This window comes from Tsukamurella pseudospumae (assembly GCF_001575205.1).
Classification (GTDB): domain Bacteria; phylum Actinomycetota; class Actinomycetes; order Mycobacteriales; family Mycobacteriaceae; genus Tsukamurella; species Tsukamurella pseudospumae.
Genome location: NZ_LSRE01000012.1, coordinates 282,216 through 338,220, shown reverse-complemented (window position 1 = coordinate 338,220; position 56,005 = coordinate 282,216). Strand labels below are relative to the sequence as shown.

The 56,005-nt window shown below is 71.1% G+C and carries 52 protein-coding genes (2 of these 52 only partly in view); 23 read left to right on the top strand and 29 right to left on the bottom strand.

Annotated elements, in window-relative coordinates:
• Nucleotides 1–1,043 carry the 3' portion of a purine-cytosine permease family protein gene (locus AXK61_RS10455; RefSeq protein ID WP_068745180.1) on the top strand. Its footprint begins 448 nt before the window's first position, so the window shows 1,043 of its 1,491 coding nt (coding positions 449–1,491); its start codon lies beyond the left edge, outside the window; the stop codon is at nucleotides 1,041–1,043.
• Nucleotides 1,040–2,647, top strand: coding sequence for an amidohydrolase (locus AXK61_RS10450; RefSeq protein ID WP_068745178.1), 1,608 nt, complete (start codon nucleotides 1,040–1,042; stop codon nucleotides 2,645–2,647). Before AXK61_RS10455 ends, AXK61_RS10450 begins: the two co-directional genes overlap by 4 nt.
• 11 nt (nucleotides 2,648–2,658) lie before the next feature.
• On the opposite strand, the gene AXK61_RS10445 is transcribed toward AXK61_RS10450, so the two are convergent.
• Together AXK61_RS10445 and AXK61_RS10440 are read right to left on the bottom strand one after the other, a co-directional pair.
• Nucleotides 2,659–3,354, bottom strand: a complete 696-nt coding sequence (locus tag AXK61_RS10445; protein WP_068745176.1) for a hypothetical protein — start codon at nucleotides 3,352–3,354, stop codon at nucleotides 2,659–2,661.
• Between the two features lie 77 nt (nucleotides 3,355–3,431).
• Nucleotides 3,432–4,145, bottom strand: a complete 714-nt coding sequence (locus AXK61_RS10440; RefSeq protein ID WP_068573015.1) for a hypothetical protein — start codon at nucleotides 4,143–4,145, stop codon at nucleotides 3,432–3,434.
• A 141-nt stretch (nucleotides 4,146–4,286) separates the two neighbouring features.
• On the opposite strand from AXK61_RS10440, the gene AXK61_RS10435 reads away from it, so the two are divergent.
• Nucleotides 4,287–5,795 (top strand): glutamate-cysteine ligase family protein, encoded by a 1,509-nt coding sequence (locus tag AXK61_RS10435; protein ID WP_068573013.1) that lies wholly within the window; start codon nucleotides 4,287–4,289, stop codon nucleotides 5,793–5,795.
• Nucleotides 5,796–5,803: 8 nt separating this feature from the next.
• Here AXK61_RS10435 and AXK61_RS10430 read toward each other — a convergent pair whose 3' ends face one another.
• Both AXK61_RS10430 and AXK61_RS10425 read right to left on the bottom strand, forming a co-directional pair.
• Nucleotides 5,804–7,147, bottom strand: coding sequence for a TIGR01777 family oxidoreductase (locus tag AXK61_RS10430; protein WP_068573011.1), 1,344 nt, complete (start codon nucleotides 7,145–7,147; stop codon nucleotides 5,804–5,806).
• A gap of 41 nt (nucleotides 7,148–7,188) precedes the next feature.
• Nucleotides 7,189–7,980 (bottom strand): SAM-dependent methyltransferase, encoded by a 792-nt coding sequence (locus AXK61_RS10425; protein ID WP_068573009.1) that lies wholly within the window; start codon nucleotides 7,978–7,980, stop codon nucleotides 7,189–7,191.
• 108 nt (nucleotides 7,981–8,088) lie between these two features.
• On the opposite strand from AXK61_RS10425, the gene AXK61_RS10420 reads away from it, so the two are divergent.
• Nucleotides 8,089–9,390: a sensor domain-containing diguanylate cyclase gene (locus tag AXK61_RS10420; protein WP_068745172.1), complete on the top strand. Its 1,302-nt coding sequence runs from the start codon at nucleotides 8,089–8,091 to the stop codon at nucleotides 9,388–9,390.
• A 118-nt stretch (nucleotides 9,391–9,508) separates the two neighbouring features.
• Here AXK61_RS10420 and AXK61_RS10415 read toward each other — a convergent pair whose 3' ends face one another.
• Nucleotides 9,509–10,960 (bottom strand): carotenoid oxygenase family protein, encoded by a 1,452-nt coding sequence (locus AXK61_RS10415; RefSeq protein WP_068745170.1) that lies wholly within the window; start codon nucleotides 10,958–10,960, stop codon nucleotides 9,509–9,511.
• A gap of 54 nt (nucleotides 10,961–11,014) precedes the next feature.
• On the opposite strand from AXK61_RS10415, the gene AXK61_RS10410 reads away from it, so the two are divergent.
• Entirely contained in the window at nucleotides 11,015–11,737 is a 723-nt protein-coding gene (locus AXK61_RS10410; protein WP_068573003.1) for a TetR/AcrR family transcriptional regulator, read from the top strand.
• On the opposite strand, the gene AXK61_RS10405 is transcribed toward AXK61_RS10410, so the two are convergent.
• The 5 genes from AXK61_RS10405 to AXK61_RS10385 form a co-directional block, all read right to left on the bottom strand.
• Nucleotides 11,734–13,146 carry an amino acid permease gene (locus AXK61_RS10405; protein ID WP_068573002.1) on the bottom strand — a complete coding sequence of 471 codons (1,413 nt, stop codon included), beginning with the start codon at nucleotides 13,144–13,146 and terminating at the stop codon, nucleotides 11,734–11,736. The genes AXK61_RS10410 and AXK61_RS10405 overlap by 4 nt on opposite strands.
• The gene (gene purL, locus AXK61_RS10400) at nucleotides 13,146–15,413 is read right to left on the bottom strand and encodes a phosphoribosylformylglycinamidine synthase subunit PurL (RefSeq protein WP_197466788.1); all 2,268 of its coding nucleotides are present in this window, start codon (nucleotides 15,411–15,413) and stop codon (nucleotides 13,146–13,148) included. The genes AXK61_RS10405 and purL overlap by 1 nt, the downstream gene beginning before the upstream one ends.
• A gap of 22 nt (nucleotides 15,414–15,435) precedes the next feature.
• Nucleotides 15,436–17,268 (bottom strand): adenylyl-sulfate kinase, encoded by a 1,833-nt coding sequence (gene cysC, locus AXK61_RS10395; RefSeq protein ID WP_068572998.1) that lies wholly within the window; start codon nucleotides 17,266–17,268, stop codon nucleotides 15,436–15,438.
• A 61-nt stretch (nucleotides 17,269–17,329) separates the two neighbouring features.
• Entirely contained in the window at nucleotides 17,330–18,286 is a 957-nt protein-coding gene (gene cysD, locus AXK61_RS10390) for a sulfate adenylyltransferase subunit CysD (protein ID WP_082778088.1), read from the bottom strand.
• A gap of 76 nt (nucleotides 18,287–18,362) precedes the next feature.
• Nucleotides 18,363–19,286, bottom strand: a complete 924-nt coding sequence (locus AXK61_RS10385) for an IclR family transcriptional regulator (protein ID WP_068572996.1) — start codon at nucleotides 19,284–19,286, stop codon at nucleotides 18,363–18,365.
• 92 nt (nucleotides 19,287–19,378) lie between these two features.
• Between AXK61_RS10385 and AXK61_RS10380 the strand changes: the two genes are divergently transcribed.
• From AXK61_RS10380 to AXK61_RS10370, 3 genes are read left to right on the top strand one after another with little or no spacing between them, the layout of a single operon-like run.
• On the top strand, nucleotides 19,379–20,542 hold the full coding sequence (locus AXK61_RS10380; RefSeq protein WP_068572995.1) for a DUF1214 domain-containing protein: 1,164 nt from the start codon (nucleotides 19,379–19,381) through the stop codon (nucleotides 20,540–20,542).
• A complete protein-coding gene (locus AXK61_RS10375) occupies nucleotides 20,542–21,327 on the top strand; it encodes an SDR family oxidoreductase (RefSeq protein ID WP_068572993.1) in 786 nt (261 codons plus the stop codon). The genes AXK61_RS10380 and AXK61_RS10375 overlap by 1 nt, the downstream gene beginning before the upstream one ends.
• Nucleotides 21,320–22,483, top strand: a complete 1,164-nt coding sequence (locus tag AXK61_RS10370) for a sulfotransferase family protein (RefSeq protein ID WP_068745167.1) — start codon at nucleotides 21,320–21,322, stop codon at nucleotides 22,481–22,483. The genes AXK61_RS10375 and AXK61_RS10370 overlap by 8 nt, the downstream gene beginning before the upstream one ends.
• A 69-nt stretch (nucleotides 22,484–22,552) precedes the next feature.
• Here AXK61_RS10370 and AXK61_RS10365 read toward each other — a convergent pair whose 3' ends face one another.
• Nucleotides 22,553–23,914 carry a cation:dicarboxylate symporter family transporter gene (locus tag AXK61_RS10365; RefSeq protein WP_068572987.1) on the bottom strand — a complete coding sequence of 454 codons (1,362 nt, stop codon included), beginning with the start codon at nucleotides 23,912–23,914 and terminating at the stop codon, nucleotides 22,553–22,555.
• Between the two features lie 95 nt (nucleotides 23,915–24,009).
• On the opposite strand from AXK61_RS10365, the gene AXK61_RS10360 reads away from it, so the two are divergent.
• From AXK61_RS10360 to AXK61_RS10350, 3 genes are read left to right on the top strand one after another with little or no spacing between them, the layout of a single operon-like run.
• Nucleotides 24,010–25,566 carry a sensor histidine kinase gene (locus AXK61_RS10360; protein ID WP_068572985.1) on the top strand — a complete coding sequence of 519 codons (1,557 nt, stop codon included), beginning with the start codon at nucleotides 24,010–24,012 and terminating at the stop codon, nucleotides 25,564–25,566.
• The gene (locus AXK61_RS10355) at nucleotides 25,563–26,249 is read left to right on the top strand and encodes a response regulator (protein WP_068745163.1); all 687 of its coding nucleotides are present in this window, start codon (nucleotides 25,563–25,565) and stop codon (nucleotides 26,247–26,249) included. The genes AXK61_RS10360 and AXK61_RS10355 overlap by 4 nt, the downstream gene beginning before the upstream one ends.
• A 50-nt stretch (nucleotides 26,250–26,299) precedes the next feature.
• Nucleotides 26,300–26,971, top strand: coding sequence for a GNAT family N-acetyltransferase (locus AXK61_RS10350; protein ID WP_068572981.1), 672 nt, complete (start codon nucleotides 26,300–26,302; stop codon nucleotides 26,969–26,971).
• On the opposite strand, the gene AXK61_RS10345 is transcribed toward AXK61_RS10350, so the two are convergent.
• A complete protein-coding gene (locus AXK61_RS10345) occupies nucleotides 26,929–27,768 on the bottom strand; it encodes an SDR family oxidoreductase (protein ID WP_068572980.1) in 840 nt (279 codons plus the stop codon). The genes AXK61_RS10350 and AXK61_RS10345 overlap by 43 nt on opposite strands.
• 70 nt (nucleotides 27,769–27,838) lie before the next feature.
• Nucleotides 27,839–29,716, bottom strand: a complete 1,878-nt coding sequence (locus AXK61_RS10340; RefSeq protein ID WP_068745161.1) for an SDR family oxidoreductase — start codon at nucleotides 29,714–29,716, stop codon at nucleotides 27,839–27,841.
• 106 nt (nucleotides 29,717–29,822) lie between these two features.
• Between AXK61_RS10340 and dinB the strand changes: the two genes are divergently transcribed.
• Entirely contained in the window at nucleotides 29,823–31,040 is a 1,218-nt protein-coding gene (gene dinB, locus AXK61_RS10335) for a DNA polymerase IV (protein ID WP_068745159.1), read from the top strand.
• A gap of 185 nt (nucleotides 31,041–31,225) precedes the next feature.
• On the opposite strand, the gene AXK61_RS10325 is transcribed toward dinB, so the two are convergent.
• On the bottom strand, nucleotides 31,226–32,128 hold the full coding sequence (locus tag AXK61_RS10325) for an NAD(P)-dependent oxidoreductase (RefSeq protein ID WP_068745155.1): 903 nt from the start codon (nucleotides 32,126–32,128) through the stop codon (nucleotides 31,226–31,228).
• A gap of 56 nt (nucleotides 32,129–32,184) precedes the next feature.
• Here AXK61_RS10325 and AXK61_RS10320 point away from each other — a divergent pair, with 56 nt between their 5' ends.
• The 5 genes from AXK61_RS10320 (at nucleotide 32,185) to AXK61_RS10300 (ending at nucleotide 37,425) form a co-directional block, all read left to right on the top strand.
• Entirely contained in the window at nucleotides 32,185–33,243 is a 1,059-nt protein-coding gene (locus AXK61_RS10320) for a D-2-hydroxyacid dehydrogenase (RefSeq protein WP_068745153.1), read from the top strand.
• Complete coding sequence (locus AXK61_RS10315) at nucleotides 33,243–34,034, top strand: IclR family transcriptional regulator (protein WP_068745151.1); 792 nt, start codon at nucleotides 33,243–33,245, stop codon at nucleotides 34,032–34,034. Before AXK61_RS10320 ends, AXK61_RS10315 begins: the two co-directional genes overlap by 1 nt.
• 107 nt (nucleotides 34,035–34,141) lie before the next feature.
• Entirely contained in the window at nucleotides 34,142–35,590 is a 1,449-nt protein-coding gene (locus AXK61_RS10310) for an MFS transporter (protein WP_231855502.1), read from the top strand.
• A 9-nt stretch (nucleotides 35,591–35,599) separates the two neighbouring features.
• The gene (locus AXK61_RS10305; protein ID WP_068745147.1) at nucleotides 35,600–36,376 is read left to right on the top strand and encodes an SDR family oxidoreductase; all 777 of its coding nucleotides are present in this window, start codon (nucleotides 35,600–35,602) and stop codon (nucleotides 36,374–36,376) included.
• 11 nt (nucleotides 36,377–36,387) lie between these two features.
• On the top strand, nucleotides 36,388–37,425 hold the full coding sequence (locus AXK61_RS10300) for a zinc-binding dehydrogenase (protein ID WP_068573416.1): 1,038 nt from the start codon (nucleotides 36,388–36,390) through the stop codon (nucleotides 37,423–37,425).
• A gap of 137 nt (nucleotides 37,426–37,562) precedes the next feature.
• On the opposite strand, the gene AXK61_RS10295 is transcribed toward AXK61_RS10300, so the two are convergent.
• Genes AXK61_RS10295 through purS form a run of 3 tightly spaced genes read right to left on the bottom strand, consistent with a single transcriptional unit; the run spans nucleotide 37,563 to nucleotide 39,753 of the window.
• On the bottom strand, nucleotides 37,563–38,843 hold the full coding sequence (locus AXK61_RS10295; RefSeq protein ID WP_068572962.1) for a M18 family aminopeptidase: 1,281 nt from the start codon (nucleotides 38,841–38,843) through the stop codon (nucleotides 37,563–37,565).
• Nucleotides 38,843–39,517 (bottom strand): phosphoribosylformylglycinamidine synthase subunit PurQ, encoded by a 675-nt coding sequence (gene purQ, locus AXK61_RS10290; RefSeq protein ID WP_068572960.1) that lies wholly within the window; start codon nucleotides 39,515–39,517, stop codon nucleotides 38,843–38,845. The genes AXK61_RS10295 and purQ overlap by 1 nt, the downstream gene beginning before the upstream one ends.
• Nucleotides 39,514–39,753, bottom strand: a complete 240-nt coding sequence (gene purS, locus AXK61_RS10285) for a phosphoribosylformylglycinamidine synthase subunit PurS (RefSeq protein ID WP_068572958.1) — start codon at nucleotides 39,751–39,753, stop codon at nucleotides 39,514–39,516. Before purS ends, purQ begins: the two co-directional genes overlap by 4 nt.
• Before the next feature lie 141 nt (nucleotides 39,754–39,894).
• Between purS and AXK61_RS10280 the strand changes: the two genes are divergently transcribed.
• A complete protein-coding gene (locus tag AXK61_RS10280; RefSeq protein WP_068572956.1) occupies nucleotides 39,895–40,539 on the top strand; it encodes an MBL fold metallo-hydrolase in 645 nt (214 codons plus the stop codon).
• Here the strand turns inward: AXK61_RS10280 and AXK61_RS10275 are convergent.
• The 3 genes from AXK61_RS10275 to AXK61_RS10265 form a co-directional block, all read right to left on the bottom strand.
• Nucleotides 40,536–41,339, bottom strand: a complete 804-nt coding sequence (locus AXK61_RS10275; protein ID WP_068572954.1) for a class I SAM-dependent methyltransferase — start codon at nucleotides 41,337–41,339, stop codon at nucleotides 40,536–40,538. The genes AXK61_RS10280 and AXK61_RS10275 overlap by 4 nt on opposite strands.
• Before the next feature lie 28 nt (nucleotides 41,340–41,367).
• Nucleotides 41,368–42,066, bottom strand: coding sequence for a DUF2334 domain-containing protein (locus AXK61_RS10270; RefSeq protein WP_068572952.1), 699 nt, complete (start codon nucleotides 42,064–42,066; stop codon nucleotides 41,368–41,370).
• Nucleotides 42,067–42,158: 92 nt separating this feature from the next.
• Entirely contained in the window at nucleotides 42,159–42,647 is a 489-nt protein-coding gene (locus AXK61_RS10265) for a glutathione peroxidase (protein ID WP_068572950.1), read from the bottom strand.
• Nucleotides 42,648–42,728: 81 nt separating this feature from the next.
• Between AXK61_RS10265 and AXK61_RS10260 the strand changes: the two genes are divergently transcribed.
• Nucleotides 42,729–43,223, top strand: coding sequence for a MarR family winged helix-turn-helix transcriptional regulator (locus AXK61_RS10260; RefSeq protein ID WP_139058019.1), 495 nt, complete (start codon nucleotides 42,729–42,731; stop codon nucleotides 43,221–43,223).
• Complete coding sequence (locus tag AXK61_RS10255; RefSeq protein WP_068745145.1) at nucleotides 43,220–44,830, top strand: DHA2 family efflux MFS transporter permease subunit; 1,611 nt, start codon at nucleotides 43,220–43,222, stop codon at nucleotides 44,828–44,830. Before AXK61_RS10260 ends, AXK61_RS10255 begins: the two co-directional genes overlap by 4 nt.
• Before the next feature lie 88 nt (nucleotides 44,831–44,918).
• Here the strand turns inward: AXK61_RS10255 and AXK61_RS10250 are convergent, their stop codons facing one another.
• The 5 genes from AXK61_RS10250 to purD form a co-directional block, all read right to left on the bottom strand.
• On the bottom strand, nucleotides 44,919–47,018 hold the full coding sequence (locus tag AXK61_RS10250; RefSeq protein WP_068572945.1) for a S9 family peptidase: 2,100 nt from the start codon (nucleotides 47,016–47,018) through the stop codon (nucleotides 44,919–44,921).
• Nucleotides 47,015–47,905, bottom strand: a complete 891-nt coding sequence (locus AXK61_RS10245) for a phosphoribosylaminoimidazolesuccinocarboxamide synthase (protein WP_068745143.1) — start codon at nucleotides 47,903–47,905, stop codon at nucleotides 47,015–47,017. Before AXK61_RS10245 ends, AXK61_RS10250 begins: the two co-directional genes overlap by 4 nt.
• An 86-nt stretch (nucleotides 47,906–47,991) precedes the next feature.
• On the bottom strand, nucleotides 47,992–49,419 hold the full coding sequence (gene purB / locus AXK61_RS10240) for an adenylosuccinate lyase (RefSeq protein ID WP_068572941.1): 1,428 nt from the start codon (nucleotides 49,417–49,419) through the stop codon (nucleotides 47,992–47,994).
• 50 nt (nucleotides 49,420–49,469) lie between these two features.
• Nucleotides 49,470–50,072 (bottom strand): TetR/AcrR family transcriptional regulator, encoded by a 603-nt coding sequence (locus AXK61_RS10235; RefSeq protein ID WP_068573414.1) that lies wholly within the window; start codon nucleotides 50,070–50,072, stop codon nucleotides 49,470–49,472.
• An 87-nt stretch (nucleotides 50,073–50,159) separates the two neighbouring features.
• Entirely contained in the window at nucleotides 50,160–51,398 is a 1,239-nt protein-coding gene (gene purD, locus AXK61_RS10230; protein WP_197466794.1) for a phosphoribosylamine--glycine ligase, read from the bottom strand.
• Nucleotides 51,399–51,498: 100 nt separating this feature from the next.
• On the opposite strand from purD, the gene AXK61_RS10225 reads away from it, so the two are divergent.
• Nucleotides 51,499–51,978, top strand: coding sequence for an ArsR/SmtB family transcription factor (locus AXK61_RS10225; RefSeq protein ID WP_068572937.1), 480 nt, complete (start codon nucleotides 51,499–51,501; stop codon nucleotides 51,976–51,978).
• Nucleotides 51,979–51,987: 9 nt separating this feature from the next.
• Nucleotides 51,988–52,389, top strand: a complete 402-nt coding sequence (locus AXK61_RS10220; protein WP_068572935.1) for an HIT family protein — start codon at nucleotides 51,988–51,990, stop codon at nucleotides 52,387–52,389.
• Between the two features lie 3 nt (nucleotides 52,390–52,392).
• On the opposite strand, the gene AXK61_RS10215 is transcribed toward AXK61_RS10220, so the two are convergent.
• The 4 genes from AXK61_RS10215 to AXK61_RS10200 form a co-directional block, all read right to left on the bottom strand.
• On the bottom strand, nucleotides 52,393–53,838 hold the full coding sequence (locus tag AXK61_RS10215) for a sensor histidine kinase (RefSeq protein ID WP_231855501.1): 1,446 nt from the start codon (nucleotides 53,836–53,838) through the stop codon (nucleotides 52,393–52,395).
• Between the two features lie 7 nt (nucleotides 53,839–53,845).
• Nucleotides 53,846–54,529 carry a response regulator transcription factor gene (locus AXK61_RS10210; RefSeq protein ID WP_068572933.1) on the bottom strand — a complete coding sequence of 228 codons (684 nt, stop codon included), beginning with the start codon at nucleotides 54,527–54,529 and terminating at the stop codon, nucleotides 53,846–53,848.
• 107 nt (nucleotides 54,530–54,636) lie between these two features.
• Nucleotides 54,637–54,975: a GNAT family N-acetyltransferase gene (locus AXK61_RS10205; RefSeq protein WP_068572931.1), complete on the bottom strand. Its 339-nt coding sequence runs from the start codon at nucleotides 54,973–54,975 to the stop codon at nucleotides 54,637–54,639.
• Nucleotides 54,972–55,964 (bottom strand): pirin family protein, encoded by a 993-nt coding sequence (locus AXK61_RS10200; protein ID WP_068572929.1) that lies wholly within the window; start codon nucleotides 55,962–55,964, stop codon nucleotides 54,972–54,974. Before AXK61_RS10200 ends, AXK61_RS10205 begins: the two co-directional genes overlap by 4 nt.
• Nucleotides 55,965–55,982: 18 nt before the next feature.
• On the opposite strand from AXK61_RS10200, the gene AXK61_RS10195 reads away from it, so the two are divergent.
• On the top strand, nucleotides 55,983–56,005 hold the 5' end (the start) of the coding sequence (locus AXK61_RS10195) for a carboxymuconolactone decarboxylase family protein (RefSeq protein ID WP_068572927.1). The gene runs 442 nt beyond the window's last position; only the first 23 of its 465 coding nucleotides appear in the window; it begins with the start codon at nucleotides 55,983–55,985; its stop codon lies off the right edge, out of view.

Genomic DNA, 56,005 nt, shown 5'->3' with positions numbered 1-56,005 from the left:
CGGTCGGCTACACGCTGCTGCAGCACTTCGACCTTCCGGTGAACACCCCGGTCAAGCTGATCGTGATCGCCACGATCGCCACGGCGACGGTGACCGTCGCGATCTTCGGGCAGGGCATGATCAGCCGCCTCTACCCGCTGCTGTCGCTGATCCTCGGCGTCGTCTTCCTGGTCATGTGCGGCTTCGTGTTCGCCCGCGCCGACCTCGGCTTCAGCCAGTCGACGCCGCTGCACGGCTTCGACCTCTGGATCGCCGTCTTCGGCGGGCTCACGCTGGTCGCGGCGTCCCCGCTGTCGTACACGATCAGCTCCGACTTCGCCCGGTACCTGCCCGCGTCCACCAGCCCCGTCTCCGTCGCGGCGGCGACGGCCCTCGGGAGCGCGATCCCCGGCGCCGTGCTGGTCTCCGTCGGCGCCCTGGCCGCGACCGCGGTGGACATGTCCGATCCTCAGGCGGGCCTCATCTCGCTGATCCCGTCGTGGTTCGTGCCGATCTTCCTCGTGGCGGTGATCGTCAGCACGGTGTGCAACAACGCTCTCACCTCGTACAGCGCCGGCCTGGCTCTACAGTCGGTGGGCGTGCGCCTGACGCGAGCGCGCGCGGTCGCCGCGAGCGGCCTCCTCGGCGCCGTGCTCACCCTGTACGCGCTGTTCGTGTCCGACTTCCTGGGTGCGGTCAGCAGCGCGCTGTCGATGCTGGTGGTGCTCGTCGGCCCGATCATGGCCGTGTACGTGACCGACATCCTGATCCGCCGCAACCGCTACGACGGGGTCGCCCTCAGCGACGAGTCCCACCGGTCCGCGTTCTGGTACACGGGCGGGGTGAACGTCGCCGGTGCGGTGTCCGTCCTGGCCGCTGCGGGCCTGGCGCTGCTGGCCTCGCACACCGTCGAGTTCCGGGGCCCGATCGCGACCGCCCTCGGCGGCATCGATCTCTCGCTGCCCGTCGGCGTGATCGTCGCCGCCGGCCTGTATCTACTGCTCACCCACCTCGTCTACGGCCTCCCCGGCCGCGGCGCCGCCCCGAAGGAGACCGACCGTTGATCCACTACCGGAACGGGCGGGTCGTCACCGTCGACCCCGAGAACCCGCACGCGCAGTCCCTCGTCGTCGACGGTGCGCGTCTGGCCTACGTCGGCTCGGACGACGGTGCCGCCGCGTTCGCTCCGGACGCTGAGGTCGTCGACCTCGACGGCGCGCTCGTGCTCCCGGGCTTCGTCGACGCCCACACCCACCTCGTCGAGATGGGGACGGCGCTGAGCAGCCTCGACCTGCTCGACGTCCGCGACGCCGCCGATCTGCAGGACCGGCTGCGCACGTTCGCCGCCGAGCGCGGCGACGCCGAGCGGCTGATCGGCGGACGCTGGCTCCTCGGCCCGCTCGCGGGTCGCGCGCCGGACCGGCACCTGCTCGACGCGGCGGTCCCGGACCGGCCCGTCTACCTGCACTCCAACGACATGCATTCGATGTGGGTCAACACCGCCGCCCTGGCCGAGCTCGGCGTCGACGCGGAAACGCCCGACCCCGTCGGCGGGACCATCGTGCGCGACGATGCCGGGGCCGCGACCGGCCTGCTCCTGGAGATGGCGGCCCTGGGCCTGGCGAGCGACTTCCTCGCCGCCCGGGTGACCGACGGCGACCGCGACGCCGCGCTGCGCACCGCGATCGACGCCTACCTGCGCACCGGTGTGACCGGCGCCGTCGACATGGCGATGCGCGCCGAGGACCTCGCGGCGCTCGAGCGGACGGCCGCGGCGGGAACGCTCGGGATGCGGATCGCCGCCCACTGGCTGATCGTGCCCACCGGCGATACCGAGCAGGACCTGGCGCAGGTCCGGGAGGCGGTGGCGCAGGCGGAACGGCTGCAGGGCGGGCCGATCCGCATCGCCGGGATCAAGATCATGGTCGACGGGGTGATCGACAGCTGCACGGCCGCGATGCGCGCGCCCTTCGCCGACGGCACCCGGCCCGGTGCGATCTGGCCGCTCGCCGAGCTCGAGCCGGTGGTCCGCGCCGCCGACACGGCCGGCCTGCAGGTCGCGATGCACGCGATCGGTGACGCCGCTTCGGACATCGCGCTCACGGCCGTCGAGCGGGCGATCGCCGCGAACGGCCCGCGCGACCGACGGCACCGCCTCGAGCACCTCGAAGTGGTCGGCGAAGACAGCATCGCCCGCCTTGCCGCGCTCGGCGTGGTGGCCTCGATGCAGCCCGTACACGCCGATCCGGCTATCCAGGAGACCTGGCGCGCGAGCCTCGGCGATCATCGCTGCGAGCGCGGCTACCCGTGGCCCGAGATCACCGCGGCCGGGGCCCGGCTCGCGTTCGGCTCCGACGCGCCCACCGCGCCGCACCCGCCGCTGCCGAACCTGTTCATCGCGTCGACGCGGCACTCGGCGATCGATCCGTCGCTGCCGCCGAACCTGCCGCATTACGCGTTGCCGCTGGCGCAGGCCCTCGCCCATGCGACCGGCGACTCCGCGTACGCGTGTCGGTGGGAGGACGAGACGGGCGTACTGGCCGCGGGTCTCGCCGCCGACTTCGTCGTGCTGGACACGGACCCGTTCACGGAAGGCCCCGACTCGCTGCTCACGGCACAGGTGCGGCGCACCGTCGCAGGGGGCGTCACGCGCTGGTCGGCCGAGTAGCCCGGCCGGCGTCAGCGGGCCGTGCGCACCTTGTGCGTGGCGGCAGTCAGCGCCTGCGCGAACCCGGCACGGTCGACGGTGGCCGGCGCCTCGCCGCCCACGGCGGTTCCGACGAGCAGAACGCCGTAGCCGCGCACCTGCTGGGCACCGATGATCTGCTCCTGCTTGATCGGATGCACCGTGCCCTTGACGGTCACGGTGCCGGTCGAGCGTGCCAGCACCGTCTTCGCGCCCGACGGCGCCCCGGGCAGGCTGACGACACTGCTCCGGACGTCCATGACTGCGGACCCGTCTCGCACGGGGAACTCCATGTGCACCGTCTCGCAGCCCTTCGGGATGACGGTGGCGTTGTCGATCCGGTTGTGCGTCAACATCTCCGAGATGCCGGTCTGCTTCGCCTCGTTCAGGGCGACCACTATGGGCGTGCCGGCGGCCCGCTGGATCGCGCTGCGGGAGACCACCGGCATGCACTGCGCGGGCGTGACCTTGGCCGCGGTGAGGGCGTCGCCGACCTTCGAGGTGATATCGCCGAACTCGTTCGCGGAGACCTTCTCGACCCGGTAGCCCGCGGGGAACTCGCCCTGCGTCAGCAGGAGCTGCGCGGCCGGAGTGGCGGGCGTGCCCGGGTCAGCGGACGCGATGCCGGTGGGCACCGCGAGGGCGGCGACCGCGAGCGCCGTGACGGCGGAACGACGGAACGTGCGCATGAGAGATCCTCTGGTCGACGAACGATTCGGCGTCAAGAATAGTTCATCCCCCATGCGCACTGTCGAACTTCTGTTGCCTACTTCGCGGTACGCACCTTGTCGACCGCCTTGGTGAGGGTCTGCGCGAAGCCGGCCCGGTCGAGGCGGCCGCCCTGGGAGCCGGAGGCGGTCACGACGACGGTGTAGCCGCGGACCTGGTTGACGCCCTCGATCTGGTTGACGTTGACGGCGCGCTCCTTGCCTGGCTTGCCGTCCTTGCCGTTGATGGTCACGGTGCCGGTGCCCTGCGTCGCGATGACGGTGGTGCCGGCGGGGACGCCCGCCACGGAGACCTGCGAGATCTTGATGTTGATGAGCGCCTTGGCCGGGACCTGCTCGGACGGCTGCAGCTCGACCTTGACGTTGCTGCAGTTCTGCAGCGCGGCGGCGTTGACCGCGGCAGGCTTGGCGGAGAGCACCTCGACGAGGCCGGTCGTCGTGCGGTCGCTGAACGCGCTGACCATCGGGAGGTCGCTGGCGTGCTGCTGCAGTGCGGACACCTTGGGAGCGCACTCCGCCGGCGTCACTGTGACCTTGCTCTGGAACTGGTTCAGCGGCGCGATCATCTCGAGCCGGTCGGCGACCGAGAAGGGCATGACCTCGTAGCCGGCCGGGAACTCGCCGTCGGCGAGCAGGAGCTGGTCGACGGGGGTGGTCGGCGCGCCGGCGGGATCCGCCACGGCGACGGCCGCCGGGGCGACGAGGGCGACGACGGCCGTGCCGACGGCGAGCGTGTTCCGGAGAGTGCGCACGTGAACTCCTAGCGTGTTTGCAGTGTCGAAGGACACTGTCGGTGGTGACACTGTAGCGAAATGCGTTGCGATCGCGAAGTGCGGTTCCGGGATGCCCCGATTCCGCCCGCGCGCCGCGCGGGTTCTGCCAAGCTGCGAACCATGGGTGCCGATGTCGATGCCAGGGTGTTCACACGCGAGGACCGGATGCAGTTCCGCCGCCAGGTCCAGCGCGGGACGGACGCCATCGCCCGCATGCTCGCCGAGGGCCTGTTCATGGACGACGGTGCGCCGCCGGAACCGCTGCTCGGCATGGAGGTCGAGCTGAACCTCGTCGATGACGAGATGGAGCCGGCGATGGCCAACGCGGACGCGTTGGAGGCCATCGCCGACCCCGACTTCCAGACCGAGCTGGGTCAGTTCAACATCGAGATCAACGTGGCGCCGCGACCCTTCGTGGACCAGAACACGCTCAATCTCGAGGATTCGCTGCGGGATTCGCTCAACCGCGCCGACGAGCGCGCCCGGGCCGCCGGTTCGAACCTGGTGATGATCGGCATGCTCCCCACGCTGGAGGAGGAGCATTTCGGCAAGCAGTGGTTCTCGGCGAACCCGCGCTACGACCTGCTCAACGAGCAGGTCTTCGCGGCCCGCGGCGAGGACATCGAGATCGACATCGAGGGCGCGCCGCTCCCCGGCGCCGTCGTGGGCGAGCGGCTCGACATCACCTCCGACACGATCCTGCCGGAGGCGGCGTGCACGTCGCTGCAGCTGCACCTACGAGTGGCGCCGGAGGACTTCGCGGCGCACTGGAACGCCGCGCAGGCCATCGCGGGCGTGCAGGTGGCGATCGCCGCGAACTCGCCCTTCCTCGCGGGCAAGGCGCTGTGGCACGAGACGCGCATCCCCCTGTTCGAGCAGGCCACCGACACCCGCCCGATCGAGCTGCGCAACCAGGGAGTGCGGCCGCGCGTGTGGTTCGGCGAACGGTGGATCACGTCCACCTTCGACCTGTTCGAAGAGAACACCCGCTACTTCCCGGCCCTGCTACCCGTGTGCAGCGACGTCGACCCGCTGGAGGAGGTCGCGGCGGGCCGCTCCCCCGAGCTGCCGGAGCTCCGGATGCACAACGGCACCGTCTACCGCTGGAACCGCCCGGTGTACGACGTCGTCGACGGGCACGCCCACCTGCGTGTCGAGAACCGCGTGCTGCCCGCCGGCCCGACGGTGGTGGACACGATGGCGAACGCCGCCTTCTACTACGGCGTGGTCCGGGCACTCGTGGAGGCGGACCGTCCGATCTGGACGCAGATGAGCTTCGACGCCGCGACGGAGAACCTGCACTCGGGCGCGCGCGACGCCTTCGACGCCGGCCTGTACTGGCCGAACGTCGGTTGGATCCGGCCCGACGAGCTGGTCCTGCGCCGACTCCTCCCGCTCATGGACGCGGGCCTGAAGTCCTACGGCGTGGGCTCGCGCTCGCGGGAGCGGTACATGGAGGTCCTGCAGGGCCGCTGCATCACCCGCCAGGCCGGTTCGAGCTGGCAGCGCGCCGCCGTCGCCGCACGCGAGGAGGCCGGCGAGACCCGGCACCAGGCGCTGCGCGGCATGCTCACCGACTACGTCCAGCTCATGCACGAGGGCAAGCCGGTCCACACCTGGGAGGTCTGACCGGCGGCTCAGCCCAATAGGTGCCGCAGTGCGCCCTCGATCGTGGGATGCCGGAAGACGTGTCCCCGCTCCTCCAGCACCGCCGGCCGCACCCGCTGCGACGCGAAGGCCAGATCGTCGGCGCCCTCGCGTCCGAGGAGCAGCGCGGGCCCGAACGACGGGACGGGCAGCACCGTCGGCCGATGCAGGGCCCGCCCGAGGGCCCGGGTGTACTGCGCATTGCGGACCACGCCCGGCGCGACGGCGTTGACGGGGCCGGACAGGCCCGTGTCCCACAGTGCGCGGTGGTAAAGGTCGACGAGGTCGTCGATGCCCACCCACGGCTGCCACTGCCTGCCGTCGCCGAGGCGCCCACCGAGGCCCGCCCGGAACAGCGGAAGCAGCATCCCCAGAGTGCCGCCCCGCGGCGACTGGACGATGCCGGTCCGCACCGTGACCACGCGCAGGTCGCCCCCGGCGCCGTCGTGCGCCGCGTCCTCCCACTGCCGCACGACCTCGGAGAGGAAGTCCGGTTCCGTCGGCGTCGCCGATTCCTCGGTCAGTACCTCGTCGCCCCGGTCGCGCCCGTAGTACCCGACGGCCGACGCGCTCACGAACACCGGCACGCCCGCCTCGGCCGCGGCTCGGGCGAGCAGGCGCGTGGGCTCGACGCGGCTCCCGACGATCGTGTCCTTGTGCGCCTGCGTGAACCGGCCCGCGATGCTCGCGCCGGCCAGGTGGATCACGGCGTCCACGCCCTCCACCACCGCCGGGTCGGGCGCCGACGGGTCCCACCGGCGCTCGTCGGGCCCCGTCGGATCGTGCCGGACCAGCGAGATCACGCGGTGCCCGCCCGTGCTCAGGAACGCGGCGAGGTCGGTGCCGACGAGTCCGGACGTGCCCGTCACGGCCACCGTCGAGGGGGCCAGCCCGGCCTCTGAGGCCCGACGGTGCGCCGCCAGGTCACCCTCCAGCCTGCGGTACCGGAAGTCGATGGTGCTCGCGAGCAGTGCCTCGGGCACCGGAGTGGACACCTCGTCCGAGACGCGCGTGCGCCCCTCGTCGACCGGCTCGACGTCGTGCACGTGCCGCCACGGGAGGACGCCGGCCGGGAGCGAACGCACGCCGTCGGCCGTCACCTCGTCGACGAAGCGGCGACCGGGAACGTAGGCCTGCGGGTCGTGCCGCGCCAGCCACCGCAGGCCGCCCGGCAGGCCGAGCACCGTCGTGCCATCCGCGAGTGAATCCGCCTGGGAGACCGGTCGGATCGGCACCCAGGGCGCCATCAGCCTGCTGAACGCGCCCGGCCGCGAGAACCAGGCGAAGACCTCGTCGACGGGGAAGTCGATGATCGCCGAACGCCGAATGCCCATGGATCCACGCTAGCCCCGGATCCGCTCCACCGCACGGCTCGTCAGACGACCCGCGCGAGCCCCACGTAACCGAAGTCGCAGTGCAGCTGCGCCTCCGTCAGCGGGAACTCCGGTCGCCACCTGCCGTAGCGCACCAGGCCCGGATCCACCAGCTCCATCCCGTCGAACCACGAAGCGATCTCCGTGCGCGGACGCACGTACAGCGGGGACTGCGTCGACGCGTACCTGCGCCGCACCCAGTCCAGCTCGGCGGAGATCTCGGCGTGTGCGGAGTCGTCGGAGACCTGGGAGAGCGCGAGACAGCTGCCCGGCGCCAACGCCTCGCGACAGCGCAGCAGCAGTTCCGCCGGCCCGGCCTCGTCGGGGACGAACACGAAGCCCCCCACCACGAGGACACCGACGGGGCGGTCGAAATCGATGAGCCCCCGGGTGACCGGATGGTTCAGAACGGCGTCCGGGTCACCGATGTCGAGTTTGAGCACGGCGGCGTACGGATCGTCGCCGATCAGTTCGCGGCCGAGCTCGTAGGCGATCGGCTCCTGATGGATGTACACGGCGCGCGCATCCGGGTTCGCGAGGCGGGCCAACTCGTGGACGGAACCGCCACCCGCCCCGATGCCCGATCCCAGGTCGAGGAACTGGTCGACGCCGGCCGCGGCCATCGTCTGCACCGCGCGTCGCGCGAAGGTCCTGGCGAGACGGGCTCCGAGCGCCCAGTGCGGCGCGGCGCGGGCGATCTCCTCCCCGGCCTCCCGGTCCACGGGGAGGTAGCTGGTGCCGCCCAGGAAGTAGTCGTACAGGCGCGAGCCGTTCGCCCTGTCGACGTCGAGCAATTCCGGTACCGACGTGCCATTCGATCCTTGTTGAGATTCCATCATCGATGTAAGAATCTAGCCGATCGCACGTAGTATGGAACTGCTGTCGGTCGACGAGGAGGGGCAATGCCGGACTCGTCGTCGCCGCTGGGATTCCTCGCCCGCGGCGAGTCCGTCGTGACGCTGCTCGTGGACGAGTTCCTGATGGCGATCGCCGACGACGTCTACCTTCCGCTGCCCGTGTCGACGGTCCGCGCGGAACTGCTCACGGCCTTCCAGCGCATGATCGCCGCGCTCACCGCCGACGAATTCGACCCGGCCGTGGGCCGCGATGCCGGGAGGCTCCTGGTGTCGTTGCAGATCACCGTGCCCGAGGGCGCCGCGGCGGGCGGCCGAGCGATCGCCGCGCTCCCGGATGCGCTGTCGCGGGAACCGTCGGCGGAGGCGCGGCGACGCAGCGCCCTGATCCTCGCGGAGTACACCGCCGGCTACGCCGAAGCACTCACCCGGCGGATCATCGACGGGCAGGCCGTCGTGCACCGTGCGGCCGAGCGGGCCCGACGGTCCGCCGAGGAGGGCGAGCGCCAGGCCGAGGCGCGCCTGCGGATGATGTTCGAGCACGCGCGACTCGCGGTCTTCGTCTCCGACGAACAGGGCGTGGTGCTGTCCGCGAGTCCGATCATGCGCGATCTGATCGAGGCGAACCGCGCGCGGATGGGAGGCGCGGGCGACGACATCCTTCCGCTCCTGTCCGACGATCCGGACGAGGTCACGCGCGCATTGCGGACGCTGGCCCTCGTCGACGAGGAGAAGGCGACCGTGTTCCTCGAGGCGCACGGGGTGCTGATCGGGGACCGTCGGGGCGTGGTCCGCTGGGCGACCAGCCGCACTCCCGTGCGCGACGCCAGACCGGCGATGATCGTCGGGGTCGGCCACGACGTGACCGAACTGCACGCCCGGCAGATGACGCTCGATCACCTCGCCCATCACGATGCGCTCACCGGCCTACCGAACCGTCGCTCCCTCACCGCGGACCTGCAGTCGTTACCCGCACCCGCGGGGTTCTGCCTCATCGACCTCGACGGTTTCAAGCGGATCAACGACCTCCTCGGCCACTCGGGCGGCGACGCGCTGCTCGCCGCGGTCGCCCGCCGGATGGAGGATGCTCTGGGCGGAACCGGGCGGCTCTACCGCGTCGGCGGCGACGAGTTCGCCGTCCTCGTCGCTCCCCCGTTCCAGCCGCGCGACGCCGCGCAGTTGGTCCACCGGACGCTGCGCCGGCCGATCGAGGTGATCGACGGTCCGCCGATCACGATCGGCGCCAGTATCGGCACGACCGTAGCACCGGTGGGGACGAGCACCGTCGAGGAGCTGATCGCCGCCGCGGACACGGGTCTCTACCGGTCGAAGGAAGCCCGTCGGGCCTGAGGTCTCCACAAACACCGGCCTGAACGCTCCATAAATACCGGCCTGAAGTCTCCACAAACACCGGTCTGAACGATCCACGAACACCTCGCTGCGCGCGGCCCCTGCCCCGGAGCGGGGATCAGGTCGTGGGCAACCAGTTGCCGTGGAACCCGGCGGGCACCTGCTGGGGCAGGGCGATGGAGGCGATGTCCTCGAGGGTCTGCGCGTCGAGCACCGCGAGCCTGGTCGAGGCCTCCCGGCGGTCGGTGACCAGGCCGAGGAGGGCACCGTCGGCCTGGGAGGCGGTGGTCGAGGAGGGAACGAACACGAACTCGCCCAGCGAGACATCGGCGCCGAACCGCCGGACCGTGGGCTCGCCGCCGGTGGCCGGGACGCGGCCGAGGAGGCCACCGAACAGCTCGGTGGTGTCACTGCCGACCACCCAGCCGTCGGTGTGCGCGGCGGTGAGGTAGCGCTCGTCGATCCGCGGGAACTCCACCGACGCGTCCCAGAGCATCTCCCGCTTACACACGCGCGCAGCGGGATCGAGTGTCCACCGCTCCAGGTGCTGCCCGCCCTCGGTGGGGCCGCGGCGGTCGTCGTCGAAGGTGCGGTCGTGCACGACGAGGTCGACGACGACCCTGCCGTCCACGTCGTGCGCGTTCATCGGGTGGTACACGTAGCAGGGGTCGACGTCGATCCAGACGACATCGGCGTCGCCACCGTCGCGCGGCATGATGCCCACGCGCGGCCGGTAGCCGGGGTCCCACCGATAGGGAAGCGGACCGGACCCGTTGCGCGGCAGCCGGTGTGCCATCGGACCGGGCATCGGGACGCGGCCGATGATCGCGCCCAGGGCGAGCGCGGCGAGCGGGCGCAGCGGCCCGGGCACGGCGCGGGACACCGCGGCCCGGGTGTCGAAGGTGACGGGCAGGTCGTACACGATCACGGAGCTGCGGGTGAGGGAGAAGGCGTGCATCATCGGGCTGCCGCCGACGGTGATGTCGACGGTGCGCCGCGCCCGCCCGTCGGTGCCGATCACCGAATACTGAACCGTGTCTCCGCGACCGAAGTTGTACGAGATCGCGTGCAGCTCACCGGTCTCCGGATCCTCGATGGGGTGGGCGGTGTAGCCGCCGCGGATCGTGCCGTCGAAGTCGCAGACGTCCAGGGTGTCGAGTTCCTCGGAGAGATCCGCGCAGGCGAGCCCCGCCTCGACGAGCGCCAACGTGCGGCCCTGCCAGCCGATCACGTTGGTGTTCGCGCCCGTTCCGTGCAGGAAACTGCGCCCCTCCTCCGACGGTGCGCGGCGCCCGAGCCGGCCGGCGACGGCGCCGGAATCGACCCAGCGGTTGCGGTACCAGAGGGCTTTGCCGCCGGCGAGGCGGATGCCGTGCACCATCCCGTCGCCGGTGAACCAGTTGTAGGTGTCCGGATCGACGTCGGCGATCGGGTTGGGGCCGTTGCGGAGGTAGCGGCCGTCCAGCCAGTCCGGCAGCGCGCCGCTGATCTCGAGGTCGTGCTCCGTCAGTTCGGACCGGACCGGCGCGTACTCGCCGGCGAGGTAGGGGTTGGTGGTCGTGGTGGTCATGGGAACCTCCGAGACTTGCCTATAACGGTGTTATAGAGAGACCATAACGCCGTTATGGACGACGTGCAACCCCCCGCCGACCGAGCGGACCTCCAGGAGAAGCTGCTCTCGATCGCTCACCGCATCGTCGACGAGGAGGGCGTGGACAAGCTGACGGTGCGCCGCCTCGCGGCCGAGGCCGGGGTGTCCACGATGGCCGTGTACACCCGCTTCGGCAGCGTCGGCGCGGTGGCGGCGGCGGTCCGGGAGCGCGGCTTCGGCGAGTTCGCCGATCTCATGGAGTCGGTGGGCGAGACCGAGGACCCCCTGTCCGACCTGTACCTGCAGTACCTGCTCTACCTGCGCTTCGCCGCCGGGCACCTGCACCTGTACAGCCTGATGTTCCAGTACACCTCACCCGAGTGGGCCGCCGGCCAGCGCGCGGAGCTGCTGCAGCACGCGGCGCCCGCCGAGACTCCCGAGGGCAGTCGCTCGTTCGGCGCCATGCTGCGCCGGGTGGAGCGCGCGTATCCCGACGCCGACGCCGCCACGACCGGGGTCCGGGCGGGCGAGGCGTGGGCGAGCGCCCACGGCGTCGCGATGCTGGGGATGGCAGGCCTCCTCGGTCCCGAGGCGCTGGACGCTGTCGCGGGCAGCATGGCCGTCGCCCTCGCCGTCGGTCACGGCGCGCGTCGCCTCGACGCGGCGGAGGCCTCGATGACCCGCGCTCGCCGGCGCCTGGCCGACGAGCACCCCGGCGGCGAGCGCACGGCCGACGACGAACGCCGCGCGGACTAGCGCCGACCGGGCGAGCCGACCCCGGCACCGTCGGGCGACGACCTGCGGGCGTGCAGCGTCCCGACGCCCCAGAGCACGAGCACCACGACGGCGGTCGAGAGGACCTGTTCCCGGACATCGTCGTTGAGCACGGCCAGCACGACGATGCCCAGCAGCACCACGAGCACTGCCCACGACAGGTACGGGTAGGCCCACATCTTCAGCGGCAGCCGGGTGCCGTCGCGCTCGGCGCGGCGGCGCAGCACGATCTGCGAGGCGATGGTCGCGAGCCAGGTGACGATGAGCGTGGACCCGACGACGGCCAGCAGGCGGTCCAGCACCTCGGAGCCCCAGATGTACGTCGCGGGCACCGCCAGGAAGCCGATCGCGGAACTCGCGAGCACCGCGAGGACGGGGACGCCCGAGGAGTTCGCCCGCCCCGCGGCGGCGGGTGCCATGCCGCGCTCGGCCAGGGAGTAGAGCATCCGCGAGCTGCCGTAGAGGTTCGCGTTGAGCGAGCTGAGCAGCGCGATCACGATGACCGCGCCGAGCGTCGTGCCCACGGCCGGCAGCCCCGCGACATCGAGCACGGCGACGAAGGGCTTCTCGGCGACTGCGGGATCGCTCCACGGCAGGGCCAGCAGGATGACGGCCACGCTGCCCACGTAGAAGATGAGGATCCGCCACACCGTGGCGCGGATCGCCCGCCCGACGGTGCGCTCCGGGTCCTGCGTCTCGGCCGCCGCGACGGCCACGATCTCGATGCCGCCGAAGGCGAAGGCGACCACGAGCAGGGCCGCGACGACCCCGCTGATGCCGTGCGGCGCGAAGTCCGACAGGTTGCTCAACCCGGGCGTCGGCGCCGAGGTCCAGCCCAGGAGGAACCCCACCCCGACGACGAGGAAGAGGCCCACGAACACGACCTTGATGAGCGAGAACCAGAACTCGAACTCGCCGAACCCGCGGACCCCGGCCAGATTCAGCCCGGTCAGCGCGACCATGAAGATCAACGCCCACAACCACACCGGCGGCCCGCCGGGCAGGAGCCCGTTCAGGATCGCCGCGGCGGCGACGGCCTCGGCGGCCACGACGAGGCAGAGCTGTACCCACCACAGCCAGCCGACCGCGAAGCCCGCCCCGGGGCCCAGCGCCCGCCCGGCGTAGTGCGAGAACGCTCCGGGATTCGGGTCCGCCGCGACCATCTCGCCGAGCATCCGCATCACGGCGATCACGACGAGGCCCGCCACCGCGTAGGCGATGAGCACCGCCGGCCCGGCGGCCGCGATGCCCTTGCCGGAGCCCACGAACAGCCCGGCGCCGATCGCGGAGCCGAGGCTCATCATGATCAGGTGCCGGGCGCGCAGGCCCGCGTGCAGGCCGGGACCGGCGGGCACGGCCGCTTCCGTGTTCTCGCCCGACGGTGCCGCCATCAGCCGAACAGTGCGGGCAGGGTGCCCTCGTGCGCGGCGCGCAGGTCGGCCAGCGTCACGGTGAACCGGCCCTGGACCTCAACCGAGTCGCTGCCCTGGTCGACCACGCCGATGCGGACGGCCGGCAGCTCCCGGGCGGTGCACATCGCGGCGAACCGGGTCTCCTCGGTGCGCGGCACGGCCACGAGCACGCGGCCCGCCGACTCCGAGAACAGCTGCACGAACGCGTCCGATCCCTCGGGCAGCAGCAGGCGGCAGCCGGTCTCGCCCGCGAGGGCGCCCTCGACCACGGCCTGCCACAGGCCGCCCTCGGAGAGGTCGTGCGCGGCGGAGACGAGGCCGTCTCGCGACGCGGCGGTGAGCACGTCCGCCAGCAGCTTCTCGCGCTGCAGGTCCACCTTCGGCGGCACGCCTCCGAGGTGGTCGTGCTCGACCTGCGCCCAGATCGAGCCGTCGAACTCGTCGCGGGTGTCGCCGAGCAGGTAGAGCGTCTCGCCGGGCTCCGTGCCGAGCCCCGTCGGGATGCGGCGCCGCACGTCGTCGATCACGCCGAGCACGCCGATGACGGGCGTGGGCAGGATCGCGGTGGAGCCGGTCTGGTTGTAGAAGCTGACATTGCCGCCGGTCACGGGGATGCCGAGCTCGACGCAGCCGTCGGCGATGCCGTGCACGGCCTGCTGGAACTGCCACATCACGCCCGGATCCTCCGGCGAGCCGAAGTTGAGGCAGTCGGTGACGGCCTTCGGCGTGGCGCCGGTGACGGCGACGTTGCGGTAGGCCTCGGCGAGCGCGAGCCGGCCGCCCTCGTACGGGTCGAGGTAGGTGTAGCGGCCCGACGCGTCGGTGGACAGCGCGATGCCGCGCTGCGTGCTCTCGTCGATGCGGATGACGCCGCCATCGGCGTGCTCGGCGAGCACGGTGTTGCCGCGCACGTAGCGGTCGTACTGCTCGGTGATGAATCGGCGGGAGCACAGCGCCGGCGAGGCGAGCAGCTTCAGCGCGGTGGCGCGCAGCTCGTCGTCGGAGGCGGGGCGGCGCAGGCCGGCGGTGGTGTCGGCGATGAGCGCGTCCATGAACGCGGGACGCTCGACGGGGCGCTCGTACACCGGACCGTCGTGGGCGATGGTGCGGGCGGGGGCGTCGACGACGGTCTCGCCGTTCCACGCGATGACGAGGTGCTCACCGTCGGTGACCTCGCCGATCACGGTGGCGAGCACGTCCCACTTGGCGCAGACGGCCATGAAGGCGTCGACGTTCTCCGGGGTCACCACGGCGCACATGCGCTCCTGCGACTCGGACGAGAGGATCTCCGCGGCGCTCATGCCCTGCGCGCGGCAGGCGACCTGGTCGAGGTCGATGAACATGCCGCCGTCGCCGGCCGCGGCCAGCTCGGAGGTGGCGCAGGACAGGCCCGCTCCGCCGAGGTCCTGGATGCCGACGACGAGCTTCTCGCGGTAGAGGTCCAGGCAGCACTCGATGAGCACCTTCTCCATGAACGGGTCGCCCACCTGCACCGACGGCAGTTTCTTGGGCTTCTCGTCCGCGTCGAAGCTCTCGGAGGCGAGGACGGAGACGCCGCCGATGCCGTCGAGGCCGGTACGGGCACCGAACAGGATGATCTTGTTGCCCCTGCCGGAGGCGAAGGCCAGGTGCAGGTCCTCGGTGCGCAGCACGCCGGCGCACAGTGCGTTGACCAGTGGGTTGCCGGCGTACGAGGCGTCGAAGACGGTCTCGCCGCCCACGTTGGGCAGGCCCAGGGAGTTGCCGTAGCCGCCGACGCCGCGCACCACCCCGTCGAGCACGCGACGGGTGTCCGGCGCGTCGGCCGGGCCGAAGCGCAGCTGATCCATGACGGCGATGGGGCGCGCGCCCATGGCCATGATGTCGCGGACGATGCCGCCGACGCCGGTCGCGGCGCCCTGGTAGGGCTCCACGTACGACGGGTGGTTGTGCGACTCGACCTTGAAGGTCACGGCCCAGCCGTCGCCGATGTCCACGACGCCCGCGTTCTCGCCGATGCCCGCGAGCATGGTCGAGCGCATCTCGTCGGTGGTGGTCTCGCCGAAGTAGCGCAGGTGCACCTTGGAGCTCTTGTAGGAGCAGTGCTCGGACCACATCACCGAGTACATGGCGAGCTCGGCGTCGGTGGGGCGGCGACCGAGGATCTCGCGGATCCGCTGGTACTCGTCGTCCTTGAGTCCGAGCTCGCGGTACGGCTGGTCGACATCGGGCGTGGAGGCGGCGTGGGTCACCGTGTCTACGTGCACCAGCCCAGTTTAGACGGGTGATTCACGGCCGGAGTTTCAGCCAGCGATCGAGCACCACCAGCGCCTGTTCCGCGGGCTCCCCGTCCTCCGGCCGCAGCACCAGTTCGGGCCGCTCCGGCGCCTCGTACGGCGCGCTCACGCCGGTGAAGTCGGCGATCTCACCCGCCCGTGCCTTCGCGTACATGCCCTTGGGGTCGCGTTCGGCGCAGAGGTCGATGGGCGTGTCCACGAAGACCTCCACGAAGGGCAGGCCCGCCTCCTCGTGCTGGGCACGGATCCGATCACGGTCCTCCCGGTAGGGGCTGATCAGCGACGCGATGGCGACGGTGCCCGCGTCCGCGAGCAGCTGCGCGACGGCGCCCACCCGGCGCACGTTCTCGGCGCGGTCCGCGGCGGAGAAGCCGAGGTCGGCGTTGAGGCCGTGCCGCAGGTTGTCGCCGTCGAGCCGGTAGGCGGGGATCCCCCGGGCCACGAGGAGCCGCTCGAGTTCGCACGCCACCGTCGACTTGCCCGACGCCGACAGCCCCGTCAGCCAGACGGTGCCGCCGCGGGTCGCGCGCTCCTCGCGCGTCACGGCCGCGCCGTGCCAGACCACGGCGCTGGCCTTGAGCGTCGGCCCCGAGATCATCCCCGCGGCCACGGTCTCGTTCGTCTGCGGGTGCACCAGCACGAAGCTGCCCATGGTGCGGCCCCGGCGGTAGGGGTCGAACAGCACGGGCCGGCGCGCGATCAGCTGCACGCGGCCGATGTCGTTGAGCCCGAGCTCGGCCGCGTCCTGGTCGCGGTGCAGCGTACTGGTGTCGAGCCGGTAGTCGAGCGCCTCCACCCGCACGAGGTCCGAGGAGTGCGCGTGCAGCATCCGGTACTCCGCGCCCGCGGTCAGTCGCGCGGTGTCGGAGAACCAGCAGATCGTGGTGTCGAGGTCGGTCGCCGTCTGGGGCCGGTTCGCGGGCCGGCACAGCACGTCCCCGCGGCCCACGTCGAGGTGGTCGGCCAGGCGCACGCACGCGGCCTCGCCCGCCTCGAGGCGGTCCGCGGCCGCGCCGCCGGGCCGGTAGAGCTCGGCCACCGTCGTGGTGAAGCCCGACGGGAGCGCCACCACCTCGTCGCCGACGGCGAACGCCCCGGAGGCGACGGTGCCGGCCACGCCCCGGAAGTCGCTGTCGCGGGGGCGGATCACGTACTGCACGGGCAGGCGCGCGTCGATGAGGTTGCGGTCGCTGACCACGTGCACGTTCTCCAGGTGGTAGAGCAGCGACGGCCCGTCGTACCAGGGGGTGTTCGGCGAACGCTCGGTCACGTTGTCGCCCAGGAGGGCCGAGACCGGGATGGCCTCCACGTCGTGCACCTCGAGCTTGGCGGCGAACTCGGCGAACTCGGCGCGGATCGCGTCGAACCGGCCGCGGTCCCAGTCGACGAGGTCCATCTTGTTCACGCACAGCACCACGTGCTCCACGCCCAGCAGCGAGGTGAGGAAGGTGTGCCGGCGGGACTGCCGGGTGAGCCCGTGCCGGGCGTCGACGAGGATCAGCGCCACGTCGGCGGTCGACGCGCCGGTCACCATGTTGCGCGTGTACTGCTCGTGTCCGGGGGTGTCGGCGAGGATGAACTTGCGTGCGGCCGTGGCGAAGTAGCGGTGGGCCACGTCGATCGTGATGCCCTGTTCCCGCTCCGCCCGCAGGCCGTCGGTAAGCAGCGCGAGGTCCACGCCCTCCTCGCCGCGGGCCCGCGTCGTCGCCTCGACGGCGCTGAGCTGGTCCTCCAGAACGGATTTCGATTCGTAGAGCAGGCGCCCGATGAGCGTGGACTTGCCGTCGTCCACACTGCCGGCCGTCGCGATGCGCAGGATCTCCATCAGAAGTACCCCTCTCCGGTCTCCGCGACCACGGAGCCACTCACCAGAATTCGCGCATTCATCAGAAGTAGCCCTCCTTCTTGCGGTCTTCCATCCCGGCCTCGGAGATCCGGTCGTCGGCGCGGGTGGCGCCGCGCTCGGTGATCCGGGTCGCGGCCACCTCGGCGACGACGGCCCCGGGGGTGGCGGCGAGGGATTCGACGGCGCCGGTGCACGTCGCATCGCCGACGGTGCGGAACCGCACGGTCCGGACCTCGGGCGTCTCGCCGGGCAGAACCTCGACGAGCGGCCCCGTCGAGAGCAGCATCCCGTCGCGCTCGAGCACTTCACGCTCGTGCGCGTAGTACAGCGGGGGCAGGTCGATCGACTCGGCGGCGATGTACTGCCAGATGTCGAGCTCGGTCCAGTTCGAGAGCGGGAACACGCGGATGTGCTCCCCCTTGGCGTGCAGGCCGTTGAAGATGTTCCACAGTTCGGGCCGCTGGGCTCGGGGATCCCACTGCCCGAAGCGATCCCGGAAGCTGAAGATCCGTTCCTTCGCCCGCGCCTTGTCCTCGTCGCGTCGCGCGCCGCCGAACGCGGCGTCGAACCCATGCTCGGCGATGCTGCGGAGCAGGGTCGCGGTCTGCAGCCGGTTGCGGGTGGCCCCGGGCCCCGTCGGCTCCACGACGGCACCGGAGTCGATGTCGTCCTGCACACTGCCGATCACGAGGCGCAGCCCCATCCGCTCGGCCATCACGTCCCGGAAGGCGAGCACCTCGTCGAAGTTGTGACCCGTGTCGATGTGCATGACCGGGAAGGGGATCGCGGCCGGCCAGAAGGCCTTCGCCGCGAGGTGCAGCATGACCACCGAGTCCTTGCCGCCCGAGAAGAGCAACACGGGATGCTCGAAGGTGGCGGCCACCTCGCGGAAGATGTGGACGGCCTCCGCCTCGAGACGTCGCAGGTGATCCACCGCCTCGGGCGGCACATCGGTGTCTGCCGCGCCGCGGGCGGTCGTGGGCGTCGGTGACGACATCGCTCCTCCGGTTCATATTTGGACCAATTCGGTCCATTTGTGATACTCGGAGAGTAGAACGCGTTCTCGCGCCCTGTCAACGCCCCGGCTTGCGACCCCCGATTCGGACCGTCACCCTGTCGGCGGCGGCGATCAGCGCCGAGGCGCGCTCGTCGATCGCGCGCCCGTCGAGCTCGTCGCTCACGTAGAGGCTCGCGACCATCGCCTGTGCGCCGTCGGCGTCGTAGACGGGCGCGGAGATCACGCTGACGTTCCGGGTCTCCCCCGGCGCATCCGCCTCGCCGCGCAGATGGACGCGGTCGCCGATGCCGGCGACCACCTCGCCGAGCAGGGCCCGCAGCTCCGCAGGGATGTCGCCCGGGACGCCGGCCATAAGGCGGTACAGCTGCTGGCCCGCAGGGGTAAGAAGTTCCACGAGGTAGCCGTCCGCCCGGCACGCCTCGATGACCCGCGCGAGCCGGTCACCGTCGGCCCGGATCCGATCCCGGGCGAGCCAGCGTTCGAGCCGACCCGTCCGGTCCCAGAGCACGTACATCAGCCCGATCGGCGGCGTGAACGGATAGCTGTCGCCGACCTTGACCATCGCCGGGCGCCCCGGGTCGACGGCCACGTCGAGCACCGTCACCCGGTCCCCGACGACGCCGGAGAGCGAGACCGGATGCCCGAAGGCCTCCCAGAGGCCGGCCAGGATGTCGCCGCCCGCGGGGTCCGCGCGCAGCGAGGTCCGGGCCGCGCGGCCGAGGGGGATCAGCGCGGGGCCGAGCCGGTAGGTCTTGTCCCGCTCGTCGCGCAGCAGATATCCGGCCTCGACCAGGGTCGTCGCGATGCCGAGGCAGGTCGGCTTGCTCAGGCCCACCCGCCGGGCCAGCTCGGAGAGACCGAAGCGCTCCTTCTCGTGCCGGGCCAGGAACTCCAGGACCGCGACTACGCGGCCCGCGGGCGGCGACGTGCGCCCGGCCGCGGGCGCGGCATCCTCCGGCGCCTGCTCCACATCCGTCATCCGCACTCCTTGACACTCGACGATCGGTCCGCCTACGGTCTGAAACAGGTTCTACCGCATTGGTCCATATTTGTACCACTATCGGAGGTGGGATGTACAGCGAACCGCTCACGGCGGCGATCACGGAGGCCGAGTCTCTCGTGGCCGCGGCCCCGCACATCGAGACGGAGGCGGACCTGCTCGAGGGGCTGCAGTACCTGGCGCAGGGCGTGGCCGCCTGCGTGCACGGGGCCATCCACTTCGACAAGGATCACCCGTTCCTGCTCAGCGGCACGGGGCCGTTCACCAAGATGGGCCTCGACAACCCGGACACGATGTACTTCGGCGCGCGCGTCGACGGTGCCCACGAGTACATGATCACGGGGCGCCGCGGCACCACCGCCGACATCAGCTTCCAGGTACTCGGCGGCGGCGAGTACACCGATGACAACGTGCCCGCGAGCACCGTCGCCTTCGACGACCGCGAGCTGACCGTCGACGCCGACGGGCGGTTCGAGGTCCGGTTCGGCCCGGGCGAACCGGGCCCCGACTACTACCGACTCCCTCCGGGAAAGGCGCAGTTGGTGATCCGCGAGGTGTTCGACGACTGGTCGGCGCAGCGCAGCACCTTCGCGATCGCCCGGACCGATACCGCGGGCACCGCCCCGGATCCGGTCACCGCCGAGCTCATGGCCAAGCGCTACGCCGCCGCCGGCAAGCAGCTGGTGAATCGCGTGAAGACGTGGCTGCAGTTCCCCAAGTGGTTCTACGACCCGCTGCCGGTGAACACGCTGACGGCCCCGCGGCTCACGCCCGGCGGCCTGGCCACCCAGTTCTCCTCGGTGGGCCACTACGACCTCGCCGACGACCAGGCGCTCGTCATCACCGTTCCGCGGGGCGACGCGCCGTACCTGGGCTTCCAGCTCGGCAGCCTCTGGTACATCTCGCTCGACTACATCCATCACCAGACCTCGCTCAACGGCAGCCAGGCGCAGGTCGATCCGGACGGCATGATCCGGATCGTGGTGTCCGAGAACGATCCCGGCGTCACCAACTGGATCGAGACGCTCGGGCACCGTCGGGGGTACCTGCAGTTCCGGTGGCAGCGCACCGACGCACCGCTCGCGGCCACCGATGGTCCGACGGCGCAGGTGGTGTCCCTCGCCGAGGTCGCGCAGCACCTGCCCTTCCACGCCGACAACACGATCTCGCCGGACGCCTGGCGGGCCCGGATCGCCGACCGAGCGCGGCTCGTCGGAGAGAGGATGGTCGGCTGATGCCCGGGTTCGGATTGCAGGAGCGGGTCGTCGTCATCGCCGGCGCGGGACCGGCGCTGGGCGCCACCCTGGCCCGACGGTTCGCCGCCGAGGGATCGCGGGTCGTCGTGGTGGCCCGGAACGTCGAACGCCTCGAGGCCCTCGCCGCACAGGTCGACGGTGCCGTCCCCCTCGCCGCCGACATCACCGACGAGGCGTCCCTCGCCGCCCTGGCCGCGCAGGTCCGCGACCGCTTCGGGCGGGTCGACGCCGTGGTCAACAACGCCTTCACCTACCCCTCGATGCAGCGGCTCGCGAAGACCGATCCCGCGCACATCCTCGAGAGCGTGAACCTCATGGCGCTCGGCGCGCTGCGCACCACCCTCGCCTTCCGCGAGGACCTCGCCGCGGCCTCCGCGGACGGCGGCGGCGCCGTGGTCAACGTCAACTCCATGGTGATCCGCCACTCGGACCTGCGGTACGGCGGCTACAAGGCGGGCAAGACGGCGCAGCTCGCGCTCGCGCAGTCACTCGCCACGGAACTCGGCCCCGAGGGCGTTCGCATCAATTCCGTGGTGCCGGGCTGGATCTGGGGCGACACGCTCAAGGCCTACTTCGAGTACCGCGCGAGCACCAAGGGCGTCACCGTCGAGGAGGACTACGCCGACGCGGCGAAGAACTCCGACCTGCGACGCCTGCCCACCGAGGACGAGGTGGCCTCGGCCGTGCTGTTCCTCGCCTCCCCCACCGCGTCCGGCATCACCGGCCAGACGCTCGACGTCAACTGCGGAGAGTTCCATGTCTAGCGCCACCCGAAACCCCGGCGTCGGCACGGTCGACGACCTGCACGAGTCGGCGATGCGCCGCACCGGCCTCAGCGACTTCGGCGACCCGTCGGATGGGTACCGCGAGGCCCTGCAGGTCCTGCTCGACGCCTACCGCGACGAGGCCTCTCTCACCGAGTTCGGGTCGAAGATCTCGCGGGTGTTCCTGCGCGGTGCGCTCTCGGCGCGGCTGATCAGCGAGGCAGCGTTCGCCGCGAACCCGGAATCCGCCGAGACCCCGGTCGAGCGGCCGATCTTCGTCACCGGCCTGCCGCGGTCCGGCACCACGGCGCTGCACCGCCTGCTCGACGCCGACCCCGGCAACCAGGGGCTGCAGATGTGGCTGGCCGAGGTGCCGCAGCCGCGGCCGCCGCGGGAGACCTGGGCGGAGAACCCGATCTTTTCCATGCTCGACGAGCAGTACGCACAGCACCACGAGGAGCACCCCGAATTCATGGGGCTGCACTACATGTCGGCCGCCGAGGTCGAGGAGTGCTGGCAGCTGCTGCGCCAGTCGGTGCAGTCGGTGTCGTACGAGTGTCTCGCCCACGTGCCGTCCTACGCGGCCTGGCTGGCCGGGCACGACTGGACCGCCGCGTACCGTCGGCACCGCCGGAACCTGCAGCTGATCGGCATGAACGACCCCGAGAAGCGGTGGGTGCTCAAGAATCCCAGCCACCTGTTCGCGCTCGACGCCGTGCTCGAGGCGTATCCCGACGCGCTCATCGTGCAGTGCCACCGGCCCGCGGAGACGATCATCGCGTCGGTCTGCTCGCTCGCCGAGCACGCCACCGAGGGCTGGTCGACGGCCTTCACCGGTGCCACGATCGGCGCCGACCAGCTCGACACCTGGTCCCGTGGCCTCGCGGCCTTCGACGAGTCCCGCTCCCGGCACACCGCCGCCGGCCGCGGCGCCCAGTTCGTGGACGTGGACTACCGCGACCTCGTGGCCGATCCCCTCGGCACCGTCGGGACCATCTACGGGAGTTTCGGCCTGGAACTGACCGACGATGCGCGACAGGCGATGTCGGCGATGCACGATGCCAGCCGATCCGGTGCGCGCCGCCCGAACCACACGTATTCGTTGGCGGACTACGGCCTCACCGAGGACTCGGTCCGCGCCGCCTTCCCCCGCTGAATTGAACACCGTTATGGAGAGGAAACCCGCAGGTCAGAATCTCCATAACGGTGTTCAATCGCGGCAGGGTCAGTGGGCGGCCGCCGCCGGGGCGGGGTCCGACGGTGCGCCGTGGTCGTCGACCATCGTCGCCTCGTCGAAGGGGGCCTGCCGATCGAGCACACGGTGGGTCTGCGCGAGATCGACGGTGTGCGTCCACTTCCCGACGAGCAGGGTCGCGATCGCGTTGCCGGAGAAGTTGGTGAGCGCTCGGGCCTCGGACATGAACCGGTCGATGCCGACGATGACGCCGACGCCGCCGAGGAGGTCCGGGCGGTGGCTCTGCAGGCCGCCGGCGAGCGTCGCCAGCCCGGCGCCGGTGACGCCGGCCGCACCCTTGGACGCGATCATCATGAACAGCAGCAGCGAGAACTGCTCGGCGTAGTTCAACGGCGAGCCCATCGCGTCGGCGATGAACAGCGAGGCCATCGTGAGGTAGATGGCGGTGCCGTCGAGATTGAACGAGTAGCCGGTGGGCACGACGATGCCGACCGTGGTCTTCTCGACTCCGGCGTGCTCCATCTTCGCGATCAACCGGGGCAGCGCCGACTCGCTGGAGCTGGTCGCCACGATGAGCAGGTACTCGCGGCCGAGGTAGCGGGCGAGCTTGAACACCGACAGCCCGGTGACGAGGCGCAGCAGTGACCCCAGGATCACGAAAACGAAGAGCGCGCAGGTGATGTAGAAGGCCAGCATCAGCCAGCCGAGCTGGATCACCGCGTCGAAGCCCGTCGCGCCGACCACGGCCGCCATGGCGCCGAAGGCGCCCACGGGTGCCAGCCACAGCACCATCACGAGTACGCGGAAGACCAACTTCTGCAGCACGGCGATCGCACGCACCGCGGGCTCGCCCGCCGGCCCCATCGCCTGGAGCGCGAAACCCACGAGCAGCGCGACGAACAGGGCCTGCAGCACGCTGCCCGCGGTCAGGGCCGAGAACAGCGTCTCGGGGACGATCCCCTGGACGAAGCCCCAGGTGCCACCGGCCGCGTGCGCCTGATCGGCGTACTTGGCGCCGACCGCAGGATCGGGATGGATCCCGAGGCCCGTGCCGGGCTTGAGCAGGTTGCCCACCACAATGCCCACGCCGAGGGCCAGGGTCGACATCGCGATGAAGTAGCCGAGCGCGAGCCCGCCGATCTTCCCCACGCTCGCCGCCGCGCGCACCGAGCCGATGCCGAGCACGATGGTGCAGAAGATGACCGGGCTGATCATCATCTTGATCAGGCTGACGAAGATGTCGCCGAGCGGCTTGAGGTCCTTGCCGAGGCCGGGCGCCACCAGGCCCACGATCACGCCCGCGACCACCGCGACGATCACGGCGATGTAGAGCCAGTGGGTGCGGTCGCGTTTCGTCCGGGCGGCCGGCGCCGCCCCGTCGATTGCCGTCACAGTGGTCCTCCTGTTTGTCGTAGACCGAACGAGAGAAATCCTGCGAGAATTGTGACCTGCGGCACAGCTTGTGTTCATTGTGTAAACGTTCTGGTGTGAGGAACAGAGCCCGCAGCGTCGCCGCCCAGTCCTTCCTGGCCCAGGTGGCGATCCTGCTGACGATCGCCGCCGGGGCGTCCTGGCTGGTCATCGCCCAGGCGCGGGACGACGGTGACCGCACCGCGCGCGAGCAGACCCGTGCGGCCGCCGTTGCCCTCGCCGCGTCGCCGTCGACGGTGGCGGCCCTCGCCGCGCCCGACGGCCCGGCGACGATGCAGCCCGTCGCCCAGCAGATCGGTCGGCTCGGCAAGCTCGACTTCGTCGTCGTGATGCGCCCCGACCGCACGCGCCTGAGCCACGCCGACCCGGCGCAGATCGGCGGCGAGTACACGGGGACCATCGCCCCTGCGCTCGCCGGGGAGACCTTCACGGAGACCTACGCCGGCAGCCTCGGCCCGTCGATCCGCACGATCACGCCCGTGCACGATGCGTCCGGCACCGTCGTCGGGCTGGTCTCCGCCGGAGTGACCCGGGCGCGTCTCGGGGACCAGGTCCGCGCGGCGCTGCCCCGCATCCTCGCGGTGGTCGCCGCCGCACTGCTCCTGCTCGTGGCGCTGTCCGCCCTGGCCGAGCGACGACTGCGGCGGCAGACCCTGGGCCTGTCCGCCCACGACCTGCGCGGTCTGTACGAGCACCACGACGCCGTGCTGCACACCCTCTCGGAGGGGCTGATCGTCTTCGACGCGGACTCCCCTGGCGGTCCCGCGCAGGTGGTCAACGACGAGGCCCGGCGACTCCTGGCGCTCCCCGACGGCGACGTGCATCAGCGGGACCTGCCGCCCTCGCTACGCGGCGCCGACGACCTCACCGACGAGCTGCACGTGACCGGCAGCCGCGTCCTTCTGGTGAACCGCCGCCCCGTCACCGGGCCGACCGGTCCGCTGGGCACCGTCCTCACCGTGCGCGACCGCACCGAGCTGCAGACCGTGCTGGGCGAGCTCGACACCGCCCGCTCGCTGGCCGACGCACTCAGCGCGCAGGCGCACGAGCACGCCAACCGCCTGCACTCGGTGGTCACCATGATCGAATTGGGAGAGCAGGATTCGGCGGCGCAGCTCGCCATCGCCGACCGCAGTGCGTCCCAGGGCCTCGTCGATCGACTCGCGGGCGAGGCGGCCCCGTCCGCCGTCGCACTCCTCGTCGCGAAGACCGCCGCTGCCGGTGCCCTCGACGTCGAGCTCACCGTCGCCGAGGGAACGGACCTCTCCGCCGCGCCCCTGCCCGACGTCCAACTCCTCACGCTCCTGGGGAACCTCGTGGACAACGCCATCGACGCCGCGGGCCCGGGTGGCTGGGTGGAGCTGTCCGCGGCCACCGGCCGCGACGGATCGTGGGACCTGACCGTCGCCGACAGCGGCCCGGGCATGTCCGCCGATGAGTTCGGCCGTGCCCGGACGCGCGGGTACTCCACGAAGGACCGCGGCGAGCGCCTGCACGGCGGCGGACTCGGACTCGCACTGGTCGACCAGGTGGTGCGCCAGGCGGGTGGCAGGATCGAGTCGGGCCGGACACCGTCGACGGTGACGGTGCGGCTACCGGGAGGTGAGCGATGACGGTGCGCGTCCTCGTCGTGGACGACGAGCCGCAGATCGCCCGCGCGCACGCCGAATACGTACGGCGCGTCGCGGGATTCGAGGTCGTCGGGGTGGTCGGCACGGCCGTCGCCGCGCTGAGCGAGGTCCGACGGTCCGCCGTCGCCGGCCCGCCCGTCGACCTGGTGCTCGCCGACGTCGGTCTCCCCGATCGCAGCGGCCTCGAGCTGGCCGCCGACCTCGCGGGCCTCCGCCCGCGGCCGGACGTCATCGTGATCACCTCGGCGCGCGATATCGCGACGGTCCGCGGGGCCATGGCCAGCGGTGCGATCCTCTATCTGATCAAGCCCTTCACCTTCGCCGCGTTCGCGGACCGGCTGAACCGCTATCTGTCCTTCCGCGACGCCCTCAGCGGCGAGGACGTCGGGCAGCGCGAGGTCGACGCGGCCTTCGCGGCCCTGCGCGAGGCCCCCTCGGAGACGACGGCACCGAAGGGGCTGGCACCGTCGACCCTGGAGGCCGTGACCTCCGCCCTGCGACACGCCGATTCGCCGCTCGGCGCAGCCGACGTGGCGGCTCGCACCGGGATGTCGCGCGTGACCGCGTGGCGCTACCTGGAGCGTCTCGCCGACGACAGACTGTGCGAGCGGATCACCGAGTACGGCGGCCGCGGCCGGCCCGAGGTCCGCTACCGCTGGCTGTGACGGACGAAAACCACTGTCACCGGGTCCCGCACCATTGCTACCGTGCCGCCATGGATCTCGCCGATGTCTGGCCACCGTTCGGGCTGCGCCTTCGCACCCCGCGGCTGACGCTGCGCGTGGTCCGTGACGAGGACCTCCCGCACCTCGCTGCGGCGGTCGCCGACGGCATCCACGATCCGACGGTGATGCCCTTCCGGACCCCGTGGACCGATCGCGCTCCTGACGTGGCGCCGACGCTGCTCGCCCAGTACCACTGGTCGCTGCGCGCCCGGTTCGCGCCCGAGGACTGGGAGTTCGCCTTCGCCGTGCTGCACGACGGCGTCCCGATCGGCACCCAGCACGTCGCCGCCCAGCGGTTCGCGGAGCTGCGCTCCGTCGAGACCGGATCGTGGCTGAGCCGGCGGTTCCACGGACGCGGTATCGGCACCGAGATGCGGTCCGCCGTCCTGACTTTCGCGTTCGATCAGCTCGGAGCCGAGTGGGCCACCTCGGCGGCCGCGGAGTGGAACGCATCGTCGAACGGGGTGTCCCGCGCTCTCGGCTACCGCGAGAACGGCGTCGAACGCATCGTCACGCGGCCCGGCGTGGTCGAGAACATGGTCCGACTACGTATGCCGGCCCAGGATTTCGTGCGTTCGCCGTGGCGCCTGGAGACATCCGGTGTCGAGGCGGTGCGCGACTACCTCGGGCTGTCGGAGTCGCCGACGGCGCCCCGTTCGTAGTCCGCGCGCACGGCGCGGTCGGCGGAGCGCACCTGGTCCGGAACGAGGAAGCGGTCGAGCAGGTCCCGCACGGGTTGCGGCGAGAGGGTCTGCAGGCGGTGCAGTAGCCCGACCGTGCGCGGCACGTGCACCTCGAACCGCGGACTGGCGAGAGTGTCGGCGATGGCCGCGGCGATCCGCTCCGGAGTGAGCATCGCCGCGGCCCCTGTCGTGGTCCCGGCGGCGAGCGCAGTATCGACGACCGCGGGCATGACGACGCTCAGTTCCACACCGCTGCCCCGCAACTCGCGGCGCACGGCGCGGAGGTAGCCGTAGATCCCGTACTTGGTGGCGCTGTAGGTGGCCTCGCCGGCGGGGCTGAGCTTCGACGCCGCCGACGCCACGGTCACGATGTGCCCGCTGCGCCGCGGGAGCATCCGGCGTGCCGCCAACCGCGTACCGAGGATCGGACCGACCAGGTTCACCGCGACCTGCCGCTGGATCGACGCCGCGCCCTCGTCGACGAACGACCCCACCCACATCACGCCCGCGTTGTTCACGAGGGCGTCGAGCGGACCGTCGGCCTCAGCGGCGGCGAGGAACTCCTCGAACGACCCCTCGTCGGTCACATCGAGCCGCAGGGACTCGGCCCGCCCGCCGGCGGAGCGGATCGACTCGGCGACGGCCTGAGCGGCGGCCTCGTCGCGGTCGCCGATCCAGACCCGCGCCCCGCGCGCGGCGAGCAACCGGCACGTCGCCGCACCGATCCCCGAGCCGCCGCCCGTCACCGCGACCCTCCGCCCGTTCAGCTCCGCCATCGCCGCGCCCCTCTCGATTGAACACCGTTATGGAGAGAATAATCGCAGGTGGGAATCTCCATAACGGTGTTCAATTCGCGGTGGCGCCCTTCGCCGCCGCGGAGTCCGCGGAGGCCAGGTACTCCTGGTGCAACAGGCGACGGGTGGTCCGGGGCGTGAACGTCCGCCCCAGCGCCCCGAGCGCCCCGAGCGGGGTGTCGATCCGCGTGGGTCGGCGCACGATGGCGCGCACGATGATCCGGGCGGCGTGCTCCGGGCTGATGGCGCGCGCACCGTCGTAGGCCTCGGTCGGGGCGATCATGGCCGTCCGGACCAGCGGCATGTGGACGTTGGTGAACGTGACGTGGTCGGTGAGGGTTTCGGTCGCGGCGACGTCGGTGAAGGCGTCGAGCGCCGCCTTGCTCGCGACGTACGCCGAGAACCGCGGGCCGCGCGCGGAGACACCGATGCTCGAGACGTTGACCACGTGCCCGAACCCGCGCTCCCGCATGTGCGGGAGCAGCGCCAGCGTCATCCGAACGGCGCCGAAGTAGTTGACGTCCATTGTTCGCTCGTAGTCGTGGAACCGGTCGACAGAGGCCCGCACGGACCGCCGTATAGATCGTCCCGCGTTGTTGACGAGGTAGTCGACGTGGCCGTGCTCGTCGAGGATCCGCGCGACAGTGCGATCCACCGCGTCGCCGTCGGTCACGTCGCACACGTACGCGGCGGCTTCGCCGCCGGCGGCGACGATCTCATCGACCGCGGCCGTGAGCTCGACCTCGTTGCGGGCCAGCAGGATCACCCGCGCCCCGCGATCGGCCAGCGTGCGCGCCGCCTCGCGGCCGATGCCCGCCGAGGCGCCGGTGATCACCACGTGCCGCCCGGCGATCGGGTCGCGCCGCCGCAGGCGGGCGGGGTCGAGCTGCTCGCGCCAGTACGCGAACAGCCGGGGCCCGTAGTCCCGCAGCTCGGGCACGTCGATCCCGGTGCCCGCCAGTGCGTCCCGGGTAGCCTCGGAGGTGTAGCGGGCGGTGAAGCCGAGGTTCTCGAACGCGCGGGGCGGGATACCGCGCTGCTTGAGCACGGTGTCGCGCAGGACCCCGGTGCGCCCCGAGCCACTCAGCCTGATCGCCGAATCCACGGCGCGGCGCGGGATCCGGCCGACGGCGGGCGGTGCTCCCGCGGGCCGGGCGATCGCGCGGTACAGCTCCAGCACGCTCTGCGGCTCCGGGTTCACCAGGTGATAGACCCGGCCGGTCCCGTCGGCCCGGAGCATGAGCTCGACGAGCGCCTCCGCCACGTAGTCGACGGGCACCACGTTGGTGTCGCCGGTGTCGGGCAATACCATCGGGAACACCGACGGCACGTGCCGCAGCGTGTCGAAGATCGGGAAGAAGTAGTACGGACCGTCGATCTTGTCCATCTCGCCGGTCTGCGAGTCGCCCACCACGATCGCCGGCCGGTAGATGCGCCACCGCACGTCGTCCGCCTCGCGGACCAGCTTCTCGGACTCGAACTTGGTGCGGTGGTACGGCGACGGGAAGCCCTGTCCCAGATCGAAATCGTCCTCCCCGAAGGCGCCCCTGTGATCGCCGGCCACCGCGACGGACGAGACGTGATGCAGCTCCGCGCCGATGCTCCGCGCCAGCTCGATCACCGCGCGGGTCCCCTCGACGTTGACCCGCTCGTTGGCCTGCACGCTCGCGGACATGTCGTACACCGCACCGAGATGGAGCACGGCGTCGGCCGCAGGAGGCGCACCGTCGAGCCCGAGGCCCGGGGCGGCGAGGTCACCCAGCAGCGGCATGACGCGCTCGCCCCAGCGGGCCCTCCAGTCGTCGAGCTTCGACGCCGACGACGGCCGCACCAACAGGTGCACCACTGCATCGGGGTCGCGCTCCAGCAGCAGGGGAACGATGCGCCGGCCCAGGAAACCTGTGGCGCCGGTGATCAGGTAGGTATTCACAGCTGACTCCTTCACGAGTCGCTCGGCAACTGACTTGTCGGTAAGATTACTCCAGAGTCAGTTCGACCACCAGAACCTGTCAGTGACATCACGGATACTCGTCCACATGTCCATCGACCAGGCACGACGCGCGGAGGCCACGATCCTCCACGCCGACCTGGACTCGTTCTACGCCTCTGTCGAGCAACGCGACCATCCGTGGCTCCGCGGCCGCCCCGTGCTGGTCGGGTCGGACGTCGTGCTGGCGGCCAGCTACGAGGCGAAGGCCAAGGGCGTGCGCTCGCCCATGCCGCACCGCGAGGCGCTGGCGCTCGCCCCGTTCGCCATCACCATGCCGCCGCGGTTCGACGCGTACATGGAGGCCAGCAAGCGGGTCTTCGAGGTGTTCCGGGACATCACGCCGCTGGTCGAGGGTCTCTCCGTGGACGAGGCCTTCCTCGACGTGGCCGGCCTCCACCGCATCGACGGCACGCCGGTCCAGATCGCCCAGCGCCTCCGCGAGCGGGTCAAGGCCGAGGTCGGCCTGCCCATCACCGTCGGGGTGGCACGCAGCAAGTTCCTCGCCAAGGTGGCCAGCGCCGTCGGCAAGCCCGACGGTCTGCTCCACGTTCCGCCCGGCACGGAGCTGCAGTTCCTGCACCCCCTGCCGGTGCGGCGGCTGTGGGGCGTCGGCCCCAAGACCGAGTCGCGCCTGCACGAGGTCGGCATCGGCACCGTCGGGCAGATCGCGGAGTTGGGCGAGCCGCGCCTGGCCTCGCTCCTCGGCAGGGGCACCGCGCGGCACCTGTACGCACTGTCGATGGCGCACGATCCGCGGCGGATCGACACCGGTCGGCGCCGCAAGTCGATCGGCGCGCAACGCGCCCTGGGTCGCCGGATGAAGTCCGAGTCGGAGATCGAAGCCACCGCGCTCGCGATCGTCGACCGGCTCGGCGAGCGGCTGCGCGCCGCAGGGCGCGTCACGCGCACCGTCGAACTGCGACTGCGGTTCGACGATTTCGCGTCCGTCACCCGGTCCCGCTCCCTGCGCGAGCCCACCGACCAGACATCGGTCGTACTCGCCACCGCGCGCGGGCTGCTCGACGAGGCGATGCCTCTGGTCCGGGAGCGCGGCTGCACGCTCATCGGGCTCTCGCTGGCGAACCTGGAGAACCACGGCGCGGTGCAGCTCACGCTGCCCTTCGACGGCGGCGAGCACGATACCGACCTCGACCTCGCGCTCGATTCGCTGCGCACCCGTTACGGGCGTGACGCCGTCACGCGCGGCAAGCTCCTGCACCGGCCGTTGGGGCCCGATGCACCGATGCTCACCGACCAGGACTGATCAGCGTGACGGCAGCACCACCAAGGACAGGAGCATCACGCCGATGCGAAGAGCGCATTCGCCGGCACCTTGCGGCGGGACCGTTTCGCGAACAGCTTCCGGTGCGTCGCCCTCCGCGGCGAGGCCGTAGAGCATCCGCGAGGTGGAGTAGATGCCCGAGTTCGCCGACGACAGTGAGTCGCGGTTCACTCGGGAGCGGTGGATCCCGTCCCGCGTTCGGCGATGAACCGGCGGGTGACCGCCATGTCCCGATCCCCCAGACCGGCCTCGATGATCGCCTCGAACTCGGCCAGCAGCGCGGGCAGCAGCATCGCCTCGGTGCCGGTGGCACGCGCGACCTCGGTGGCGGATCGGAGATCCTTCGCGAGGTACTTCGCCATGCCCGACGGTGCGTCGTCCCCCGTCACCAGCTTGTCCTTGCGAGTCGCCAGCAGGCGGGACGAGGCGTAGCCGCCGCCGAGCAGCTCCCACATCGCCGCGAGGTCGATGCCGGAGCGGTCCGCGAGCACCGTCGCCTCCCCCAGCGCCGCGATGGTCGCCGCGACGACCAGCTGGTTGCACGCCTTCGCGACCTCGCCGGCGCCCAAGGGCCCCAGGCGGACCGGGGTGCCACAGGGCTCGAGCACGTCCGCGGCGCGAGCGCAGTCGACCTCGGTGCCGCCCATCATGATCGACAGTGTCCCGGCGATCGCGCCGTCCTCACCACCGGAAACCGGCGCGTCCACGACGCGGACCCGGCCGGCGGTCTCCCGGTCCAGACGGTCCGCGAGCGCTCGCACGCCGAGCGCCGAGGAGGTCGAACCGATGAGCAGCAGGAGCGGGCGATCGCCCGCGAGCAGTCCGCGCTCGCCCGCGAGAACCTCCTCGATCTCCGGGAGGTCGGGCAGCATCAACAGCACGACATCGGCCACCGCGGCCAGTCCCGCCGGGTCATCGTGCTGGACGGCGCCGTCGGCCACGAGGTCCGGGCGGGGCCGCCGGGCGGTGATGTGGACGGGGCCGTGCGCGCGGGCGAGGTGTCGCGCCATGGGCGCGCCCATGGCTCCGAGTCCGATGACGCCGACGGCGATGTGCGCAGCCTGATCCATTCGTCCAGCCTAACGAATGTCGTTCGATATATTGGCCGATCTCCTAGACTCGGCCCATGACCACCACATCGAAGCCCTTGCGCGTCGCCCTCGCGGTCGACCTGCCCGAATCCGACTGCCGGCTGATCGAGCGCCTCGAGCCCCGCGTCGAGTTGCTCCGTGATCACACGCTGTACCGTCCGCCCCGGTGGGACGCGGATTGGGAGGGCGACCCGGCCTTCACCCGCACGCCCGATCAGCAGGCCGCCTACGAGTCGCTGCTCGCCGGCGCCGACGCGCTCTTCGGCATCCCCGACGTGCAGCCCGCGCTGCTCGCCGCGACCGTCCGCGCAAACCCCGCTCTGCGCTGGGTGCACACCACCGCCGCGGGCGGCGGCGGGCAGGTCCGCGCCGCCGGGCTCGACGAAGCGGAGCTCACGCGGGTCGCGTTCACCACCAGCGCCGGGGTGCACGGCTCGACACTGGCCGAGTTCGCGCTGTTCGGAATCCTCGCGGGCGCGAAGAACCTGCGCCGCCTGGAGTCCGATCAGGCCGCCAAGCAGTGGCCCGCCCGGTGGGAGATGCGCCACCTCGACGAGATGACGGTCCTCATCGTGGGACTCGGAGGGATCGGCGCGGCGACCGCGGCCCGGTTCAAGGCCTGCGGGTCGACGGTGTGGGGCACCTCCCGCAGCGGCCGCCTCGTGGAGAACGTCGACCGGATCGTCCCCCTCGACGACATCGTCGCGGCCGCGGGCGAGGTGGACGCGATCGTCGTGACCCTGCCCGGCACCGCGGCCACCGAGAAGCTGATCGGCGCGGACCTGTTCGCCGCCGTGCGGCCCGGCACTCTGCTCACCAACGTCGGCCGCGGCACCGTCATCGACGAGGACGCACTGCTCACGGCCCTCAACGAGGAGCGGATCGGCTTCGCCGCGCTGGACGTCTTCGCCACCGAGCCGCTGCCCTCCGACAGCGCTCTGTGGCACCACCCGAACGTCCTGGCGAGCCCGCACACGGCCGCGCTGAGCCGCCAGGAATCCACGCGGATCGCCCGGCTGTTCGCGCGCAACGCCACGGCGCTGCTCGACGGGGCTCCGACGGCCAACACCGTCGACACCGTGGAGTTCTACTGATGACCGATCCCGAGGGCACGCGCGCACCGGCGCCCGCCGTCACCCGCGCGCTGGGCATTCTCACGCTGCTCGCGGAATCCGACGCGCCGGCCATGAGCCTCAGCGAGCTCGCGCGCGGGCTGGGCATCGCGAAGTCCTCGTGCACCAACCTCTGTCAGGCCCTGGAAGACGGGGACATGATCCGGCGCGTGACCGGCGGCTTCGCCCTGGGCCGGCGGACGGCGGAGATCGGCGGCGCCTACGCGCTGCAGTTCAACCAGGTCCGCGAGTTCTTCCCGGTGATCGCGGCGTCCCCCACGCTGCACCGCGAGCTGGTCCAGATCGCCATGCTCGATGGCGCCCACACGCTCTACCTCGCGCGCCACGAGGGCCGGGCTCCGTACCGGTTCGGCACGCCGCTCGGCTCGCGCCTGCCCGCGGTCTTCACGGCCACGGGACACGCCCTCCTGGCCGCGCTCCCCGACGAGGAGCTGGACGCGATCCTCGGCTCCGCCGTCCCCGCCCGGAGTGCCGCCGACGGCAGCGAGGTCACCGAGGCCGATGTCCGGGCCGAGCTGGAACAGGTGCGGACACGCGGATTCGCGGTCGACCGGGGGCACGGCACCCTCGGCGTCACCGGCATCGCGGTCGCGCTCCCCGCCTGGACGCCGGGCGATCCGCCGCTCGGGCTCGGCGCCGCCATGCCCGCCGATCAGGCCGACGACCTGCGCATAGCCACCGTCGGGACCGCCCTGGTGGAGGCTGCCGCGCGGCTGAGCAACCCGTGGAGACAGCAGGGCTCGACGAACTGATCCACACGAATATCGTTCAACCTGTTGTACGCCGTTCGACCAAGTGTTAGCTTTCAGGTATCGGATGTGACGCCGGTCACGACCCGATGGTCCGAAGGAGAACCCCCGTGTCGACCACCACCACCTCGCCGGAGCAGGATCCCGACTACGCCGCGAACCTCAAGCGCGCGACCCTCGCCTCCAGCATCGGCAGCGCCCTCGAGTACTTCGATTTCGCGCTGTACGGCCTGTCCACGGCGTTGATCTTCAACGTCCTGTTCTTCCCCCAGGGTGACCCGGCGATGGCGACCGTGGCCGCGTTCGCCACCTTCGGCGTGGGCTTCGCGGCCCGTCCCTTCGGCGGCCTGTTCTTCGGCCGGCTCGGCGACAAGGTGGGCCGCAAGACGGTCCTCGTCATCACGATCATGCTGATGGGCGGCGCGTCAACCCTGATCGGCGTCCTGCCCACCTACGACTCGATCGGCATGTGGGCGCCGGTGCTGCTCGTGGCGCTTCGCCTGCTCCAGGGCTTCGGCGCGGGCGCGGAGCAGGCCGGCTCGACGGTGCTCATGGCCGAGTACGCGCCCGTGGGGCGGCGCGGCTTCTTCTCCGCACTGCCCTTCATCGGCATCCAGGCGGGCACGCTCCTCGCCGCGCTGGTGTTCACACTGATCAGCACATTGCCGGAGCAGGCGATGCTCAGCTGGGGCTGGCGGGTGCCGTTCCTCTCATCCTTCCTGCTCATCCTGCTCGCCGTCGCGATCCGGATGAAGCTGCAGGAGACGCCGACCTTCGTCGAGTTGGAGAAGCAGGAGCAGGTCGCCGACAAGCCCGTCCGTGAGCTGTTCAAGCACGGCTTCCCCGGCGTGCTCGTGGGCATCGGCCTGCGCATGGCGGAGAACGGCGGCTCGTACATGTTCCAGGCGCTGGCGCTGTCGTTCTTCGTCACCGTCACCGGTCCCGGCGCCGACAAGGGCGTGCTCACGTGGGGCGTCACCATCGGCTCGCTGATCGGCGTGTTCTCCGTGCCGTTCACCGGACATCTGTCCGACCGTTACGGCCGCCGCATCATCTACCGGATCGGCGCCCTGTTCCTGCTGGTCTACGCCCTGCCCGCCTGGTGGGCACTCACCCTGCACAACCACGGCATCGCGATCGCCGTCATCGCGATCGGCATCGGCGTGGGCGTGAACTCGATGCTCGGCCCGCAGTGCGCCATGATCCCCGAGATGTTCGGCGCACGACACCGCTACCTCGGCGTAGCCATGGCCCGCGAGATCTCCGCGGTGCTCGCCGGCGGCGTGGCGGGGGTGCTGGGCGCCTACCTGATCAAAGTGACGCACGGGAACTGGCTCGTACTCGGCCTCTACATGGTCACCCTGTGCACCATCACCGCGGCGAGCACCTTCCTCGTGCCGGAGACCGTGGGCCGCGACCTGACCCGCACCGACGACGCCGTGAAGGTCTCTGACGCCGAAGCGGGCTCCGGCTACGCCCTGCCCGGAACCGCCGCTCTGAGCACTCTCGACTTCCCCTCTCCCGCAATCGCTTCCGCGCCCGTGCCGTCCGTTCCCTGAAAGGCAGTCATGCCCAGCGACACCTCCGTCTTCGACCTCACGGATCGAACCGCACTCGTCACCGGCAGCACCCGCGGCATCGGCCGCCGGCTGGCCGAAGGACTGTCCAGGGCGGGCGCCACGGTCGTCGTGCACGGTCGGGACCGGACCGCGGCGTCGATGGTGGCGGGCGAGATCGCCGCCGCGACCGGCAATCCCGTGCACGGCGACGCCTTCGACGTGACCGACGAGGCCGCCGTCGACGCGGGGCTGACCCGGATCGAGGCACTGCTCGGCACCCCCGACATCCTGGTCAACAACGCGGGCATGCAGATCCGCCACCCGCTGACCGAGTTCCCCGTCAGCGACTGGAACACCCTGGTGGCGACGAATCTGACCAGCGCCTTCCTCCTGTCGAAACGGGTCGCCGCGGGCATGATCGCCCGCGGCAGCGGGCGCATCGTCAACATCGGCTCGGTGCAGTCGCAGCTGGCCCGCCCGAACATCACGCCCTACTCCGCGACCAAGGGCGGGATCGTCATGCTCACCAAGGGCCTGTGCGCGGAGCTGGCCCCGTACGGCGTGACGGCCAACGCGATCGCCCCCGGGTACTTCGCCACCGAGCTGACCCAGGCGCTCGTCGACGACGCCGAGTTCTCCGGGTGGGTCTCCGGCCGCACGCCGGCGGCGCGCTGGGGCGACGTGGCGGATCTGGTGGGGCCGTTGGTGTTCCTGGCCTCCGACGCCTCCTCATTCGTCAACGGCCAAATACTGTACGTCGACGGCGGCATGACGGCCGTGGTCTGAAAGGGGTTGTGATGACGGAGAATCTGGGTGTCGTCGCGCACGCCGCCGGCGATCTGCGGGTGCAGGCGCTGCCGGAGCCCGAGCCCACCGCCGATGAGGCGGTGATCGCGATCGCCTACGGCGGGGTCTGCGGCTCCGACTTGCACTACTGGCTTCACGGCGCCGCCGGGACGTCCATCCTGCGCGCACCCCTGCTTCTCGGCCACGAGGTGATCGGCACCGTCGAACGGGCGGCCGCCGACGGATCCGGGCCCGCGGTCGGCACCCCCGTCGCCGTGCACCCGGGCACGCCGCACGGGGTCGACGGTGTCCCGTACCCGGCGAAGAGCCCGAACCTCGCGCCCGCCGGCACCTACCTGGGCTCAGCGGCCCACTTCCCGCACTGCGAGGGCGCTTTCGCGCGCCGCGTCGCCCTCCCGACCCGGATGTTGCGGATCCTGCCCGCGAACATCGATCCGCGCGACGCCGCGCTGATCGAACCTGCGGCCGTGGCCTGGCACGGCGTGGCCCGCGCGGGCGATGTCGCGGGCAAGCGGGTGGCCGTCATCGGCGCGGGTCCGATCGGCCTGCTCGCCGTCGCGGTGGCGTTGCACCACGGGGCCGCCACGGTCGTGGCGACGGACATCGCGGCCGAGGCGCGCGAGCGTGCCCTGGCACTGGGCGCCGCCGCGGTTCTCGACGCCCGGGAGTCCGAGGAGATCGCGGCGCTCCACGCCGATGTCGTGATCGAATCCTCCGGCACGGTGCCCGGACTGCACGCCGCGGTCGATGCGGCCGGGAGGGGCGGCATCGTCGTGATGCTCGGCCTGCAGCGCGCGGGCGACATCGACTTCCCTGCCGCCCAAGCCATCACACGCGAACTGGATCTGCGCGGTGCCCTGCGGTTCAACGACGAGATCGACGAGGTCATCGCTGCCCTCGCCGACGGCTCGTTGAACGTGCGCGGCGTGGTCACCCACGTTCTGCCCGCCGCGGACGCCCTCGAGGCCTTCGAGATCGCCCGTGATTCCGCTGCGTCCGGGAAGGTGCTGCTGGACTTCCGGACGTGAGCCACGGCGTGGCCGCCGAACCGGGACAGCGCGGGCGCGGGCCGCGGGCAATTCGGGCGCGGGCGGGCGGAACGGGTGCGGGAAGCCATTCGCACCCATTCCGCCCGCACTGCCCGTCGCCGAGCGGGCGGCAGCGATCAGGCCGGAGCGAGGAAGGCGGCGAGCGCCGCGGAGTACATCGCGACGTCGGCGGAGCCCATGAGCTCGCGGGCGCTGTGCATCGCGAGCTGCGGCGCCCCCACGTCGACGGTGCTCAGGCCGGTGCGGGCGGCCGTGATCGGGCCGATCGTGGAGCCGCACGGCAGGTCGGCGCGGTGCACGTACCGCTGCAGCGGCACGCCCGCCTGCTCGGCGGCCACCGCGAAGATCGCCTCGCCCGTCGCGTCGGAGGCGTAGCGCAGGTTCTGGTTCACCTTGAGCACCGGCCCGCCGTTCACGGCGATGCGGTGCGCGGGCTCGTGCCGGTCGGGGTAGTTCGGGTGCGTGGCGTGCGCCATGTCGCCCGACGCGCACACCGAGCGGCTCATCACACGCAGGAAGTCCTCGCGGTCACCGCCCGCGGCGAGCACGATCCGCTCCAGAACCGTGAGCAGCAGGTCGGACGCCGCGCCGCGATCCGAGCCCGATCCGACCTCCTCGTGGTCGAACAGTGCGAGCACGGGCGTCACCCCGACGGTCGACGGTGCCGCGACCAGCGCCTCGACGCCCGCGTAGCAGGTCCCCTGGTTGTCCAGGCGCGGCGCGGAGAGCAGATCGCCGTCGGCGCCCACCACCCGGCTCGGCGCCAGATCGTGCGTCATCAGTTCCCAACCGAGCACCGTCTCGGGGTCGACCCCGGCGGCCTCGGCCAGCAGGTCCACGAAGGGCCCCTTCGCGCCCACACCGCGGATCGCGTTGACGTGCCGCTGCGGATCCAGCTCGACGCCCTTGCGGTTCTCGGACAGGTGGATGGCGAGCTGCGGCACCCGCAGCACCGGCTCGTCGATCCGGACGAGAGCCGTCCGCGCACCGTCGGGCCCGGCGAACGCGAGCCGGCCGGAGATCCCGAGATCCCGGTCGAGCCACGAATTGAGCCAGGCGCCGCCGTAGGGCTCGAGGCCCACCAGCGACAGGCCCGCCGCCTCGAGGTCCGGATGCTGCTTGACCCGCAGATTGGGACTGTCCGTGTGTCCGCCGACGATGCGGAAGGCGCCGTCGACCGCGAAGACGGATGCGTCGAAGGCGACGATCGACCCGCCCCGGACCACGTAGTGCTTGCCCGCCGCCGGCCAGCGGTCGCCCTCGGCGAGCTCGGAGTAGCCCGCCGTACGCAGCCGCGCAGCCGTCGTCTCCACGACGTGGAAGGGCGACGGTGAGGCGTCGACGAAGGCGCACAGACCCTCCGGGGACGCAGTGGTGGCTGCCGCCGGATCCGTCATCAGGCCGACAGCACCGCGTCCAGCGCGGAGTAGAACAGGCCCAGCCCGTCGTCCGACGGGCCGGTCAGCGCCTCGGTGGCGTGCTCCGGGTGGGGCATCAGGCCGACGACGCGGCCGTTGGCCGAGGCGACGCCCGCGATGTCGCGCTGCGAGCCGTTCGGGTTGCCGCCGACGTAGCGGAAGGCCACACGGCCCTCGCCCTCGAGCTCGTCGAGCACGGCCTCCGACGCCTGGTAGCGGCCCTCGGCGTTCTTGACGGGGACGAGGATCTCGGCGCCCGTCTCGTACCGGGAGGTCCACGCGGTGTTCGTGGCCTCGACCCGCAGCCACTGATCGCGGCAGACGAAGTGCAGGCCCTCGTTGCGGGTGAGCGCACCGGGGAGCAGGCCCGCCTCACAGAGGATCTGGAAGCCGTTGCAGATGCCCAGCACCGGCATGCCCTTGCCCGCGGCCGCCACGACCTCGGTCATCACCGGAGCGAGGGAGGCGATGGCGCCGGCGCGCAGGTAGTCGCCGTAGGAGAAGCCGCCGGGGACGACGACGGCGTCGACGCCCTTGAGATCGTGGTCCTTGTGCCAGAGGGAGACGGCCTCGCCGCCCGCGCGCTCCACGGCGCGGGACGCGTCCACATCGTCGAGGGTGCCGGGGAAGGTGATGACGCCGACGCGGGTCATGCGTTCACCCGGGTGATGGTGAAGTCCTCGATGACGGTGTTGGTCAGCACGTCGGCCGCGATCTTCTCGAGCTGCTCGTCGCTGAGGTCACCGTCGACCTCGAGCTCGAACCGCTTGCCCTGCCGCACATCCGCGACACCGGCGAAACCGAGGCGGTCGAGCGCACCCACGATCGCCTTGCCCTGCGGGTCCAGGATCTCGGCCTTCGGCATCACGTCCACCACAATCCGTGCCACGTTGCGGCTCCCTCTCGAATCGACCGCGCGCTCGGGTGTCGATCGCGCTTCACAAAAGAGTTTACGTCCGTGCCGAACGGCGCAGCGGAGCACGTCGCGACAACCGCCGTGGCCTCGCGGAAACTGAGCGATACTGGGCGCATGCGACTCACCCACTTCCGCCATTCCTGCGTCCTCGTGGAGATGTCCGACACGCGGGTGCTCTTCGATCCCGGCACGTTCTCCCAGGGCTTCGAGGGGCTGACCGGGCTCGACGCGATCGTCGTCACCCACCAGCACCCGGACCACATCGATCCCGTCCGCATCGGCGCGCTGGTCGACGCGAATCCCGACGCACAGCTCTTCGCCGACCCCACCACGGCCGCCGCCCGTGGCGACCGCTGGATCGCCGCCGTCCCCGGGCACGACTACGGCATCGGCAATCTCATCGCGCGGGCCGTCGGCGGCGTGCACGCCGTGATCCATCCGGACATGCCGACCATCGACAACACCTCGATCCTGCTCGGCGACGAGGAGCGGATCGGCCGCTTCTACCACCCGGGGGACGCGTTGTTCGTGCCCGACGTCCCCGTCGACGTGCTCGGTCTGCCGGTGAACGCGCCGTGGTGCCGGATCAGCGAGACGATCGACTTCTTCCGAGCGGTCTCCCCCACCGTCGCCGTACCGATCCACGACGAACTGCTCTCGCCGGAGGGCGCGGCGATCTACCTCGCCCGGCTCACGGACATGCGGCCCGACGGTGCCGATCTCCTCCGCTGGGAGGCCGAGGCCACGCAGGAGTTCTAGGCCGTGAACAGGTTCATCCGATAGCCCGAGACCATCGGCGTGAAGCCGATCGCGGCGAGGCCGAGGCGGTACTTCCACGGCCATGTGCCGGCGACCGCCTTCTGCGGGTGCGCGAAGGTGCGGCTCTCGAGCAGGCGCAGACCGATGGGCTCGAGGGTGCGGGGGTCGTCGCAGACCCACTGCATCCGCGCGGGGATGGAACGGAAGACCGGGTTCTGGTCCTGGTGGCCCATCATGAACCGGCCCCCCGTGTCGACCGCGAGACGGTTGCCGCCGAACCGTCGGGCCAGGCGCCCGAGGACGTCCTCGACCTCCTCCCGGGCGAAGTACAGCAGGACGGCCTCGGACAGCAGGAACACCGGCCCTCCGCGCTCCGCGACCGCCTCGTACCAGTCCTCGTCGAAGATCGAACCGTCGATCATCGTGTACCGCTCCGAGTCGGTGAAGAACCTGCGACGCAGAGCCATCGTGTCCGGTAGGTCGAGGTCGAACCACCGCACCGAGCCGTTGTCGAGCCGGTCGAACCGGGTGGACAGGCCGCAGCCCAGGTCGACGACGGTGCCGTCGGGATGGTCGGCGAGGAAGTCCCGCACGTACTGATCGAAGATCGACGCGCGGAGCACGGATCCCGGGAGCGATGGTCCCGTGAACCTCGTGAAGTCGTAGTCGATGGCATCGACCAACTCGATCGCCCGCGTGTCCGCGAGGACGCTGCGGTTCGCCGCGGCGTCGCGGGCCCGGCCGTACAGCGGGATGAGGAGTGTCTCCTGGACATCGCCGAGCTCTATCTTCGCCTTCATAAGGCTACCCTAACTCGGACGTCAAGAGTCAGGCGGCAGCGAGCATCCGCGTCCGGTGCTCGTACACGACCGGCGCCGCGCCGTGGTGCAGCGCGAGATCGACGGCGTCGAGCATCGTGCGGCTCACCGTCGAGGAGTCGAGCCGCCGGGCGTCGACGGCGAGGCGGAGGACGCCGCCCCGTCGAGCGATGCGGTTGGCCTGCGCGAGGAGCGCGCGGCACCACCAGGGCTCGCTCAGGAATCCGTCGCCGATGCCGAGCACCCGGGCCCTCTCCTCCTCGCCGGTGACGAGGTCGGTGATGGCGGTGTAGCCGAGGTTGAGCCGGAAGCCCGCGTCGGGCAGGGCGAGCACCGCGCCGGTCGAAGCGTTCCACCGCGGCGCTGCGAAGACACGGGTGCGCAGTCCCACCGTCTCGAGCACGCGGTCGGCCGCGGCCAGACGCAGCTTCGCCTCGTGCGCGCCGAGCGTCGAGAACTCGGCGCGGCGGCGCTTCGTCGCGGCCTGGTCGTAGCCGTTGAGGACGATCACGTCGCCCCCGGCGCGACGCTCCCGCAGGAAGGCCTGCGTCGACGGGTCGTCGACCAGCTTGTACTTGCCCTTCAGGCGGGGCGCCACGAGCAGCGAGACGGGCACACCGCGCTCGTCCATCTGCGCCGTGAAGCGTTCCGCGTGCCCGCGGGTGGCGTCGGAGAGGGCGGAGACCGAGACGTACAGCGGCGAGCTCATGTTCGTGAGTGTGCGCCGCGTTCCTTACCGATTCGGGGATGGAAGGTTACGTGTCGCCCAACTCGCTGCTCAGGCGGCCGACGGTACGCCGCTCAGGCGAGGACGGCCTCGATCGCACCGACCACCTCATCCGACTCGGGCTCGGTGCGGGGGCGGAAGCGCTGCACCGTGACGTGATCGGGCGCGACGAGGAACTTCTCGAAGTTCCACTGGATGTCGCCGGCCTCGCCCTCGGCGTCGGCGGTCTGCGTGAGCTCGACATAGAGCGGGTTGCGGTTCTCTCCGTTGACCTCGGTCTTCTCCAGCAGCGGGAAGGTCACGCCGTAGCTCGTCGAGCAGAAGGTCGCGATCTCCTCGGCGGTCCCCGGCTCCTGGCCGGCGAACTGGTTGCAGGGCACGCCGAGCACCGTCAACCCCCGGTCCGCGTACCGGGTCGCGAGGGCCTCCAGACCCGCGTACTGCGGCGTCAGGCCGCACTTGCTGGCGACGTTGACGACGAGCACGGCCCGCCCGGCGTAGTCGGCGAGGGAGGTGGCGGCACCGTCGAGCGTGGTGAGGGCGATGGAGTCGAGAGCAGTCATGGCTCCGAGCCTACGCGGGATGTAACGCAGGACACATCTATCTCGTTTGCGCAATGGTTGCGCCGGAGTTATCGTTTTTGGGTGCAAGCAACACCCGTCGACGTGACTCCCGACGCGCTCACCGAGGTCTTCGGCGAGTTCATGGGCCGTCTCATGTGCAATGTCACGCAGGAGAGCCTGGGCACGATGTTGTCGTCCGACATCACCGCGCATCAGTTCCACATTCTGCTGCAGCTCACCGCCAGCGAGGCCCCGCTCCCGATCAACCGGCTCGCCGATGATCTGGGGCTGTCCGTCGCCGCCACGGGACGGAACGTGGAGAAGCTTGTTCAGCTCGACATGGTGGATCGTCGCGAGGACTCCTCCGACCGGCGGATCAAGAACCTGACCATCACCGACCTCGGCCGTAAAACAGTTGCCTCCGCGGTCAGCGACAAGCATCGTGAAGTGCTGAGCTTCGCGGAACGGCTGCCCGCCGGGCTCCGCAACCGGCTGCACGACGTGATGGTCGAGATCCTCGACGAGGGCCTGATCCCTCCGAACCCCTTCTTCACCGCAATGAAAGAGAACGCATGAGTACCGAGAACACGCTCGACAAGAGCGAGATCCCGCACGCGGGTGAGGGCCTCGACCGGCGCGTCCTGATGGTGGCCGGTGTGGTCGTCCTCGGATCGATCATGGCCATCCTGGACATGACGATCGTGGCGGTCGCGCAGAACACCTTCCAGGCGCAGTGGGGCGCATCCCCCGCCACCGTCGCCTGGACGATGACCGGCTACACCCTGGCCCTGGCCGCGGTGATCCCCGTGACCGGCTGGGCCGCCGACCGATTCGGCACGAAGCGGCTGTACATGGCGGCCACCGCGATGTTCGTGGCGGGCTCCGCGCTCTGCGCCACGGCGACGTCGATCGACCTGCTGATCCTCTACCGGGTGCTGCAGGGCCTCGGCGGCGGCATGCTCATGCCGCTGGGCATGATGATCCTGACCCGGGCCGCAGGCCCGGAGCGCATCGGCCGCGTCATGGCCGTGCTCGGTATCCCGATGCTGCTGGGCCCCATCGGCGGCCCGATCCTCGGCGGCTGGCTGATCGAGTCCTTCTCGTGGCACTGGATCTTCCTGATCAACGTCCCGATCGGCGCCATTGCGATCACCTACGCCTGGTTCGTGCTGGACAAGGACGAGCCCGTCAAGGGACAGAAGTTCGACCTCGTCGGCTTCATCCTGCTCTCGCCCGGCCTCGCACTGTTCCTGTTCGGCATCTCCTCGATCCCCGAGGCGCAGTCGGATTCGTCGATGTACACCGGCCGGGTCATTCCCGCGACGGCCGTCGGCCTCGTGCTGATCATCGCTTTCGTCTTCTGGGCGCTGCGCGCCAAGCTGCCGCTGCTGGACCTGCGGCTGTTCAAGAACCGGAACATGACGGTGGCCATGATCACCTTCGCCATGTTCGCGATGGCCTTCTTCGGCAGCTCGATCCTGTACGCGCAGTACTTCATCGGCATCCGCGGCGAGTCCACCCTCATGGCCGGCCTGCTGCTCGCGCCGCAGGGCCTGGGCGCCATGCTGACGATGCCGATCGCCGGCGTGCTCACCGACAAGATGGGCCCGGGCAAGTTCGTGATGACCGGCCTCGCGCTGATCACCGGCGGCATGATCGCCTTCACCCAGCTCTCGGCGGACACGCCGTACTGGATCCTGCTCGGCTCGCTGTTCATCCAGGGCCTCGGCATGGGTATGACGATGATGCCGACCATGTCCGCCGCGATCCGCACGCTGGCACCGGAATCCATCTCGCGCGGTTCCACGCTGACGAACATCGTCCAGCAGATCGCTGCGTCGATGGGCACCGCGATCTTCTCCGTGCTGTTCACCAACTGGCTCACAAACGCGGGCCCGGCGATGCAGACCCCGCAGGGCGAGAAGCACACCGGCGCGTTGGCCTTCGGACTCAACTCGAGCCCGGACGCTCGCGAGAGCGGTATCGCGATGTTCCAGGGCAGCGAGAGCGGCTTCGGCAAGTTCCTGCACGAGAACCTGCCGTTCGCGGCGGAGGCGTTCGGGAACACCTACTTCGTGGCCGCGATCCTGGTGGCGTGCTGCATCATCCCGGCGTTCTTCCTGCCCCGCACCCACGCGGCGGACACCGAGGCCGCCGAGCGGCAGATGGTCATGCCGCACTGATCATCACCTGATACGACGAGTGCCCGGTCCCCGATGGGGGCCGGGCACTTCTCGTCTGTTCGACGGTCCGCCGTCAGACCGCCGGCCGTCAGCCCCTGCCGAGCCGGCCCAGGACCCAGGCGTACTCGAAGGCGGTCTCGCGCCACTTCGCATACCGTCCGCTGACGCCGGCGTGCCCGGCGACCATCTCGGTCTTGAGCAGGATCTCGTTGCCGGACGTGGTGTGCGCCAAGAGCTCGGCCACCCACTTCGCGGGCTCGGTGGGGAGCACGCGGGTGTCGTTGAGCGAGGTGGTGGCGAGGATCGCCGGATAGGGCTTGTCGGCGACGTTCTCGTACGGCGAGTAGTCGCGCATGTAGCGGTACACCTCGGCACTCTCCAGCGGGTTACCCCACTCGTCCCACTCCCCCACCGTGAGCGGCAGGCTCGGGTCGAGGATCGAGGTGAGCGGGTCCACGAAGGGCACGTCGGCGACGATGCCCGAGAACAGCTCCGGTGCCAGGTTCGCGACCGCTCCCACGAGCAGGCCGCCGGCGCTTCCGCCCATGGCGACCAGCTGCTGCGGCGTCGTGCGGCCGGCGTCCACGAGATGCTGTGCGACGTCCACGAAGTCGGTGAAGGTGTTGGTCTTCTCCAGCTGCTTGCCGTGGTCGTACCAGGCACGCCCCATCTCGCCGCCGCCGCGCACGTGCGCGACCGCGAACACCACGCCGCGATCCATGAGTGACAGGCGCGCCACCGAGAACCACGGATCGAGGGTGGCCTCGTAGGAGCCGTAGCCGTACAGCAGAGTGGGGGCCGACCCCTCCCCGATGTCCTTGCGGCGCACCACCGAGACGGGCACCTGCGCACCGTCGCGGGCGGTGACCCACACCCGCTCAGCGGTGTAGAGGGCGGCGTCGTAGCCGGGCACGTCGGCGCGCTTGAGCACCGTCTGCTCACCCGTCTCCGGGTCGAGCTCGAGCGCGGTGCCGGGCGTGACGAAGGACTCGTAGGCCAATCGCAGCCGCGGGGCGTCCCATTCGGGGTTCGCGGCGGGCCCGAGGTTGACGAGCGCTTCACCCGGATCCCATTCCACGAACTCCGGTGCGGCGGTGGCCTCGGCCAGCGCGAGCCGAGGCAGGCCGCCCCGTCGGTACCCGAGGGCGAGACGTCGGGCGAAGGCGTCCACGTACTCGAGCCGCACGTCGTCGCGGTGGGGGACGAGGACCGTCCAGTCCTGTGGGGCGTCGACGGGGGCCGAGGCCAGCTCGAAATCGATGCCGGTGCGGTTGTGCAGGAAGAGGAACCGATCCTCCCCGTCCAGCACCGCGTGCTCCACGGAGTACTCGACGTCCTCCTCGCGGGGCCGCAGCACGCGGAACTCACCGGAGGGGTCGGTGGCGTCCAGCACCCAGGTCTCGGAGCTCAGGGTCGACGATGCCGCGATCATCAGGTACTTCTCGCTGCGCGTGAGCCCGACGCCCACCCCGAAGCGCTGGTCCTCCTCGTGGAAGATCCGCACGTCGGAAGTATCTGAACCGATCTCGTGCCGCCAGATGCTGTCGGCGCGCCAGGCGTCGTCGACGGTGGTGTAGAACAGGTACCGCTCCCCGGCGGACGTGATCGGCGCCCAGGTGGCGCCGTAGAAGACGTTCTCGACCACGTCGGGCAGCGGCTCGCCGGTCTCGATGTTCCTGACGCGCAGCGTGAACCGCTCGTCCCCGGAGGTGTCGAGGGAGTAGGCGAGCAGGGCACCGTCGGGCGATACCGAGGCCGCGCCGACGGCGATGTACTCGTGCCCCTCCGCCTCGACGTTGAGGTCGAGCAGGATCTGCTCGCCCGGTAGGGATCCCTCGGCGAGCACCGGCGGGGTCCAGTCGTCGGGCCCGGCGATCGGTGCGCGGCAGTGGATGCCGTACTGCTTCCCCTCGACGGTGCGGGCGAAGTACCAGAACCCGCCTCGGCGCTGCGGGACCGACATGTCGGTCTCCTTGGTGTGCGCCTTGATCTCGCCGAAGATCGCCTCGCGCAGCGGTTCCTGCGCTGCGGTGGCGGCCTCGGTGTAGGCGTTGTGCGCGCGCAGGTAGTCCAGGACCTCCCGGTCGTCCTTGTCGGCGAGCCAGGCGTAGTCGTCGATCACGGTGTCGCCGTGGAAGGTCCGCTCGGCGGGAACCTTCTTCGCGACGGGCTGGACCGGCCCCGTCATGCGGCTCCGCCCGGCCAGTCCGCGAAGCTCAGGCCCGAGATGCGCTCGTACGCCTCGATGTAGCGGGCGCGGGTGCGCTCCACCACGTCACCGGGAAGGGGCGGCGGCGGGGTTCCCGCATCGGTCGACCAACCGGACTCCTTGGTGAGCCAGTCACGGACGATCTGCTTGTCGAAGCTGGGCAACGCCTTCCCCGGTTCGTACAGCGCACCGTCCCAGTAGCGCGACGAATCGGGCGTGAGCACCTCGTCGGCGAGCAGGAGGTCACCGTCGGAGCTGCGACCGAACTCGAACTTGGTGTCCGCGAGGATGATCCCGCGATCGCGGGCGATATCGGCGCCACGGGCGTAGACGTCGAGGGTGAGCTCGCGCAGCTGCGTCGCCAACTCGAGCCCGACGTCCTGCGCCACCCGCTCGAAGGAGACGTTCTCATCGTGATCGCCCACAGCGGCCTTCGTGGCGGGCGTGAAGATCGGCGGATCGATGCGGCTGCCGTCGACCAGTCCGGCCGGCAGCGGCACGCCGCACACCTCGCCGTTCGCCCGGTACTCCTTGAGCCCGGAGCCCGTGAGGTAGCCGCGAGCCACGCATTCGACGGGCACCATGTCGAGGCGGCGGGTGATCAGAGCGCGGCCGAAAACCGCCTCGGGGATGCGGGGATCGTCGGCCGGGCCCGCGAGGTGGTTCGGCACGCCCAGCGCATCGAAGAAGAACACGGACATCGCCGTGAGCACGCGCCCCTTGTCGGGGATCGGCGTGTCCAGGATGTAGTCGTAGGCGCTGATCCGGTCGCTCGCGACGAGCAGCAGGTGCTCGTCGTCCACCGCGTACAGCTCGCGGACCTTGCCCGAGTAGATCGGCGTGTATTCGCTCAGTTCAGGACGCACCCCGCCACCCTATCGCCCTCCCAATTGAACACCGTTATGGAGAGGAAACCCGCAGGTCGGATTCTCCATAACGGTGTTCAATCGAGTTAGAGGATGGGGGCGGGGCTGTAGCCGGCGGCGGCCGGGTACTTCACGACGAGGGCCTCGACCTCGGCGACGACCTGCGCCACCTGGGCCTCCGCGGCACCGGTGAAGGCGGCGCGGTCGGCGAGGGCCTCGTCGAGTTGGACGCGCGAGAGCCCCAGGCGGGAGTCGCCCGCGAGGCGGTCGAGCAGATCCGGCTCGCGGCCCTCCTCGCGCATCGCCAGCGCCACCGCGACGGCGTGCTCCTTGATGACCTCGTGCGCCGTCTCGCGGCCGACGCCCGCCCGCACCGCGGCCATGAGCACCCGGGTGGTGGCGAGGAAGGGCAGGTACCGGTCGAGCTCGTTGGAGATCACCGCGGGGTAGGCGCCGAACTCCTCGAGCACCGTCAGGAAGGTCTCGAAGAGGCCGTCGATCGCGAAGAACGAATCCGGCAGCGCCACACGGCGGATCACGGAGCAGAAGACATCGCCCTCGTTCCACTGCGCGCCGGCCATCTCCGCCGCCATCGACCCGAAGCCGCGCAGGATCACCGCGAGGCCGTTGACGCGCTCGCAGGAGCGGGTGTTCATCTTGTGCGGCATCGCGGAGCTGCCCACCTGACCGGGCTGGAAGCCCTCGGTGACCAGCTCGTGCCCGGCCATGAGCCGGATCGTCGTCGCGAGGGACGACGGTGCCGCCGCCACCTGGACCAGTGCGCTCACCACGTCGTGGTCGAGCGACCGCGGGTAGACCTGGCCCACCGACACGAAGGACTGCGAGAAGCCGAGGTGCGCCGCGACCCGCTCCTCCAGTGACGCCAGCTTGGACGCGTCGCCGCCGAGCAGGTCGAGCATGTCCTGCGAGGTGCCCATCGGGCCCTTGATGCCGCGCAGCGGGTACCGGCCGATGAGGTCCTCGAGGCGGGCGATCGCCACCAGCAACTCGTTCGCGGCGGAGGCGAAACGCTTGCCGAGCGTGGTGGCCTGCGCCGCGACGTTGTGCGAGCGACCCGCCATCACGACCGAGGAGTACTGCGCGGCGCGCTCGGCGAGCCGGGCGGCGACGGCGACGGCGTGATCGCGCACGTACTCGAGCGATCGGAGCACCTGCAGCTGCTCGACGTTCTCCGTGAGGTCACGGCTGGTCATGCCCTTGTGGATCTGCTCGAAGCCGGCGAGGTCGCTGAACTCCTCGATCCGCGCCTTCACGTCATGCCGGGTGATCCGCTCGCGCTCGGCGATCGACGCGAGATCGACCTGGTCGACGACCTTCTCGTACGCCTCGACGGCACCTGCGGGTACGTCGATCCCGAGGTCGCGCTGCGCCTTGAGCACCGCGATCCACAGCTGGCGCTCCAGCACGATCTTGTACTCGGGCGACCACAGCTCGCGCATGCGCGGGCTGGCGTAGCGGTTGGCGAGGACGTCGGGGATGCGGGGAGTGCTCACCAGCCGATTGTCTCATGCACGACTCGCTCGGCCGTCCACGGAAGGAAGCCCTACGGCAGGACGGGCGCCAGATCGTCGACGACGGCAGCGAGGGCGTCCCGGATCGCGCGGTTGACGTCCGCGCCCGGCGTGGTGAAGGCCGCGAGGGCGGCACCGTCCTCGATGGCCATCAGTCGGTCCACGCAGGGCCTGTCGGCCCGCCGCCCGGACCTGTCGAGAACCTCGGCGTGCAGGTCCGCCAGCACGTTCCGTGTCTGGGCCTGCAGCCGGGTGAGCTCGGGGTCCCGCGTGCACAGCACCAACCGCTCGTACCGGGACACCAGCGCGCCGCGCTCGGCCTCCGTGTCCGACGCGAAGAACACCGCTGCCAACAGTTTCGCCAGCGCCGCGTCACCGCGGCGGCGCCTGCTCACCGCGTCGACCCGGCCGCGGATCGCGGCGGTGTCGAGCTCGCCCGCGTAGGCGACCGCGTTGGAGAGCAGGTCCCCCAGGGACTCGAAGTAGTAGGTGGTGGCCGCCAGGGGAATGTGCGCCCGGTGCGCCACCGCGCGGTGCCGGACCGACTCGAAGCCACCCTCGACGAGGAGTTCCCCGGCCGCCGCCACCAGGGCCGCGCGCCGGCGCTCACCCTTGGGCGTGGTCGCGGCTGTCATCTGAGACATGCTGCCAGCACGCCCCGCCCGGCCAGACCTTTTCGATCAAATCGTCCGACGTCATCGTCGGCGACGAGCACAAATGCGCTACTGCAACGCCTGGTATCCGATATCCGTCCGGAAATGACTGCCCGGCAGCTTGATCCGGTCGAGTTTCGCGTACGCGTCCGCGCGGGCCGCCGCGAGGTCGTCGCCGACGCCGACGACGTTGAGGACGCGGCCTCCGTTGGAGACCAGCCGGCCCTCGCCGTCGAGGGCCGTGCCCGCGTGATAGATCCCCGCGCCGTCGGCGCCGGTGATGACATCGCCCTTCCGGGGCGACGCCGGATAGTTCTCGGCGGCGAGCACCACGGTGATGGCGGCACCGTCGCGCCATCGGAGCGGGGGCAGTGCGCCCAGCGTGCCAGTGGCGGTCGCGTTGAGCGCCTCGCCCAGGGGCGACTCGAGGAGGCTCAACACGGCCTGCGTCTCGGGGTCGCCGAAGCGGCAGTTGAACTCGACGACGGCGGGCCCCTCGGACCCCATCGCGAGGCCGGCGTAGAGCAGGCCGGAGAAGGGCACGCCGCGCCGCACCATCTCGCGGGCGACGGGGCGCACGACGGTCTCGACGATCTCGTCGACGGCCCCCTCCGCGAGCCATGGGAGCGGGGCGTAGGCGCCCATGCCGCCGGTGTTGGGGCCGGTGTCGCCGTCACCGACGCGCTTGTGGTCCTGCGCGGGCAGCAGCGGCACCACGTCCTCGCCGTCGACGAGGCAGAACAGGGACACCTCGGGACCGTCCAGGAAGGACTCGAGAAGGGCGGGCCGGCCGGACTCGATGAGGTCGGCGGCGTGGGCGCGGGCGGCGGCGCGATCGGCGGTGACGACGACGCCCTTGCCCGCGGCGAGGCCGTCGTCCTTGACCACCCAGGTGGGCCCGAACCGGTCCAGGGCCGCGTCGATCGACGCCGGACTGTCGACGATCTCGCTGCGCGCGGTGCGGACGCCGGCGACCTCCATGACGTCCTTGGCGAAGGCCTTCGAGCCCTCGATCGCCGCGGCGGCGGCGGACGGGCCGAAGACCGCGATGCCGCGTGCGCGGACCGCGTCCGCGACGCCGAGGACGAGGGGAACCTCCGGCCCGATCACGACGAGGTCAGCGGCGAGGCGCTCGGCCAGGGCCGCCACCTCGTCGCCCGAGGAGGCCTCGACCTGGTGATTGGTCGCGATCGCTGCGGTGCCGGGATTCCCGGGGGCCGCATGCAGCTCGGTGACCTGCGGGTCACGAGCCAGCGCGTCGAGGAGGGCGTGTTCGCGGCCGCCGGTGCCGATGACGAGTACTCGCACGTCGACGACCTTACCGGCGACCACTCCGGACATGGCAACCGCGCAGCCCGGGAGCGCCTGGCCTGCGCACTCCGCGCCTGATGCCCCGTATTCTGACCCCATGACCACCGACGATCGCCTGGCCGGGCTCGAGGCGCGGGTGGCAGCGCTCGAGGCGGCCATCGGCGCACCGTCGGGCCCGGAGGACGCAGGACGGGCACCCGAAGCGGGCGGCGGCACCGTCGGGTACGCCGGCGACGTGCGCCTCGACGGCGAGGTGTGCTGGCGCATCGACTACTCCGCGGGCGCGCTCGCGGCGATGCCGCCGGAGCGCCTCGCCCCTGTACTGGCCGCGCTGGGCCACCCCGCGCGACTCGCGCTCGTGCAGGACCTGCTGGGCGGGCCGCGCACGGCGGCGGAGCTGATGGAGCGGGTGGACGGCGGGTCCAAGGGCCAGCTGTACCACCACCTGGGCACTCTCACGGCCGCGGGCGTCGTGGAGAAAGGGGCGCGCGGTCAGTACGCGGTCGCGCCGCAGCGCGTCGTGCCGATCCTCGTGGCGTTGTTGGCGTCCGCGGACATCGGTGGGCTGCTCCGATAGCCTGGCCCCATGGCAACCGTGTTCTCGAAGATCATCGCCGGCGAGCTCCCCGGGCGGTTCGTGTACCAGGACGATTCCGTGGTGGCGTTCCTGACCATCGCGCCGCTCACGCAGGGCCACGTGCTCGTGGTGCCCCGCGCGGAGGTGGACAACTGGGAGTCCATCGACGACGAGCTGTGGGCGCACCTGAACGGCGTCGCGCGCAAGCTGGGCCGGGCCGTCAAGCGCGCGTTCGACGCTCCGCGCGCGGGCCTGATCGTCGCCGGATTCGAGGTCCCGCACCTGCACCTGCATGTCTTTCCCGCGTACGGCCTCACCGATTTCGACTTCGGACAGGTCGATGCGAGCCCCACCGCGGAGTCGCTGGACGAGGCGCAGACCAAGATCGTCGAGGCGCTCGCCGCGGAGTAGGGATCAGCGCGGCAGGCGCACCGTGAAGGTCGCACCCTCCCCCGGGGCCGTCTCGACGGTGACGGTGCCCCCGTGCCGCTCGACGATGCTCTGCACGATCGACAGCCCCAGGCCGGCGCCGCCGCTGCCGCGACTGCGCGAGGAGTCAGTACGGTAGAACCGCTCGAAGACGCGCGCGGCCTCGCCGGGATCCATGCCCTCCCCCGTGTCGGCGACCGACAGCACCACCGCGCCGGGTGCAACGGCCACTCGGACACGCACCGAGGCGTCGTCGGGCGTGTGCCGCAACGCGTTCGAGACCAGGTTGGTGACCACCTGGTGCAGCCGATCGCGGTCGCCGGTGAGTTCGACGGTGCCCGGGTCCGAGGCGACCGCCGGGCCGGGAGCCGTTGCGTCCGCCGGGTCGGGTTCGACGACGAGCTCGATGTCGCGGCCCGGCTCGCGGGCCTGCGCGGCGTGGACCACGTCGTCGGCCACCGCCACGACGTCGACGGTGTCCTCGGCCAACGGCCGCCGCGCGTCGAGCCGGGCCAGCATCAACAGGTCCTCGACGAGCAGGCCCATCCGCTGCGCCTCGGACTCGATGCGAGACATGACGAACTCGGTGTCGTCGGTCGCGCCCTGCCGGTACAGCTCGGCGAAGCCGCGGATCGACGTGAGCGGCGTGCGCAGCTCGTGCGAGGCGTCGCCGACGAACCGGCGCATCCGCTCCTCGTCGGCGCGCGCGTGCTCCTCCGAGGCCGCGACGCGGTCGAACGAGTCCTGGACCTGGTGCAGCATCGTGTTGATCGACGTCGAGAGGCGACCCACCTCCGTGTGCGCGGGCGCCTCGGGCACGCGCCGGGTGAGGTCGCCCGCGGCGATCGCCTCCGCCGTCGCCTCGACCTCCTCCAGCGGCCGCAGCGATCGCCGCACCACGAGGTAGCCGAGCCCGCCCGCGACGATGAGCACGCCGCCGCCGATCAGCAGTTCGAGGGCCACCATCGCGCGCAGCGTCGATTCGACCTCCGAGAGGGTCACGGCGACGTAAGCGACGCCGTACTGGGAGCTCGACTGCACCACTCGCCACTGCGGACCCTTACCGCCCACCGACCGCACCGTCACGGCGTCGCCGTGCAGATCGTCGAGGCCCGACAGGTCGGGTCGCTCCGTGAAATCGGGATTGCTGATCTGCAGCTGCGTCCCGTCGGGGAGGAAGACGGCCTGGTAGAAGCGGGTGGGTGGCGGCTTCCCACCGCGGACAGGCTCGGGCAGGTTCGGCTTCGGCCGGGCCCAGGTGTCGGCGGCCTGCCGCAGCGTCTGGTCCTCGCGGGACAGCAGGCGGTCCTGCATCGCCGCGGTCAGCGCCGTGCCCGAAGCGAGCAGGCCGAGGAAGACGAGCCCCACCACCAGCGCGACGAGGGAGAAGCGCAGTGGGACCCGGGACACGACGCCGGTGCGTGAGCCCACCGCGCGCCTACCGGGGTTCGCGCAGCACGTAGCCCACGCCGCGCAGCGTGTGGATCAGGCGGGTCTCGCCGGTGTCGACCTTGCGGCGCAGGTACGAGACATAGGACTCGACGACGTTGACGTCACCGCCGAAGTCGTAGTGCCACACGTGATCCAGGATCCGTGGCTTCGACAGCACAACGCCGGCGTTGACCATGAAGTACCGCAGCAGGGTGAACTCCGTCGGTGAGAGAGAGACCAGCTCCCCCGCCTTCCACACCTCATGGGTCTCGTCGTCGAGCTCCAGATCGGCGAAGACCAGCCGCGCGGACGCCTCGCTCTCACCGAAGCCACTGCGGCGCAGCAGCACATTGATCCGCGCCACCACCTCCTCGAGGCTGAACGGCTTGGTGACGTAGTCGTCGCCGCCCAGGGTCAGTCCCGCGACCTTGTCCTCGATCGAGTCCCGTGCGGTGAGGAACAGCGCGGGCGCCTCGACGCCGTCCTGGCGCAGCCGCTTGAGCAACCCGAGCCCGTCCATCCCCGGCATCATGATGTCGAGCACCATGACGTCCGGACGGAAGGCCCGCACCTTGTCGAGCGCGGCCGGCCCGTCCGGGGCCACGGCCACCTCGAAGCCCTGGAACTTGAGGCTGACCTGCAGCAGCTCCCGGATGCTCTGCTCGTCGTCGACGACGAGGACGCGGGGCATGGGTTCGTCTTTCACGCTGGACACCACGCCATCGTGCACCGTGCGACGCCCAGGACTCTGACGACTCGCTGGCAGTTCCCTGTGAACGCGTCCGAGGACGGCGCCGGTCAGCGCAGTGCGGCGAGGATCTCCGGCGTGACCGGGTCGACGTCCGCGGCGTCCGGATGCTTGATCACGTACTTCTTGACCAGCGGACACACGGGGACGACGTGCTTGCCCGCCGCACGGGTGTCGGCGAGCGCGTCACGGATCAGGATGGAGCTGAGACCGCGGCCGCCGAACTGCTCGAACACCTCCGTGTGCGGGAAGATCCGCTGCTGCTCGCCGTGGTCGATGAACAGGGTGAATCCGGCGAGCTCGCCACCCACGGCGACCTCGTAGCGGCCCTCGGCGTCGTTCCGGGCGACGGTGACGGCGTCCTGGGTATCAGCGGTGTTGTCGGTCATCGTGTGCTCCTCGTGCGCGGTTTCAGGCGGGTGGTGGGCAACGGCGGCGCGGGCAGGTACTGATCGTCCCGCCAACCGCTCACTTCGCCGAAACGCACGGACCGCGCCTCCCATTCCTCGCGGAACCCGACGATCTCCTCGTGGCTGCGGCCGACGAAGTTCCACCACATCACGATGTCCTCCCCGAACGGGGCACCGCCCAGCAGGATCACGCGGGCGGGCCGATCGGTGGGGTTGTGCAGCCGGAGTCCGCCGAGGCCGGGCCCGGCGTATCCGAGATCGCCCCGGGTGAGGGCCACCCCGTCGAACAGGAGACGCTCCGTGTCGAGCAGAACGCCGTGCTCGAACTCCTCGTTCACCGCGATCGCGACGCGCGCACCGGGCGCGAGGTGGATCTCGGCGCCGAGTAGCGGCGTGGCGGTGGTGATCTCCGCGGAGCTGCCCGCGAGCTCGCCGATGAACACCTTCACGGTGCCGCCCGGACCGTCGGGGCGCACGTCGGGAAGTTCCACGACGGGCGGCACGTAGTGTTGGAATCCGTTGTGGGCGTTACGTACCCGGTCCGGTAGCGCGAGCCACAGCTGCACGCCGTGGAGCATCGTGGTCTCGGGCGTGGACACCTCGGAGTGGCTGATGCCGGAGCCGGCGGACATCAGGTTGAGCTCGCCGGGCAGGACGGGCGCCTCGACGCCCGCGCTGTCGCGGTGTTCGATCTCGCCCTCGAACAGCCAGCTCACGGTCTGCAGACCGGTGTGCGGGTGCGGCGGGACGTTCATCCCGCCGGAGCGATCCACCTCGTCGGGGCCGTAGTGGTCGGCGAAGCACCACGCACCGATCATCGAGCGCTCGTGCGTGGGAAGGGTGCGGCGCACCGTCATCGCCCGAGGGCCGCCGAGCGGCACCTCCCGGGCCTCGATCACCTCCACTCCGGCGCTCGGAGCCGTGGCCCCGCACTCGACCTCTTCGGGCGTCCGGTCGACGTTGCTCATAGCGGCTAGCCTAGTGCCATGCCAGCGCAGAGAGTGCGGAT

Bases quoted from the DNA above. Each gene is read 5' to 3' on its own strand.
- AXK61_RS10410 (WP_068573003.1), top strand. From the start codon at position 11,015: ATGGACGACGTGCAACCCCCCGCCGACCGAGCGGACCTCCAGGAGAAG.
- AXK61_RS10280 (WP_068572956.1), top strand. From the start codon at position 39,895: ATGCGACTCACCCACTTCCGCCATTCCTGCGTCCTCGTGGAGATGTCC.
- AXK61_RS10445 (WP_068745176.1), bottom strand. From the start codon at position 3,354: ATGCGCACGTTCCGTCGTTCCGCCGTCACGGCGCTCGCGGTCGCCGCC.
- AXK61_RS10415 (WP_068745170.1), bottom strand. From the start codon at position 10,960: ATGACCACCACGACCACCAACCCCTACCTCGCCGGCGAGTACGCGCCG.
- AXK61_RS10375 (WP_068572993.1), top strand. From the start codon at position 20,542: ATGCCCGGGTTCGGATTGCAGGAGCGGGTCGTCGTCATCGCCGGCGCG.
- AXK61_RS10220 (WP_068572935.1), top strand. From the start codon at position 51,988: ATGGCAACCGTGTTCTCGAAGATCATCGCCGGCGAGCTCCCCGGGCGG.
- AXK61_RS10320 (WP_068745153.1), top strand. From the start codon at position 32,185: ATGACCACCACATCGAAGCCCTTGCGCGTCGCCCTCGCGGTCGACCTG.
- AXK61_RS10430 (WP_068573011.1), bottom strand. From the start codon at position 7,147: ATGGGCATTCGGCGTTCGGCGATCATCGACTTCCCCGTCGACGAGGTC.
- AXK61_RS10250 (WP_068572945.1), bottom strand. From the start codon at position 47,018: ATGACGGGGCCGGTCCAGCCCGTCGCGAAGAAGGTTCCCGCCGAGCGG.
- AXK61_RS10380 (WP_068572995.1), top strand. From the start codon at position 19,379: ATGTACAGCGAACCGCTCACGGCGGCGATCACGGAGGCCGAGTCTCTC.
- AXK61_RS10435 (WP_068573013.1), top strand. From the start codon at position 4,287: ATGGGTGCCGATGTCGATGCCAGGGTGTTCACACGCGAGGACCGGATG.
- AXK61_RS10265 (WP_068572950.1), bottom strand. From the start codon at position 42,647: ATGACTGCTCTCGACTCCATCGCCCTCACCACGCTCGACGGTGCCGCC.
- AXK61_RS10315 (WP_068745151.1), top strand. From the start codon at position 33,243: ATGACCGATCCCGAGGGCACGCGCGCACCGGCGCCCGCCGTCACCCGC.
- AXK61_RS10205 (WP_068572931.1), bottom strand. From the start codon at position 54,975: ATGACCGACAACACCGCTGATACCCAGGACGCCGTCACCGTCGCCCGG.
- AXK61_RS10200 (WP_068572929.1), bottom strand. From the start codon at position 55,964: ATGAGCAACGTCGACCGGACGCCCGAAGAGGTCGAGTGCGGGGCCACG.
- cysD (WP_082778088.1), bottom strand. From the start codon at position 18,286: ATGTCGTCACCGACGCCCACGACCGCCCGCGGCGCGGCAGACACCGAT.
- AXK61_RS10235 (WP_068573414.1), bottom strand. From the start codon at position 50,072: ATGACAGCCGCGACCACGCCCAAGGGTGAGCGCCGGCGCGCGGCCCTG.
- AXK61_RS10420 (WP_068745172.1), top strand. From the start codon at position 8,089: ATGCCGGACTCGTCGTCGCCGCTGGGATTCCTCGCCCGCGGCGAGTCC.
- AXK61_RS10355 (WP_068745163.1), top strand. From the start codon at position 25,563: ATGACGGTGCGCGTCCTCGTCGTGGACGACGAGCCGCAGATCGCCCGC.
- purQ (WP_068572960.1), bottom strand. From the start codon at position 39,517: ATGACCCGCGTCGGCGTCATCACCTTCCCCGGCACCCTCGACGATGTG.
- AXK61_RS10325 (WP_068745155.1), bottom strand. From the start codon at position 32,128: ATGGATCAGGCTGCGCACATCGCCGTCGGCGTCATCGGACTCGGAGCC.
- AXK61_RS10225 (WP_068572937.1), top strand. From the start codon at position 51,499: ATGACCACCGACGATCGCCTGGCCGGGCTCGAGGCGCGGGTGGCAGCG.
- AXK61_RS10350 (WP_068572981.1), top strand. From the start codon at position 26,300: ATGGATCTCGCCGATGTCTGGCCACCGTTCGGGCTGCGCCTTCGCACC.
- AXK61_RS10210 (WP_068572933.1), bottom strand. From the start codon at position 54,529: ATGCCCCGCGTCCTCGTCGTCGACGACGAGCAGAGCATCCGGGAGCTG.
- AXK61_RS10370 (WP_068745167.1), top strand. From the start codon at position 21,320: ATGTCTAGCGCCACCCGAAACCCCGGCGTCGGCACGGTCGACGACCTG.
- AXK61_RS10275 (WP_068572954.1), bottom strand. From the start codon at position 41,339: ATGAAGGCGAAGATAGAGCTCGGCGATGTCCAGGAGACACTCCTCATC.
- AXK61_RS10405 (WP_068573002.1), bottom strand. From the start codon at position 13,146: ATGGCGGCACCGTCGGGCGAGAACACGGAAGCGGCCGTGCCCGCCGGT.
- AXK61_RS10345 (WP_068572980.1), bottom strand. From the start codon at position 27,768: ATGGCGGAGCTGAACGGGCGGAGGGTCGCGGTGACGGGCGGCGGCTCG.
- dinB (WP_068745159.1), top strand. From the start codon at position 29,823: ATGTCCATCGACCAGGCACGACGCGCGGAGGCCACGATCCTCCACGCC.
- AXK61_RS10255 (WP_068745145.1), top strand. From the start codon at position 43,220: ATGAGTACCGAGAACACGCTCGACAAGAGCGAGATCCCGCACGCGGGT.
- cysC (WP_068572998.1), bottom strand. From the start codon at position 17,268: ATGGAGATCCTGCGCATCGCGACGGCCGGCAGTGTGGACGACGGCAAG.
- AXK61_RS10300 (WP_068573416.1), top strand. From the start codon at position 36,388: ATGACGGAGAATCTGGGTGTCGTCGCGCACGCCGCCGGCGATCTGCGG.
- AXK61_RS10305 (WP_068745147.1), top strand. From the start codon at position 35,600: ATGCCCAGCGACACCTCCGTCTTCGACCTCACGGATCGAACCGCACTC.
- AXK61_RS10295 (WP_068572962.1), bottom strand. From the start codon at position 38,843: ATGACGGATCCGGCGGCAGCCACCACTGCGTCCCCGGAGGGTCTGTGC.
- AXK61_RS10385 (WP_068572996.1), bottom strand. From the start codon at position 19,286: ATGACGGATGTGGAGCAGGCGCCGGAGGATGCCGCGCCCGCGGCCGGG.
- AXK61_RS10270 (WP_068572952.1), bottom strand. From the start codon at position 42,066: ATGAGCTCGCCGCTGTACGTCTCGGTCTCCGCCCTCTCCGACGCCACC.